Raw genomic sequence first — 57,671 nt, 5'->3', positions numbered from 1 at the left:
TGAACGGGCTGCGCTACGATGCGACCAGGGAAGGCTTTTTCCAAATGGGCGCGGAGCGCGAGCGAATCAGTGGCGAGGAAGAAGCGCACGTTGACATCGGCGTCCACCTCTCGCTGCATGGCGGAAAGAAAAGCGGCATCGGTGCTTTCGGCTATGGAGCGCACGCTGTCGGTACGGCGAATGTGGACGCCCACTACCCTATCCTCAAACGTACGGCAGAGGTCGTCGATGCGCTGCTGCAAAGCTGGCACGGGGTGCAGAAGTTGCGCAAAATGGGCAGCATAAGGCTGGAGAACATAACCCGTGGACACATATATATTATTATAGGTGTCGATGAGTCGCGGCAAACGGCTATCGGTGGCTCCATTGAAATTGACGAGCTGGAGGTCGTAGCAGGCACGGCGCAACAAGGCGGGCAAGTGCAGGTTGCGGCGCGACTGCGGCACGTTCCACCAACGCCGCTCGCCAATCAGGAGCGGCGTGAGCGGAGCTGTTGCGAAGAGGTCGGCAAAGTTGGCGCGGCATTCGGCATTGCAGGCCCAGTCCACTCGCAGGCTGACATCGGGGCGAGAAAGCGTCAGGGCGGAGAGCACAACGCGAAGCCGGTTGCACAGTCCGCCCTGAGGAACTATCGTGACTTGTTTCATTTTTCCTTGCCAGGCTCGTAGCCGTTGAGCGTTGTCCATTCGGGCACCACGAGGTGTTCTTCTTCGGGCGTTGGTAGATTCTCGCGTTTCGGTGCAGCCTTGGCTTGGCGTTTGGCTTTTATGCGATCGAAGCCGTAACCGAAGACGCCGATAACTTTCGACTGACTGACGAAGGCTTCGGGGTCGATGTTCTGAATGAAACGGAAGATTTGTCCGCTTTCACGCTTCTTGGCCAGCACCACTAGCACCTTGCGCGAAGCGTGGGTGTACCAGCCTTCACCATCGAGTACGGTCACGCCGCGCCCTGTAGAGGTGATGGCATCGGCAATATCGCCGTATTTGTTGGAGAAAATAAAGAACTGCACGGATTGTCGACCTCTATCCACCACGAAGTCCAGCAATATATTCGTAACGATCAGCGTGCAGTAGCCGTAGAGCAGTTGCGATATATTGACGGTATTGAGGAGTATACTGGAGGAAATGATGAAGATGTCGACAAACATAATCACCTGCCCCAGCGTGACGTCTTTGTATTTGTTGATAATAGCTGCAATGATGTCCGTGCCGCCTGTAGAGCCGTTGGAGAGAAAGACGATGCCCAGACCGATACCTTCGCAGGACGCTCCGAGAACGGTACTCATAAACGCGTCCTTCCGAACAATCTGTGGCATATTCTTATAGATAATATCAAACTCTCCAGGGTGGGTCATACCAAAGTTGATCATGAAGTCGTGCCCTAACTGGAGGAACAGTGTAAGCATGAGAACTCCATAGATGGTCTTGATGCTGAACCGCCAGCCCATAATCTTCACCGAGAGTATGAGCAGGAACACATTGACGGAGAAATACGTCACGGCAATAGGAAGCCCGAAACCATAGAACAGGATCGAACCGATACCCGCAACGCCGCCCGACGTGATTTGATAAGGCAACATGAAGCAGTTTACGCCCACAGCGTAGAGCGCGAGGCCGAAAGTGATAAACAAGTAGTCTTTCAGTTCCAAGAACACTTGCTCTTTCGTGACAACGGGTTTGTTAAAACCTAGCATAGCATTGTTTGAAGTAAGGAAGAGCCCCTCCCACTGGGGAGGAGCTTTGAGATGTTTTTATTTGATAACGATATTAACGATGCGTCCGGGCACTACGATAATCTTCACAATCTGCTTGCCATCGAGATAGCGAGCTGTGTTCTCGTTTTCGAGGGCGATCTTCTCCACTTCCTCCTTCGGAGCATCAGCTGCCACGTCGATGGTGAAGCGCGTCTTACCGTTAAAGGAGACGGACATTGTGATGGTGTCCTCCTTGAGGTAGCTCTCGTCAAACTCAGGCCAGGGAGCGTTTACCACACTCTCTGTGTGACCGAGCCGCTGCCAGAGTTCCTCGCAGATGTAGGGGGCGAAGGATGCGAGAAGGGCTACAAGCTGCTCTAACACCTTGCGACTGTGGCACTTCTGCTGTCCCAGCTCCGTTGTAGCTACCATAAAGGCCGGAATACTTGTGTTGTAGGAGAATTCCTCAATGTCTTCGCTCACTTTCTTGATGAGCTTGTGGAGGCTTTTGAGGTTGTCCTTCGTAGGCTCTGTCTCTTCGATGGTTTCAAAGAGGTTCCAGAAGCGGCGCAAGAAGCGAGCGGAGCCGTCAACGCCGTTGCTGTCCCAGGGCTTACTCTGACTGATCGGACCGAGGAACATCTCGTAGAGGCGGAGGGTGTCCGCGCCGTAGCGGTCTATAATGTCGTCGGGGTTCACTACGTTGAACATCGACTTACTCATTTTCTCTACTGCCCAGCCGCATACGTATTTTCCGTCCTCCAGCACAAATTCGGCCGTTTCAAATTCGGGGCGCCATTTGCGGAAGGCTTCGGTGTCGAGGATGTCATTCTCAACGATGTTTACATCCACGTGGAGGGGCGTTGTCTCATACTTATCTTTGAGTCCGAGGCTCACAAACGTGTTGGTGTCCTTGATGCGGTACACGAAGTTGGAGCGGCCCTGAATCATGCCCTGATTCACGAGTTTGCGGTAGGGTTCTTCCTCACAGCTCACGCCGTTGTCGTGGAGGAATTTGTTCCAGAATCGGCTGTAGATCAAATGGCCGGTGGCGTGTTCCGAACCGCCCACGTAGAGGTCCACGTTGCGCCAATAGGCATCCACCTTCTCGTCCACAAGGGCTTTATCGTTGCGGGGATCCATATAGCGGAGGTAATAGGCCGAACTGCCTGCAAAGCCGGGCATCGTACTGAGTTCGATGGGGAAAACGGTTTTGTTGTCGATTTTAGCGTTTTCAACAATGCAGCGGTTCTCTTCGTCCCACGCCCAACGAGTGGCGTTGCCCAATGGAGGTTCACCGGTTTCGGTGGGGAGGAACTTTGTCACTTCGGGAAGCAGGATGGGGAGACAATCCTCTGGGATCATCTGCGGCATACCGTCCTTGTAGTAAACGGGGAATGGCTCGCCCCAATAGCGCTGACGACTGAAGATGGCGTCGCGCAGGCGATAGTTGATTTTCACACGGCCCAGGTTGTGAGCGGTGACAAACTCCTTGGTAGCGGCGATGGCTTCTTTCACCGTCAGGCCGTTCAGGCTGAAGCCTTCGAGGCTCTCAGTGCCAGCGGCAGGACTGTTGGTGACAGTTCCCTCCTTAGCGTCGAAACTTTCCTCGCTCACATCAGCCCCTTCGATAAGCGGAATGATGGGCAGGTTGAAGTGGCGCGCAAAGGCATAGTCGCGGCTGTCGTGCGCGGGTACTGCCATGATGGCTCCCGTGCCGTAACCAGCCAGCACATAGTCGCTGATCCACACGGGCACTTCTGCACCAGTGAACGGATTGATGCCATACGAACCTGAGAACACACCTGTCACACGGCGGTCGGCGATGCGCTCGCGCTCGGTGCGTTTCTTCGTGGCCTCAACATATTCCTTCACAGCTGCTTGCTGCTCGGGCGTAGTGAGACGCTCCACGAGTTCGCTCTCGGGTGCTAACACCATGAACGTCACACCGAAGATAGTATCGGCGCGCGTAGTAAAAATTGTGACGGGCTCTTCTTGCCCCTTGATGCGGAACTGCATTTCCGTGCCTTCGCTGCGGCCAATCCAGTTGCGCTGTGTTTCTTTGATAGAATCGCTCCAGTCGAGCGTGTCGAGACCGTCGAGCAGGCGTTGAGCGTATGCACTCACGCGCAAGCACCATTGCTTCATCTTCTGCTGCACCACGGGGTGGCCGCCGCGCTCGCTAACGCCATCGACCACTTCATCGTTGGCCAACACCGTTCCGAGAGCTGGACACCAGTTCACCATCGTTTCGCCCAGATAGGCGATGCGGTAGTTCATCAACACTTGCTGTTGCTTCACGCTGTCGTAGCTGTTCCATTCCTCAGCCGTGAAACTGAGTTCTTCGCTCTGAGCCACATCCAGCTCGGCCGTTCCCTTTTCGGCAAAGTGGGCCGTGAGGTGTTCGATGGGCTGTGCTGCCTGGCATTTGTTGCAATAGAACGAATTGAACATTTTGGTAAAGGCCCATTGCGTCCAGTGGTAGTACTGCGGGTCGCAGGTGCGTATCTCGCGGTCCCAGTCGAAGCTGAAACCAATCTTGTCAAGCTGTTCGCGATAGCGGGCAATGTTCTTCTCCGTGGTCACTGCCGGATGCTGTCCCGTTTGAATGGCATATTGTTCAGCGGGCAAGCCATAGGCATCATAGCCCATAGGATTCAGCACGTTGAAACCCTTCTGCCGCTTGTAGCGAGCATAGATGTCGCTGGCGATGTAGCCCAGCGGATGCCCCACATGAAGCCCAGCACCAGAGGGATAGGGAAACATATTCAGTACGTAGAACTTGGGTTTCGACGCATCCATCTCAACGTGATACGTCTTATCCTTGGCCCATTGTTCGCGCCATTTTTTCTCGATTTCTCTAAAGTTATAATCCATTCTGATTATCGCGTTTTGTTATTTGGGGGCTAAATTACTTGAAAGCCTGCACAAAGCAAAAGGATAAACCACGATTTTCGGCCACGCGCTTATTGTGTGCTCCAACTTTCTTACGCTCCGCTACCTTCCAAGCGAGATATTGCCCCACAGAATAAGGCGGCAGAAAAATACAATAAGGCTGTCGGCTGACACAATAAGGAAACCAGCGGATACAATAAGGGCATCAGCTGACAGCCTTATTGTGTCAGCCAACGCCCTTATGGGAGAAATCGGTAGCCTTATGGGTGCCATCACCATTCAAAGGAGGTGATGACCCATGTGGCTCTCGTGTTATTTCACAACCTTTTCGCCGTTGATGATGTAAACGCCAGAAGTGGGCGTCAACACGCGACGGCCTTGCAGGTCGTAGATCTTATTTTCTTTTTCAGTCTGCACGGTGGGAGCTTCGATACCTGTTGTCTTGCCCTTGCGCACAAAGTTCCAAACGCTTGCGCCCCAAGTGTAGGGTTTCAGCAGGACATTCTTCCAGGTGTTCACATTTGTGTACCAACCGTTCTGCGCATTCGGAACAACGATAGCGATGGCTTCGTTGCCTTGGTCCGTAGTGACGAGTTTCAATTCCCATGAATAAGCCTGCCCCAGCTTGACTCCCTGGTCTATTGCTGAAGAGGTCACATAGGCATAAGTATTTGTCAATTTATTACGCAGACGTACCGAACCGTTAGCTTGCTTCTCAATCACCCAGAGATAGCTATCGTTGTTCTCCACGAGGGTTTTGGATTTCACTTCCTTAGCAACGGCATCGCCAGCGGCATATTGTGCGGTGAAATAGCCGTTTTGGATGTAATAATAGTAGTCGCTGCTCAAGCCGTCAAGCACAGAGGTGCGTTTCATTTTGCTGTACTGCTCGTAGAGGTCTGTATAGCGTTGGAAAGTTTCACGGCTCACGCTACCAGCAGCCACATCGGCCGTAGCAGGATCTACCACGGAAGAGCGGAGGAAGTTGAGGGCTTCGGCGGTAGGTTCGCCCACTTCGCCCGGACGACTATTGGAGAGAATGCGGTTTGCCTTGTTGACAAGACCTTGAAGCTGCGCCGTGAAATCCGTCACCTCCACGATGCGCCAGCAACCGGGATAGCAAAGAGCGGAGTCGGTGCCTGTCGTGGCAAAACCGGCCACATTCACAGAGAGCACGCCCTTGTTGCTACGCAGATTCAGGACACCTGCCTGATAGTCGTAGGGAGCGGTGGCCGTCATGGCTTTGCGCACGAACACAACGGTGGAATCCTTGTCGTTCAAAGCTGCTTTCGCATCCACATTGGCAAGTTGGAGTTTTTTTCCGTTGAAAACCGAACGGAGCACATATCCTCCGCGCTGCTGCGGCTGGAAAAGGAAGAGTTCTTCGGGCTCTGTCTGCGGTGTGTAGTGGATCTTCAGATTATCACCTACAGTATAGAGCGTAGAACCTGCAAAGCGTTTACGATAGTAAGTAGAAGCGCTCACGAGCTGATAAACCTTGCCCGCCTCGGGGAGCTTCACGTCGGCTTTCTTGTAGTTGGCAATCTGCTGCGTGAGGGCTGCGAGGTTGGCCACATTGGCTGTGTCGGCACGGAAAGCGTTGGCAGCCGCCTGCAACAGGTTGTAGTCGGTTTGTGCGGGGTAGCCCACTGCGCCTGGATGGCTCTGCGCCAACAGTGTGTCGGCTTCGGTCAATGCCTTTTCAGCAGCTGTTTGTCGCGGTGTCTCAAAGAAATGTTTCGCGTAAGTGATTTTGAGTGTATCGAGCAAAGCTGCGTGGGTTTGCAAACGGAGGTAGAAATCAGTGAAACGGCGCTTTGCTTGCGGCAACCAAGACATTTCGCTGAGAGCCAGCAAGCGCGGATAGAGCTGATACTCGGCAGCAGCATTGTTGTTGCAACTCTCCGTCCAGAGACAGGCTTGCGCACCGAGTAGGAGCTTCTCCTTGCCGCTCACCATAGCCATGGGGTTCACGTTGTAAACTTTGTCAACGCTGTTCACGTATCCGTCGCCGTAGCCACCAATGTAGGGGGCGTCGATCTCGGTTTGAGCGGGCGACACCTGCAAGATGTCGAAATAGAGCGGGAAGGTGGGCGCGAAGATACTGGTGAAACCTTTCGCCACAGATGCTTTGATGCGCTCGGGCGAAGAATATGCCATCACGACGGGCTTTACAGTGTACGAATTTTTCCAATGGTTGATAAGTTCGTCCCAAACTACCACATCGCGGCCGTATTCTGTCTTGAGCCAAGTGCCGAGGGTTTCAACGAGCCAGGGCTGGAGTTCTTCAACACCACTAAGACCTTCGTTTTTAATGCGGTCTTGGCATTGCTTGTTAGTACGCCAAACGGTGGTGGGGCATTCATCGCCACCAAGGTGTATGTAGCGGCTGGGGAACACGTCAACAACGTGGCCGAGCACGCACTTCAAGAAATCGATCACGCGGTCGTCGCCCACGTTGAGAACGTCGGTGCTGATACCTTTCTCAGCGCGCACCGTGTAGTGCTTCGTTGAGTCGCACGACAGCCAGGGGTAAGCCGCTACGGCAGCCACCATGTGGCCCGGCATGTCAATTTCGGGGATAATTTCGATATTGCGTGCACGAGCGTAGTCCACAATCTCGCGCAAATCGTTGAGGGTGTAGAAACAACCGCGTCCGTACTCGGTGTCGTCGAAGAAGTCAACGCCCTTAGTTGGGTCGTTGAGCGTCAGTGAGCGATTGCGCACTGCGCCAACGGTGGTCAAGCGCGGATATTCAGGAATCTCAATGCGCCAGCCCTGATCATCAGTCAAATGCCAGTGGAAACGATTGAGTTTGTAAACAGAAGCCGCATCGAGGAGTTTTTCCACTTCTTCTTTCGTAAAGAAATGGCGCGACACATCGAGCTGAAAGCCGCGGTAGCCAAGTTGTGGGGCATCCTGAATGGTCAGATAGGGCAGTGTCCAAGCTGATTTATTGTCGAGCGTCTTACCATAGATGCTGCGCGGCAACAACTGTCGTAAGGTTTGTAGTGCATAAAAGACCCCACCGTATGCACCACCTTCAATCTTTACGCCGTCGGCCTTGATTGTCAGTCGGTAGGCTTCCTGACCGAGCGCAGAATTGATGGCAAGCGTAACGGCGGGGCTGTTCTGTCCCGCACCAGTAGTGGGTTGCTGTTCGAGAGTGGGCAAAGCAATGCCAGACGTGCGCTGCAAATCATCGGCAAAGGTCTGGGCGAGCATCTTGAGGGAGTCGCCTGTGGCCACAATTCCTTTGAGCGTATTCACAGCCAATGTACCTTCGCTTTTCACTACGGAAGCGGGGTAAGGAATAAGGGGAAGGGTGGCACTGGTAGAGTTCAAGTTCTTTTCTTCCACAAAAGCCACTACGGAGTTGGCATCGCCGGGAGAATAGAATTTGATAGGATTACCAAGCCCCATACCGCCCCAAACATTGACACAAAGGTTGCCCGTTTCGCCGTGGGGCTTAAGGGTCAGTTCGCCCTGAAATGTGGGAATATCGAAGCGAGAATTGTTGCTGGCAGCATTGGCACAATAGAGTTCTGAACCCGAAGATCTACCAGCATAGGTCAGTGTCTGACCGAGTTGATTGGTGAGCGTGTAGCCTTGTGCGCTTGTGCCCTCCACTTTCCACAGCTGGTATTCGCGCCGAGCTGCGAAACTCGCGATACAAGGCTGACCAACGGAGGAGCCCGTCAGCACATAGTCGCCTTTGGTAAAGCGAAGGTAATACCAGACAGTTTTGCTGCTGGTACTGATGGTTGGGAAAGTGCCCGCCATAGCTTGGGGAGCAAAAAGCACCGCCATCAGAAAAAAGAACAGGTAAAGGTTTCTTTTCATTATAATTTGGTTTAGGTATTTGAATATTAGTTAGGTAATTTTTGCGATTAAGTGCACAAATGTACACTTTTGCTTACACACAACAAAACAATTTATTTCTTTTCGAGGCATATAATAGAAAAGTAGTTTTTATTCGCTCAAAAAACGAGCAAAAAAGGCAGATTTCGTCCTTCCTTATAGCCCACAAAAAATATCCTTATTGCGTTTGAAAATACAATAAGGCTGTCAGCTGACATCCTTATTGCGTCAGCTGACACAATAAGGATATTTTTCGCGCCGCAGCAGTCCGCGCTCATGGGCAGTATTGAGCCAGTTCGCACAACAATCGCTTTTTCTGACAAAAGGATACAATAAAGGGACACACCAAAGCGTGTCCCTTCTATCTTTAATGAATTGAATCGCGGATTAGAGATTCGGATTCATTTCTTTCCATTCTGCTACAGGAGGAATGATGCCGAGCTCAACAATCTCGTCGCGCATCTTGCAAAGATGCTCGTAAGATTTCTGCAAGCTTGCCAATTCGTCAGCAGTACCCTTCGGCTCAACGAAATGTACGCCCGTAGCGTCGATCGTTGTAGGCATAGCCATCATCACGTTCTTGAAACCGAGCGCGTCGTGGTTTACGTAGCAGCCTGCGGGCAAGGTGAACTTCTCGCCACCCATTGCAGCTTCAATCATCTTAACAGCGTTGTAAGCGGGGCTCTGGAAAGAGCTACGGCCACGAAGCTTGATGATGTTTGAACCGCCTTGAACCGTGCGGTGCTTGATGTCTTCCCACTTTTCGTCAGAGAGACCCATCTCGCAAAGGGGCTTACCGTCTACCTTCACCTGAGATGCGAAAACGGCCATCTGCTCGCCGTGACCACCGTAAGTATGAGCGCCAGTCACTGCGTCCTGCTGAACACCGAATTCGAGAGCCAAAGCCTGCTGCAAACGAGTAGAGTCGAGCGCTGCGAGAGAGGTGAGCTGGTTGGGCTTCAAGCCGGAGTGGATCAGAGCTGTCAGAGCTGTTACGTCAGCGGGGTTGAAGATCACCACAACGTGCTTCACGTCTGGGCAGTACTTCTTGATGAAATCGCCGAACTCAGCTGCAATTTTGCAATTGCCCTTGAGGAGGTCCTCACGAGTCATGCCTTCCTTGCGAGGAGCACCACCTGAAGAGATGATATACTTTGCGCCTGTGAAAGCTTCTTCGGGGTTAGTTGTCCATGTGATGTTTGCACCAGGGAAACCGCACTGAGCGATTTCGTCAGCTACACCGTGGAGACCCGGTTCAAAGATATCATACAGACAAACGTTGGGAGTCAAGCCGAGCATCAATACGCTCTGCACCATGTTTGAACCAATCATACCGCCAGCACCGACGATGACCAGTTTCTCATTACTTAAATATGCCATTGGTGTATAAATTAAAAAATTTGTTCGTTCAAAAGATGAGCATTTCTGCTCCTATTTGTAGATACCGCAAAAGTACCAAATTCTTTCGGGACTTTCACAAGGAATACTCTAATTTTTCTTATCGAAAGGCCAAAAGGATTTGCACTTTTGTCTTTTTGATTAAAAAAATCGTAACTTCGGCATGAAAAAATAAGGCGGAGAACCTCTCTGCCACCTAACAAATGCTTTCACAAAATCATCATGCTCAACGAAATCATCACCAAGCGCGTCGACGCTCTGCGCAACTGGATGGAACGCCACAATGCGCTCCAGGCTTTTATCATACCAACTGCCGACCCTCATAATTCTGAATATCTGGCCGACCATTGGAAGTGTCGGGAATGGCTTACGGGCTTCACGGGCTCGGCGGGTATTGCCGTGGTCACTAAGGATGCGGCGGCACTTTGGACAGATTCTCGCTACTGGTTGCAGGCGGCGGAACAGCTTGAGGGAACGCCGTTTCAACTCATGCGGGATGGCGACGAGGGTGTGCCGTCGCTGAAAGAATGGCTCAGCACCCAACTACCTGCACGGGCCACAGTGGGCTGTTTCGGCGGCACAATAACGATGGCAGAATACACGGATCTACTGGAGGATGCTTCCTACCAACTCACAGCTACGGCGGAAGATCCTTTCGACGAACTTTGGACAAATCGTCCTGCCTTGCCGCAACGCCCCCTCGTATTGCAACCGCTGGAGTATACAGGGATGTCGGTCGATGAAAAGATAACACTCATCTGGAAAAACCTGAAGGAGACCGAGCCGCAGGCACTTCTGCTCTCGGATCTCTCTGAAATCGCCTGGACGCTCAATCTAAGAGGTGACGACATCGAGTTTAACCCCGTCTTCATGAGTTATCTGCTCCTGCGCCGTGAGGGAAACAGCGTGCTTTTCGTGGATGAGCATCAACTCACGCCTGCCGTCAGCGAATACCTCCAAGAAAACCACATAGAAGTACGTCCCTACGATGGTTGGAAAGAACTCATCCCCTCCGAGCTGGACTCTATCGCTATCCCCCACGAAGTAAACATCCAAGTGATGCGCACCGCATTAGATGCTCACCTGAAATGTCCGCTCGTTTCCTCCCCCGTTCCCGCGCTCCGCGCCATCAAAACACCTGCCGAGCAGGAGGGATTCAGAAGAGCCATGGAGAAAGACGGCTGCGCCATGGTGAGATTTTTGGAGAAATGGGAAGCCCGCCCCGAAAACGAGGCGTGGGACGAACTGCGCATCGATAAAGAACTAACAGCAGAACGAAGCAAAGAAGAAAAGTTCTGCGGACTAAGTTTCAGCACCATTGCGGCCTACGGCTCGCATGGGGCTATCGTCCACTACGAAGCTGACGAAACCACCAATGCGCCTATTGATGGAGGGGGCTTCCTCCTCCTCGACAGCGGCGCACAGTATGTGGACGGCACTACAGACATCACGCGAACGCTGCCATGCGGACCGCTCACAGACGAGGAGCGGAGAGTGTACACGCTCGTACTGAAAGGCCACATTGCTCTTTCGTCGGCGCGTTTTCCCATCGGCACTTCCGGACTGGAACTCGACTATGCCGCGCGCCGCGCTATGTGGCAGGAGGGGTACGACTTCGGGCACGGTACAGGACACGGCGTGGGTGCTCACCTCTGTGTACACGAAGGGCCTCATCAGATACGGAAAAACGTGCGCCAATGCACCCTCGTTGGTTTCCGTCCGGGCATGACCATCACGAACGAACCTGGTCTCTATGTGTCGGGTAAGTTTGGTGTGCGAATAGAGAACACGCTCCTCGTTGTCGACGATGGCGAAACCCCGTTTGGCCATTTCTGTCGATTCGAAACCCTCACGCTCTGCCCCATCGATCTGCGCCCCATCGTGCGCGAAATGCTCACTCCCGAAGAAATCTGCTGGCTCAACAACTACCACGCCGAAGTGCGCCGCCGACTGCTCCCTCTCCTCTCCGACCCCGCCCATCGCGCATGGCTCGAAGTGGCCACAAGAGAGTTTTAAGCATTGATGAATGGAATAAGAAAATACCTTTGCGTCAGAAAGAAATATTTAGATGTATAAGAAGCTATAAGAAGCCCCCAGGCGCGTCGACAGACAGCATACTTGGGAGCTTCTTCATTTTATGAAGTCATATTCTAACTAAAGAATAACATAAGAAGAACCTTTTCTCATCTTTGGCGTGCAGGACGCCGCCGCACTGAAAAGGTGGAGAGAGAAAGCTCGCACGAACAGCGGTGGGTGCTGTGCGATGCCGCCGGCGTCGGAGAGTTGTGATGTTGTCTGTCCACGGGTTCGCCCTTCGGGCATCACCCGCGGTTAAGCATGGTGTGTCCCCGCCGGGGACAGTGGGTGAGAACGCTATGTCACTGGGGAGGGTAGATGCAATAAGGGTGTGGGCGGATAGAATAAGGGTATAAGTGGAGAAGCTTATTCTATTCTCAAGCACAATAAGGGCGTGGGCTGACGCAATAAGGATGTGAACTGACAGCCTTATTGTATTCTCAAACGCAATAAGGATATTGACGGCTTGCTTTATTGCTTTTCCACTTCCTCGCTAAGAAGTTTTTGAAAAAAGCTTCAGAAAATATTCGCCAAAGCTTCATTTCCTGAATCTTCTTAAGATCTATTCAGAAATAGTGATGACGTGGCGATCACCTCCCCTATTTTTTCGCTCTTCACATCATAGCTATTGCCGTGCTAACTTATTCTCATCTGCAATAGCTCACAAAAAATCCGCAATGCCTATGGGAAGATATTGCGGATAAGGATTGTAGGCGGTCCAGAAATAGGCTGGAGCGCCGTTATTGTTATATGTAGAAATGCCGAAGTTCGCTCTTGACTCGAAAAAGGAGGGAGAGCTTGGCGGCGAACTTCTACTCTTCTTCGCTCTTATTAGCGCGCTTGCGTGCCAGGTGGTCGAGAATCATCTTGCGCATACGCATCGACTTCGGCGTAACTTCAACAAACTCGTCTTCTTTAATATATTCAAGTGCTTCTTCCAAACTGAACACGATGGGCGGAATGATGCGCGCCTTCTCGTCAGTACCGGAGGCACGGACATTGGTGAGCTGTTTGGCCTTTGTTACATTCACAACGAGGTCTTTGTCATGGACGTGCTCGCCCACAATTTGTCCTGCGTACACTTCGTCCTGCGGATTGATGAAGAAGCGGCCGCGATCCTGGAGTTTGTCAAGGGCGTAGGCGAATACCGTACCGCTTTCCATGGATATCATTGAGCCATTGGTGCGGCGCTGAATCTCACCCTTGAACGGCTCATAGGTCTTGAAGCGGTGAGCCATGATGGCTTCGCCCTGACTGGCTGTAAGCACATTGGTACGCAGGCCGATGATGCCTCGAGAGGGGATATTGAATTCTATATCCACGCGCTCGCCCAGGTTCTGCATACTGGTCATCTCGCCCTTGCGGCGGGTCACCATGTCAATCATCTTAGAGCAGAATTCCTCGGGCACATTGATGGTCAGTTCCTCAATCGGTTCGCAACGCTTACCGTCGATTTCTTTATAGATCACCTGTGGCTGACCCACCTGCAGTTCGTAGCCCTCGCGGCGCATGGTCTCAACGAGGACAGAAAGATGGAGCACTCCGCGCCCACTAACGAGCCATTTGTCGGCGTCGATTTGGTTGACGCGCAAAGCAAGGTCTTTCTCCAATTCGTGTTGCAAACGGTCGTTGATGTGGCGACTGGTGCAGAATTTCCCTTCTTTACCGAAGAACGGACTATCGTTGATGGTGAACAACATAGACATGGTGGGTTCGTCGATAGCGATGGGCTCGAGCGCTTCAGGTTCGTTGAAATCGCAGATGGTATCTCCAATTTCGAAATTCTCCAAACCAACGATAGCACAAATATCGCCGCAATGCACTTCTTCGGTGCGCTTGCGTCCCATACCCTCGAAAGTGTGGAGCTCTTTGATCTTTGTTTTCTCTTGTGAACCGTCGCGATGAACAATCGTAACGTTCATGCCGTCCTGCAGCGTGCCGCGGTGAACACGTCCCACGGCGATACGTCCCGTATAATTGGAGTAGTCGAGACTTGTGATCAAAAGCTGCGGCGTTCCCTCATTCATGGGAGGAGCCGGTATTTCTTTCAGAATCTCGTCCAGCAGGTAGTTGATATTGTCCGTCGGCGTGCGCCAGTCAGCTCCCATCCAGTTGTTTTTGGCCGAACCGTACACAACGGGGAAATTGAGCTGTTCCTCAGTAGCATCAAGGTCGCACATGAGGTCGAATACCATTTCGTACACTTCTTCGGGGCGGCAGTTGGGTTTGTCCACTTTGTTGACCACCACGATAGGCTTCAGTCCGATCTGCAAGGCTTTCTGGAGCACGAAGCGCGTTTGAGGCATCGGGCCTTCAAAGGCATCGACGAGCAAGATACAGCCGTCGGCCATATTGAGTACGCGCTCCACCTCTCCACCAAAGTCGGAGTGGCCCGGAGTATCAATAATATTTATTTTAGTGCCTTTATAGTTGATAGAGACATTCTTGGAGAGAATGGTGATACCTCGCTCTCGTTCCAACTCATTATTATCGAGGATTAGTTGACCCGTGGGCTGGTTTTCGCGGAAGAGGTTTCCGGCAAGCAGCATCTTGTCCACGAGCGTTGTTTTACCGTGGTCAACGTGGGCAATGATGGCGATGTTACGAATGTCTGTCATATTTTCTTTTATCTGATATTTACGGCTTTACGGGACTATTCTCGCCTGCCGTTTCTTTTCGGGGTGCAAAAGTACGAATTATTATTGGAAAGAAATAATAATCAACCCCATAAAAGCTTGAAGGAGCAGCAGGCGTCTCTCCGTGAGGGGACGGCAAAAAACAAGAAAAGCGGCCAACGCAACGAACGCGCTGACCGCTTTTTTAGAGAGGGGGCGGATAAGATTTAGGAGGCTAAAAAGCCCTACTTATCCAGAGATGATTTCAGTAGTTTAGAACACCACTTTCTTACCATTGACGATATACACACCGCCTTTTTGGAGGGCTTTCTGGGAGATGCGACGGCCTTGGAGGTCGAAGATCTGCGGTGCGAGGTCGGAGGAGATAGCGGCATTGCTGATGCCCGTTGTCTCGTCTGAGGAGATGGGCAAGAACTCACGCACGCCCGATGCGTTCGATACGGGGAGATAGGCCTTGTTGGGAGCTAATGTTGCCTTTGTGGCTGTGCCCGTAGCTTCGGGGGCTGTTGGGCGAACATAGTAGAAGCCTGCCACTTTCTTTGTGGGATGGATGCTGAGAACGTAGAACTTCTCATAATCATTGGCCGAGATATCTTTGCGGAGGTAAGTACCTTGCAGCGCATTTTCCTGCGCGAGCGGAGCAGCCGTTGGAGCAATGTTGAGCGTCATGTTCAGTTGTCCCAAATTGTGGTTGAGCAACAAGACGCCAGTGCCTTCGGGCACTGTGCCGTTGCAAGCCTCGAGTTTTACAGTGCGATTATCAGCCGCCAGCGTAACGAGGTTGGCCACAGCGTCCGTTCCCTCCAGGGTGTAAGCAAAAGGCATATAAGCCGTAGCATAAGCCTGGTTTTCGCCATCGGGACGAGTGGACGAGAGCGTCCAAGTAGTCACGGGTTCGATGTACCAAAGCGAAGCGTCCGAACTGGTAGTCCACGCCACGATAGAGCCCGAGTTGTCGGCATGGATAGCCGGTTTGCCACCGTCCGTGGGGTTCAAACTCTGCAGGTAGCTAAGACCTTCGATTGTCGACACCACTTTATATTTTCCGGCCTCCGCTTCGTTGGCGGTCACAGGGGCTGCGGTGTAGACAGCAGGCGTTGGTTTCACAAACACCTGGTAGTTGCCGTTCTTCACCAGCCATGCGCCATCGGCCGTCTTGCGGAACTGGAACAGCAGGTCGAGGTTAGTGGCAGCATCCGTAGTGGAAGCCTGCGTCAAGTTTGTACCATCAGTGGCCAGTGCCGCTGTGCTCTTCAGTTTGTTTGTGAGGCGATACCAGCCACCGTCTTGCAGTTCGATTTTCTCCACTTTATTGTAGAGCGCATCATAGGCTGTAGCAATTTTCTGCTGAGCTGCAAACGCGTTGGTTTCATTGGGCGTTGCCTCAGCAGTAGTAGCTGCCGTTTCTGCGGCACTCACCTTCGTGGCGAGCGAAGCCACGCTTTCGGGCTTCACCATTCCCACATAGTTTCCATTGCTGCTCTGCATCGTTGTCATACGAGCGCGGAGAGCTTCTGCTGCCTGCTTCACATAGGGAGCACGAGAACTGGTGCGGTCAAGGACATACTGGCCGTTGGTCAAGTCCTCCAGCGGGATTTGTTTGAACAAGATATTGTAGCCGCCCAGACCGCCACGCGCATCTTCTTCGTAGATGTAACCAATAGTGCCATTGTTGAGCAGCTCCATACCCGTGTAGCACGAGCCGATATTGCTCACCTGCATTCCCTTTATCCAACCATTGGCCAGAGCCGCAGCCGTAGAGTAGTCGGAATAGGTTGCCAATTCTTTGAAGTAGACACCCACTTTCTCACGACGGGTGGAGAGCGTGATACTCTGCAATGCCACAAAGAGCTGCTTATTGTCGCTCACGCGGCGTGCTGGAACGATGAGGATTTCGCCGTTCACATTGTTCACCGCGTTATTCATCGCTGTTGCATTGGTCTGGAAATCCCAGTTGCCTTCACCTTTGGCGATGTCGGTATAAGTGAAGAGGCTGAAACCACGACTCAGAGAGCCACGGTTACGAACACTCACCAGAACGCTACCATCGGGAAGTTCTTCCACCTTCGACTCATCGGCACCCGTACTCGGCAACTGTGCTTTGCTACCCAAGAGTTTCCACGTCGCACCAAAGTCGTCGGAGTAAATCACAAAGGTGGCGTTCTGTCGCGTATTATTGGTGGGATAAGCAATATAAAGGCGGTAGTAATCGCCCTGCTTGATATAGCGGCTCTGCATGATCTTTCCACTGGTGAGGAAGAGAGAGTTGGTCACACCACCTGCGCCGTCCTTGGTCAGATTATAGATTTGATAAGTCAGCGAGTCGGCCGTCCAAGTTTGTCCGCCGTTCGTACTGCGAAGACGTACAACGTGTTGCGGTTCATTGTATTGTCCGTCAAAGAAAGAGGTATGTCCGCCGACACACATAACGAGCACGTTCTGCGCATTGTTGCGATCAACAACGATGGAAGGATCGCCGAAACTGTAGTTCCATTTCTTTGAAGAATGGGGTTGGCTCTGGTCGCCAGCGGCAATGGTCTGGAAATGAGCATCCCAAGTTTGACCGCCATCGCTACTGGTCTTCAGAATCACATCATTATGGCCGTTGCCCATACCTATATCGGCACCGGTGCGGCGAAGGTCTACTGCCACGAAGAGCTTACCATCGGTAGCCTGACCTAAAGCGGGAATACGATAACCTGGGCCCGACTTGGTGTTGTCAAAGACCAAAGCGGTCTTGTATTTAGCATTCGTTGCTGTCAGTTGCTTATCGGCCTCAACAGAAGCAGGGACAACTGTGATGCGGAGGTTCTGAACGAGCGCCATACCCGAGGTGACTTGGAACGGAACTGTTTGCAAGTTCAAGCCCGTAACACTGAAGTTTTCAGCCGTTGCGGAAGTGGCCGTAGCGGTCTTTGAGGTGGTAACGTCCTTCACGGCTGCGCTACCATTTTCGCCCTTAAACGTGAAAGAATAGCCAGTGATAACATAGCCCTCGCTGGCGGAGAGCGTGTAGTCCTTGAAGTTGCTGCTTGCCAATTTCACCGTCTTCGGCGTCGTCGCATTGTTGAATCCGATGTTGTTCTTGTTGCTCGCATTGGCCAGCGTAACAACAGGATCGGTCTGTGTAGAAATCAGATAGGTGTTCCAGTTCTGCCCTGTTGTTTTCTTATCGTCGCGATAGAACGTACCGTGGTCGCCATCGAGCGCATAAGAGAGTTGGGTGTTGTAAGCGGCTTCGATGAGCACCGTAGAGCCGGCATCCTTGCCTCCAGTCCAGAAAGAGATTTTTTGCGTTTGTTCGTTCAAGTTCAGCGCATAGCCGTTGGCGTTTTGCAACTGCATATAGACGGGTTCCGTATAGGCGGAAGTCAGGTTCGTTGAGGAAGAGAACCACCAAGTATGGCTCTTCGTATTTCCGGCCAACACTTCCACACGCGCCTCAGCTCCGTTTGTGGCGGGAGCTGTGGCAACGAGAGCTTTCGTAGTGCCGAGCGCCTTATTATATATTGTGTAGCCCTGTGTCTCATTGCCCACGAAGCACCAGAGTTGGTTGTCGGGCTGGGCGGGCAAACTGGTAGTTGTTGCACCAATCGAAACGGGTGCTAACTGAATGCTACCATCGGCGGCAGCGGCTGCCTGTGTGGTGTTCTTAAACTTGAGGGTGTACCAGCGCGTACCTTCTGCAAAGTTGTTGCCCACAATCGTAGTAGCCACAAAGGGGTGGCGACTGAGGGCTTTGTGAAGTACAACGTAGAAGTCGGCGGGTTCGATAGCACCTGCGCTCACGGTGAACGTCGGAGTGGAGGTGAGACCTGCCAAGTGCACTTCTGCGCTATTGCTGGCGGTGCAGGACACAGCCGTAGCTCCCGCGGGGGTCACCGTAGCTGCCGCACGCGTGGAGGAAGTACCACTGAAGCCCGTGAACGTCATACCATAGGCGGTGATGTCCCAATCCTGGGCTGCGGTGAGAGTGAACGTAGAGGTGTGGAGATGGGGTTTGCCATTCACCAGATACATATCGTTCTTCGGAGCAGAAAGCGTGAAGCCGGGGTCAGTAGACGTGCTGGTCCAACGAGAGTGGTAAGTTTTCTGCGCATTAGAAGCCGTCCAACGCCCAAAAGCTGTACCGAAGTTGAGCACCTTCATATCGGTTTCCTCAATGAGGAAAGTAGAACCGTGGTCTTTTCCGCCATCCCAGAAAGCCAACTTGCCCTCACGGTTGTTGAGGGCTTTACTATTGCCAAACTGTTCGATATAGACGGGAGTGGTAGTTGTCGATGTGAGGTCGCCGCTCTGTTCAAACTTCCACAGGTCGGTGTAGCCCGCAGGTACTTCAGAACTTACAATAGCATACGACTGATCACCAGTGTTGCCCTTCATCGCTGTGGGTGCCACGAGTTTTCCGCCAGCGGCATTATAAATCTGATAGCCACTGGTAGCATTGCCCACGAAGCACCAGAGGTCGCGACCGCCGTAATTGAGGGTACGGTTGGACAGACCGATATAATTGGCCGATGCAGCCTGGCGACTCACTTGAAACTTATTGCTGTGGATCGTCATCGTGTACCACCGTGTGCCGTCAACGGGCTTACCATTCGCCAAGGTCGTTGGCTGAAACGGTGGTACTACTGCCCACACTGCCGCGGCCACACTCAGCAACAGCAACGAGAGACATAGTCTAATTTTAGTCATAAAAAGATGTTGGTTTTATTGATTAAATTGTAATTGTTCTGAAACTTAGGGTCGCAAAGATACATTTTTCCATTTTGACAACCAAACATAGCAATAAGAAAACTAAAGAAATCCTCCGAGCAACCTAATCTATTCTCGGACCAGTCCGACTCGTCCGACCAGTCCGACTCGTCCGAGCTCTCCCCCTCTCAGCCTCCCTAAAACTTTACAAAGCTGTGTTCACCAGCAGCCGCTAAAAACCGAAGCTTCGCCCTATTCTGTCCGAAAATTTCTCTTCACACTTTGAGCGAAACGGCTTTTTCTTGCAAAAACTGCCCTCTTTCGGCAATTTTCAGCCCAAAAGCGGACAAAAACGTCCTTGAGCGGTGCGTCGGTTTCCTTATTGTGTCGGCCGATACAATAAGGCTATCAGTTGGCAGCCTTATTGAGTTGGCCAACAGCCTTATTGTGGCGACGCGCAAGAGGCTTCTTGCAAGCGAGAAGAGGAAGGAGAGCGCCGTTTTGAGCCACTCACGGGAGGGGAAAAGTAAGAAGATTTTTGACTTAAAGAAAGCCCCTCCAGCTCCCTCTCATGGGGGAGCTGGAGGGGGCCTCTTGTTGTTGGTTCTCCGACGGGTCGGACCTGTCGGACTGGTCGGACTGGTCAGAATTCTCCAAGAACTTTCTCTTCTCATAAAGAAAAGGAAGAAAATCTTTGCATCTTTCCCCCATTTTTGTGCAATTATTCCACGCCTTTCCGTATATTTGACCCCAAAACATCAATCTCTGGATTTGTATGGTGGAAAAGATTTTGAATTTCAATGATCTGACGGAGAACTTGCAGCAGCAGGGACGCCGTTGTAGTGTGGCAGTGGTCTGTGCCACTGATGCAGAAACACAGTATGCCGTGTTGCGCGCGGTGCGAGAGGGCTTTGTGACGGCTATCTTTGTGGGGGGCGAACAGGAAGTGCGCCAAAACCCCGACTTCGCAGCTGTGGCCAACGAGGTGCGTTTCGTGGCGGCCAGCGATGCCCGCGAGGCGGCAGAAAAAGCCGTGGCACTGGTGCGCAGCGGTGAGGCGCAGGTGCTGATGAAAGGTTTGCTCAACACCGATGTCCTACTCCACGCCGTGTTGAACAAAGAGCACGGCATCCTTGCCAAGGGGCGCGTGCTGACACATTTGGCTTGCGCGCAGTTGGACAACTACCCACGCTTGCTTTTCTTTACCGATGCTGCCGTCATTCCATACCCCACGCCCGAGCAACACCGCGAACAGGTGCGCTACGCTGTGAGAGTGTGCCACGCCTTCGGCATCGACACGCCGAGGGTCTCACTGATTCATTGCTCCGAGCAGGTGAACGAGAAATTTTTCCCTTTCACGACCGACTATCCGCAGATTGTCGCTGAAGCCCAAGCAGGGGCTTTCGGACAATGTATTGTGGACGGTCCGCTCGATGTGAAAACCAGTTGCTCGCTCGAAGCACTCCAACACAAAGGTCTGCACTCGCCCATCAACGGAGCGGCCGACGTGCTCGTTTTCCCCGACATAGAAGCGGGCAACACATTCTACAAGGCCGTTACGCTCTTTGCCCACGCCAATATGGCTTGCATGCTGCAAGGTAGTGATGCTCCCGTGGTGCTCACCAGCCGCGGCGACAGCAAAGAGAGTAAATACTACAGTCTGGCACTGGCTGTGAAATCCATCCACAACGATAATTGACGTCGCCGTGCGGCATTGCGCCGTAGCGACACCTAAAAAAGATACAAACGTGAAGATTTTAGTGATAAACCCCGGCTCTACCTCTACGAAAGTGGCCGTATATCTCGATGAGAAACCTGCTTTGCTTCGCAACATCCACCATTCGCCGGAGCAATTGGAGCAGTATCCCGAACTGACCGATCAATACGAATTTCGCAAGCAATTGATTCTCGACGAACTGCGCGCCATGGAGGTGTCGCTCAACTTCGATGCCATCATTGCGCGAGGGGGATTGGCAAAACCTGTCGCGGGCGGAATCTACGCGGTGAATGAGAAAATGGTGACCGACACGCGCAAGGCGCTCCACAAACACGCTTGCGACTTGGGTTGCCTCATTGCGTGGGAAATGGCAAAGGACATCCCCAACTGCCGCAGCTTTATTGCCGATCCGGGCGTGGTGGACGAACTCTCGCCGCTGGCACGTGTGAGCGGTTCGCCGCTGATGCCGCGTGTGTGCATTTGGCACGCTCTCAACCAGCGGGCTATCGCGCGCCGCTATGCCAACGAGGTGGGAAAAGAATATGAGGACTTGCGCCTCATCGTGTGCCATCTGGGTGGAGGTATCAGTATTGCGGCCCATGACCACGGGCGCGCCGTGGACGCCAACAACGCACTGGATGGCGAAGGACCTTTCTCACCCGAACGGGCAGGTAGTTTGCCAGCAGCCGACCTCATAAGGCTGTGCTTCAGCGGGAAGTTTACGCAGGAGGAACTCCTAAAGCGCATCGCGGGACAAGCTGGACTGATGGCGCACTTGGGCACTAACAACATGAAAGAAATTGAGCAGCGCATCGCTGCGGGGGATGAACACGCGAAACTGATTGTGGACGCGATGATTTACCACGTGGCAAAGAACATCGCGGCTGAGGGAGCGGTGCTTTTCGGAAAGATAGATGCCATCCTCCTTACGGGCGGGTTGGCGCATTCGGAATATGTTGTGAAACACCTGCGGGAGCGCATCGAATTTTTGGCTCCGGTGTATTGCTACCCTGGTGAGGACGAAATGTTGGCACTGGCGAGCAACGCACTGGCGGTACTGCGTGGCAAACGCGAAGCAAAAGAATATGTGTGAACTTAGTGTGCGCTGACGGACTTACCCACAAGGCGCAAGTTGAGATATACAAAACGGCGGGAGACTCAATGTCTCTCGCCGTTTTGTATGTATGTGTGAGTTTAGCGAAAACGCCCGTTGGTGATTTCGCTTAGGGAGAAGCTATTGAAAACAAGGGTGTAGTCGGCTTTGTGGGATGTTTCCTCATAGAAGATTCCAATTTTACCATTACCGAGGCGTTCCAATTCGGAATAGGCCGAACCTACTGACGACACTTTATAAGGGCCGGACCAGTTGGCTGCGAGGACGGCCGGAGAGGAATAGGCTTGGGCGGAGGGAAGCTCCTTGTAGTAGATGCCCACATTGCTGCGGCCAGGACCGAGAGGGACAGACTGAAGGGCAACCCATGTTTTGCGATTGTCGGAAGTGCGGCGAGCGGGAACAATCAGGATGCCGCCGTTCGTACTGTTCTTCTGCGCATCAACGCCTTGATTGGCGGCACTGGAATAGGCCACTTCACCCCATTCGCCTTCAGCGAGGCGAGCGTTGCGATAATGGAAAATATTGAAATAACGGCCGCCCCAGGTGCGGGAACTGAGGGCTACATCGCCATTAGGGAGTTCTTCGCATTTCACTTCGTCGCCTTTGGGAGCTGGAGAGATGTGGATGCTACCCAGTGGCTTCCATGTACGGCCAAAGTCGTCGCTATAAACAACGCGATTACCATTGGGACGAGCGCAGATGGCTGCATAGAGGCGGTAGTACTTCCCTATCTTCACCGTGCGACTCTGGCAGATGCGGCCGGAGGTGATAAAAAGACTTTGGATAGGGCCGATCTGGCTCTCGTCGAAGAGAGAATAAATATCCTCCGTGATGTCGTCGGGAGCAGACCAAGTGCGTCCGCCGTCGTGACTATAGAGTCGGGCAACACGATTGGGATTCTGTCGGGTAGTGGAGGCTGCGCCGTAAACGGTATTGCCACAAACGCAGAGCAGCAGGATGTCGCGACCGTTGGGTGCGGAGACGATGGCAGCATCGCCATAGCCACAATCGGCGGCGTGCTTCACGCCCGTACCTCGAATAATGGAGTACTCCGGCGACCATGTACGGCCGTTATCCTGTGATAAACGCCCGTGAAGATCAACGCGACCAAAACCGATGTCAGCGCCACAGAGGCGATAGTCGGTCACGGAGAGCAGGCGCTTCCCCTTGAGATGCGCGATGGCGGGAATACGATAGGGATGAGCCGAATCGGCTGTGGTGACGAACAACTCCTGTCGCTGTGCGGACAGATCTAAGCCCAGGATGAGGGCAATAAAGAGGAGGAAGAACTTCTTCATTCGGAAGAGGCGTTAGAGAGATGTATTACTAATTCTTATTGTGATGGTAGTAGCGATTTCCGCCCAAGAGGTGGGGCCAAATACTGCTTTGCGCTTTCTGCTTATCCTTGTTGAGCTCGGGATAAGCAATGCGCGTGTGATAAACGGTTTTTAAGCTGTCGATCAGTACGCGTTTGGCATCCTGAATATCGCGGAACGTGATGGGACACTCTTGGAAATAGCCCGCCTGCACTTGTCCGTCGATAATCTTATTGACGAGGCCGCTAATAGCCTCTTCGGTGTATTCCTTGAGGGAGCGGGAGGAGGCTTCCACGGCATCGCACATCATGAGGATGGCTTGTTCGCGTGTGAAGGGGTTGGGGCCTGGATAGGTGAAAAGCTCATCGCGTGGCGTTTCGCCTGGATGGTTGTTTTGCCATTGTATGTAGAAATAGCCCGTCTTACTGCGCCCATGATGGGTCGAGATGAAATCGCGAATAGATTGAGGCAAGTTATTTTTTTCTGCCAGTTGCAGCCCCTGCGTCACATGGCTGATGATGATTTGTGCCGACTGCTCTTCCTTCGACATATCATCGCGGTCGGTCAGCGAGTCGTGGGGATTGACACCACTTTGGTTTTCGGTGAAGAAAGCCGGATTGAGCATTTTCCCAATATCATGGAAGAGAGCACCCGTACGCACGAGTTGAGCACTTGCCCCAATTTTGTTGGCCACCTCCGCTGCGAGGTTTCCCACCTGCATGGAGTGGTTGAACGTGCCTTGTGCCTCCTTTGACATTCGGCGGAGTAGTGGATGATTGATATTGGACAATTCGATGAGCGTCACGCTCGACGTATAGCCAAAGATACGCTCAATGAGATACATAACAGGGTAAGCAAAGAGAAGGGCCACACCTGACACGGCGAGATACACATAGCGCGAATGATCCAAATCGGAAATATTCGTGCTGGCGGCCATATCGTAGGCAAACTGCGTAAGGAGACCTACAACGACAACAAACAAAGCGATGCGAAGAATCTGGGCGCGCTCGGTCATCTCGCGCAACGCGTAGACCGTGACGAAGCCAACGATGCTTTCGATCATGAAAAACTCGAAAGGACCTGTCAGACCGATAGACGTCAGGAGCAAGGAGGTGATCATGGCCATCGTGGCCGTGCGCGAATCAAAGAAAACGCGGACAAAGAGCGGCACCATAGCATAGGGCACAAGGTAGACGCTGAACCAATGCTCACGCACCATGATATAGGACAGAATCGGGAAAATCGTGATCAGCACATAGAAGAGGGCCAGTGTGCGAACGTTCCCAATATACTTTGGTTGAAACGTGAGGAGATAGAGAGGGAAGATACTCAGAATGATGAAGATGAGGAGTGCCTGCCCCGGCATCTGTTTCCAGAGGTTGTTATCCGTGGTGTTGAGGCGCGCACTCTCTTGCATATAGGAGTCTAGCACGAGTTTCAACTGCGGTGTGACGATTTCGCCCATATCTATCACGCGCTGCCCCGCAACAATCATTCCGCTGGAAGTGATCACGGAGTTGAGCGCATCCTCTCGAGCCGCATCTGTCTTGGCTTTGTCGAACGTGAGGTTGGGCGTGAGATAGTTGTTGATATTGCAAAGTGCCAACACGTCATGGAGATAGCCCGCGGAGTCGGCTCCCATGATGGTTTCATAGGCGGTGCGCGTGGTGTAGATAGCACTGGTGGATTGCGTGACGGCATCTTGCCCTTCCACGATATGCACATTCTGATAGCGATGACTCACCAAATCGGACATCTGCGAGGGCGACATCACGCCAGTGTTATAGACGAGTCCCAACTGCTTTATCACATAGTTGGCGTACTTCTCTGGAACTGGGATTCGGCGCGCTTTGTAGTCGGCGATAAAGGCTTTAACCTGCTGCTGACCTATTGCGACGGACTTATTGAAGAAGGGCTGAAAATTTTGCAACACGCTGTCCTTCTCCATCTTAATGGCTTTCTCCGATTTGATAATGGGAAATTCAAAATCGGCAATCAGCGGCGCGTATTTCCAAGGCGTTCCCTCTTTGTACTCAAAGACAAATTTGCCTTCACGGGGAACAGCCAATGTGAGCAATAGGACGCTGACGAGCGTAAAAAGTATGAGAGAGAGTTTCTTCACGATTCTAAAAAATTTGTTTAGGCAAAGATACGAATTTCCAAAACAAATAACAAAAAAGCCCCACGCGCCTCCCAATCTGCTGAAAAAGAGGAGAAGGATGTATCCACAAATCTCACTTTCCACAGTTTCTCATCATGCGCAGAAACCGATAAAAACTGCATTTATCCATGAAAAAAGCTGCCACTCATATATATAATTATGAGTGGCAGCCAGATATTGTGGAGTACCGCCCGCGGCCTCACTGCGTGGTGGGGCGTGGGCGGAATCACATCGGATTAGTCGGCAAGCTTAGCTTTGATAAACTCACGGTTGAGGCGTGCAATGTTGAGCACTGTCTCATTCTTCGGACAAACGGCTTCACAAGCACGCGTGTTGGTGCAGTTACCGAAACCGAGTTCGTCCATCTTGCTAACCATAGCCTTTGCGCGCTTAGCAGCTTCTACGCGGCCTTGGGGCAGCAGTGCAAACTGGCTGAGCTTAGAGCTAACGAAGAGCATTGCAGAACCATTCTTGCAGGCAGCAACACAAGCGCCGCAACCGATACAAGTAGCGCAGTCCATTGCTTCGTCGGCTGAGTCCTTGTCGATCAAGATGGCGTTGGCATCCTGAGGAGCACCTGTGCGCACGCTGATATAACCGCCTGCTGCTTGGATCTTATCGAAAGCAGAGCGATCCACCATGCAGTCCTTGATAACAGGGAAAGCAGCAGAGCGCCAAGGCTCAACGGTGATGGTTTCGCCTTCCTGGAAACGGCGCATATAGAGCTGACAAGTGGTAGCTCCGCGCTCCGTTTTGCCATGAGGCGTACCGTTAACGTAAAGTGAACACATACCGCAAATACCTTCGCGGCAGTCGTGGTCGAAAACGAAAGGTTCTTGACCTTCTGCAACAAGCTGCTCGTTGAGAATATCGAGCATTTCGAGGAAGCTGGTATCATCGGGGATATCCTTCATTTCGCGCTCGTCGAAGTGGCCGGCATCCTTAGGACCATTCTGCTTCCAGTATCTTAGTTTAAAAGATATATTCTTTGCCATAATGAAATTTCTTTTTTAAGTGACGAGTGAATCGTAACGAGTGTAGCTACAGAGTCGTTTGTGCAAGCGCACCTCGTCTTGTCACTGATCAATTAGACTTTATAGTTTCTCGTCTTAACTTCGATAGCCTCGTATTTGAGCGGCTCTTTATACTTAACGGGGAGAGCGTCCTCGCCTTGGTATTCCCAGCAGCTCACGTAGAAGCAGCCCTGGTCGTCGCGCTTAGCTTCGCCCTCTTCGGTCTGGTGTTCCTCGCGGAAGTGACCACCGCAAGATTCCTCGCGGTTAAGAGCGTCGATAGCAACGAGCTGACCCATAGTGAAGAAGTCCTCGAGGCGGAGAGCCTTTTCGAGCTCTATGTTTACGCCGTCGATGTGCGGAACAAAGACGTTCTTCTCGAACTCCTTCTTGAGCTCAGCCATCTTATCGAGAGCGGTTTGCAAACCTTCTTTCGTACGAGCCATACCCACGTATTCCCACATGATATGTCCGAGCTCTTTATGGATGCTATCCACAGAACGCTTACCATTGATATTAAGAATACGCTCTACACGAGCTTTCACCTTAGCTTCAGCCTTCTCAAATTCGGGTTCTTTACCTGTGAAGCGGCCCACAGTGATTTGATCGCTGAGGTAGTTCTGAATAGTATACGGCAGAACGAAGTAACCATCGGCCAGACCCTGCATGAGGGCAGATGCACCAAGGCGGTTAGCACCGTGGTCGGAGAAGTTACACTCGCCAGCTGCGAAGAGACCCGGAATGTTTGTCTGAAGTTCATAGTCAACCCACAGACCACCCATTGTGTAGTGGATAGCGGGGTAGATCATCATCGGATTCTCGTAGGGGTTCTCATCGGTGATTTCTTCGTACATATCAAAGAGGTTGCCGTAGCGTGCTTCGATGGCGTCGCGACCGAAGTCTTCGATAGCTTGCTGGAAGTCGAGGAATACGGCAAGGCCTGTACCGTTCACGCCGAAGCCTGCATCGCAGCGTTCTTTAGCTGCACGTGAAGCCACGTCACGGGGAACGAGGTTACCGAAAGCCGGATAACGGCGTTCGAGGTAGTAGTCGCGGCGGTCCTCAGGGATGTCGCGGCCTTTGAGTTCTCCGCTGCGGAGCTTCTCAACGTCTTCCTTGAACTTCGGTACCCAGATGCGGCCGTCATTACGCAGCGACTCGGACATGAGCGTAAGTTTGCTCTGCTTGTCGCCGTGAACGGGGATACACGTTGGGTGAATCTGTACGTAAGCGGGGTTGGCAAAATATGCGCCGTGCTTGTAGGCTGCGATAGCTGCAGAGCAGTTGCAACCCATAGCGTTTGTAGAAAGGAAATAAGCATTGCCATAACCACCCGTTGCCAAGATAACGCAGTGTGCGGCAAAGCGTTCGATTGCACCAGTAACGAGGTTGCGAGCGATGATACCGCGAGCGCGGCCGTCAATCATCACAACGTCGAGCATCTCATAGCGAGTGTAGAGCTCAACAGTGCCTTCGTGTACCTGACGCATCAGAGCGGAATATGCGCCCAAGAGGAGCTGCTGACCGGTCTGACCTTTGGCGTAGAAAGTACGGCTCACCTGCACACCACCAAAAGAGCGGTTAGCCAGTGTGCCGCCGTATTCGCGAGCGAAAGGAACACCCTGTGCCACACATTGGTCGATGATGCTTGCACTTACTTCAGCCAAACGGTAAACATTAGCTTCGCGAGCGCGATAGTCGCCACCTTTCACAGTGTCATAGAACAAGCGGTAAACAGAGTCGCCGTCGTTCTGATAGTTCTTTGCTGCATTGATACCTCCCTGTGCTGCAATGGAGTGCGCACGGCGGGGAGAATCCTGTATGCAGAAGTTTTTCACTTTGAAGCCCATTTCGCCGAGCGATGCAGCGGCACTGGCACCTGCCAGACCTGTACCTACGACGATAACATCGAGCTTACGTTTGTTTTTCGGGTTAACGAGCTTCTGATGAGCCTTGAAATTAGTCCACTTTTCAGCAACGGGACCTTCGGGAATCTTTGAGTCGATTACCTTCTCCGTTACGGGAACGATATATTTATCAGACATAATTGTAATCGTTTGTTATAAGAATTAGCCACAGATGGGTTTGCAGCCCAGTGCAAAATAAACAACTACGGCAGCAAACATCAGCATAACGAGTGTTACATAAACGTTGCCGATGAGCTTCCAGCGGTTGAACCACACTTTGTTGTTCACACCGAGAGTCTGGATAGCACTCCAGAAACCATGAGAGAGGTGGAACCACAGCGCGGCGAGCCATACGAGATAGAGCACAGCATAGATGGGATTGCCGAAGGTGAACTGAATCAAACCTGCGCCGTCTGTTGCTTCATAGTCGCCCACGAGAGCCATACCGCCATTGTAGAATTCTGCGCCCATCATGTTTGCCCAGAAATTGAACAAGTGGAGGAACAAACCCAAGCATACGATCAGACCGAGCACGAACATGTTCTGGCTGGCCCATTCCACCTTTGCTGGAGTCTCCACCACTGCATAGCGGTTATTACCGCGCGCTTTGAGATTCTGCAGTGTCAAGATAGTGGCATAAATGAAATGGAGAGCGATGAGGCCCACCAAAACTACCGTTCCTGCAACGGCATACCAATTAGATCCAAGAAACTCGCAAATCATGTTGTAAGCATCTCCGGAGAAAAGCGCCACAACATTCATGCAAGCATGGAAGGTGAGGAACAGAACGAGAGCAATGCCGGTTACCGACATGATAACTTTCCGTCCTACGGATGAAGTTGTTAACCACATAGAGTTTTGAAAATTAAATTATGTAATGTTTTATGATTGAGCTATCTTGACTTTTCCGTCCCCTTATAAATGAGGGGGCATTTTTAATATGCCGCAAAGTTACAATATTTTGTAAATTCCAGCAATAAATAAAAAGAATAATAAATCTAAGACAAAGACCTACAACATTATGCTGCTGAAAAAGCTCTCAAAAGCGAGAACAGAGGTTCTTATTAGCGAGAGAGGTAAACCTATTGGACGGAACGAGGCACGCCACGTCATCATTCGTTCCTCAAAACTGCCCTTTTTCTTAACAAAGCCTTTGGCGCAACGGGAACAAGAAAATGGGCCGTAGAACAAGGATGTGGGAGAAAATAGTCTTCGGAGTGGTGCGTCGCTCTGCTGCGTCACTCCGTTTCCTTATTGCGTGGGCTGGGAGTTGTGCTTTTATGTGTATTTCCATCCGCTCTCTGTTGTCAGTACAATAAGGATACTGGCCGACAGAATAAGGCTGTCAGCTGACACAATAAGCGCGCTGGCTGACAGCCTTATGCTGCTGACGCACAGCCTTATTTCATTGCCATTCAAGAGAGCGAAGCGAATCGAACGTCTTATTTCGCGTTGGATTTTCTTTTATTCTCGGGGGCGTAAAATAAGAATTTCATTGACAACAATAAAGCTTTCTTTCCGGCTCTTTTGCATCCTCTCTCTCACCTCAACGAACTGCCTTTGCGCGTCCCACTCTTCGTGCTGCGCTCCGCCACTTTTTCGCGTGGCCTATTTTTCTCTTTGCCAACCAAACAGAAATAAAGAGAAACCATTATATTTGCAATCATCACTCATATCTATTCAATTTACTATCTATGAAGCATTTGTTTACACTGGCCCTTATGGGATTGGCGAGTTTGTGCGCGAGCCCTGTTCAGGCACAAGCTCCAACCACGTGGACGCGTACGGTGTCCACAGCAACGGGTAGTTTCGTTAATAAGCAAAACAGCACCACCAGTGCGTACAAGTACAAGTGGAGCTCTACCGAAACCACCCCGCAGCTCACACTCGAGACTGCCAACAACGATATGTGGGTGGACGCCAACGGCACCTACCATCTCTACAAAACCACCTTTTCTCTCAGCGTTCCGGACGGTTATGCCATCACGGGCTATTCGTTCAACTATACAGGTTTTGAAGGTTCATCGACCTCCACAACACGTGCCACGGTGACCATCACGCCAGAGAAAGGCGGCGCGGCTGTCACCTGCTCTGCCAGCGATGCTGCTGCAACGGTGAGCGTGACAGGCTTGGAGGAGAACACAACGCGTTTCTCCGTTTCCAGCACTGCTGCAAAAGCCAACGCCGTACCCACGAACTTCATTGTAACCATCAAAAAGACGGCTTCAGCCCTCGAACGCCTCCGCACCACTACCACCGCCAACGGCCGCTTTGCTGCCAACACGGTTTGGTACACAGTGGCCGTGGGGCAAGGTCAAGGCACCAGCACTTTCCCGCTGGTTTATACGGCCGACAACCAACCCTTCTCGCTGGCGCGCAGTTTCACCAACGCCGTGCCCGAAGCCCTTTGGTGTCTCGTTGGCAACAACACAGCGGGCTATCGGCTCCACAATCGCGCAGCTGCTGCCAACAAGATTCTTGTTTCGCCGCGCGAAATGAGCGGAACAACTGGCGGCACGGCCTATCCCGTGGTTTTGCCCCTCGACGGCCTCAACACAACAACCTACGAGAGTCTTTGGAAACTGGAATCCTCTAAAGACATTGCGGGTACGGCCGCGTTCTATCTTTGCCAAAATGGAACGAACTACGGCGTTAACAACCGCGACAACAAGATGGCGTTTTGGACGGGCGGCAAGGATCGCGGTTCGACTGTTGTTTTCACGCCTGTAGCGGTCGACTTTGAAGTGGGCACGGCGTATGGAGAGTTCAAAAACGCCGCTAATACGCCGGCGGAAACTTCTTTATGGAACTCTACGCTCACTGCTCCGGCGGCATTGAGATTGTCCACCATGAACACCAGTTTCCAGCCCTCAGCCGACGGCAAGAGCTTCCTGCTCACCGATGCCATATCGGGAACGTACACCCTCTCCACACCAACGATGGGTTACGTTATCGACGGCTATAGCTTCGACTATCCCTCTACGCTCACCGCTATCACAACTGCCGACGGAAAGGTTACGCAGCAGAGCGGCCACTTCGAAGTGAGCAGCGTTGGTAAGGCTTCTACAACTTTCACCGTAGCCGGCAACGGACAGGTGAAGAACTTCCGCGTCTTTGTTCGTCAGGCCGACGAGGTGGACAATGCCCACACCGTCATTGTCTTTGATAACGCCACGAGCAAAGTGCCTTATCGTATCCCCGCTTTGACACAGACGCACGACGGCCGACTGCTGGCCGACTGCGACTATCGTATCAGTAAAACGGATATTGGCTACAACAACCGCAACGGACTCTACCGCATCGACAACGTGATGAAAGTGAGCACGGATAATGGCCACACATGGAGCGATACAGTTGTCGTGGCACGCGGCGATGAGCACGCCAGCCAAGTTTGGCGCACAGCCTTTGGCGACCCAAGCATCGTAGCCGACCGTACGAGCGACAATGTCCTGATGCAGTGTGTGAGTGGCAAAGTGGGTTATTTCAGTTCAACGCGTAATAATCCGCAGCGTTGCGCCTTCTTCCGCAGCACCGACGGCGGACGTACCTGGGATCAGGGTACTGACCAAACCGAACAGATTTATGGTCTCTATGATGGTACGCTTCCTGGCAACGCACAGGTGGCGGGAATCTTCCTGACAAGTGGTAAGATCATGCAGAGCCGCTCTATCAAAGTGGGCGACTTCTACCGTATCTACATTGCCCATCCTTTGCGCACGACGACAGTGAATAAGTTTGCCACTTATGTCATCTATTCCGACGACTTCGGGCGTAATTGGAAGGTGCTGGGCGGCGCTGGCGTTATCCCCTCCGATGCTGCCGATGAATCGAAAGTGGAAGAACTTCCCGACGGCACAGTACTGCTGAGTTGCCGCAACCAGGGTGGCGGTCGACAGTTCAATATCTACACGTATTCCGATCCCATCACAGCTGCTGGCACATGGGACAAGAGTACGATGCCTGCCAACATGACGGGCGGCCAAGTGAACGCTTGCAACGGCGAAGTACTCGTGCTTCCCGCTCGTCGCAAGGCCGATGGCAAACAGCTCTTTGTGGCGCTGCAAACAGTGCCACTGAGCAACGTGCGCGAAAAGGTGGGTTTCTTCTACAAAGAACTGGCTGCTTACTCCGATTATAATAGCGGTGAAAAGATGGCTGCCAACTGGGTGAAAGGTTTGCAAGTGACGAAAAATTCATCTTGCTACTCCACGATGATTCTTATGCAAAACGATAGTATCGGCTTGCTCTTCGAGGATGTGGCCTACAACGACGGTTACAACATAGTGTTCAAGAGCTTCAGCCTTGATTCTATCACAGGTGGCAAGTATACCCTCGATGCTACCTCCCCTCGCGACGCATATCTCAACGATGCCCTGCAACAGCGCCTTGCTGGAATCAAAACGGGAAAGGCTGTGGGAATGTACAAATCGGATGCGGCGCTCCGCCCCTTGCTCGATGCTTTCAACGCACAAAAGACCGAAGCCAATATGTGGGCGGTGATGGCCGCTGTACCTACGCTGGAGCGCGTCACCATCGAACCCGGGCGTCAGTACATGGTGTACAACAAAGTGAACCCTACTCATTTCCTTTCCGCCAATGCCACACAAGGTTCGCTCTACAGCGTGGAAAACGATTCGGCACAGGTTTTCACCTTTGAAAAGGATAGTAATGGAAACTACTTGCTCCATCACGTCAACACAGGTCTTTATGCGGGTAAGACATCTTATAGTACCCGCCCAGTGCCCGCAGTGAAAGCCAGTGAAGCCATCGCCTTTAGCGTGGTATCCAACTCAGAAGGGTGGAGCTTGCTCACTTGCACCCAACCCACTTCGGCTTCCTACGCCACGCTCAACAATTCCACCAGCGACAAGGTTCGCCCTTTCAACAAACAGGACCAAGCTTCTTTTTGGTGCATCTATCCCAGTCCACGCACTATCACGGCTATCACAACGCCCAACATTTCTAAGGACGAGCAAAATCGCATCTACGACCTGCAAGGCCGTCGCGTTCAGCACCCCACGCATGGGCTCTACATCTTAAACGGCAAGAAAGTGGCTGTGAATTAAAAAATCTATTCCCTCATTGATGGGATACATCAGTATCTCCCAAATAATGAGCGCTCTACAAAGAAAGCCGACTGGCACAATTTACGTGTCAGTCGGCTCTTTTTGTACGCCTCATAAGAGAGTTTCTATATTATCAGCAAAAAACCTCTTCCACGAGTTTCCCCTTCAAAACAGAAGAGGCACGCTAATAAAGAAAATCGGACGAAACGAGATGCGCTTACCTTTCAGTAATTCCTCGAAGCGTCCGACCTATTTGTTGTGAAGTATAGACATAAAAAAAGGGATACCACTGTATCCCAACCTTGTTAACCTTAAATCTAATACTATGAAAAACACGTTGCAAAGATACGGATTTCTTATTACTCTCCAAACTTTCTCAAAGAAAAACATGATTATTTAAGTTTATTTTAGAAGTAAAGAGCTATTTTCTAAGATTTTAAGATAAAAACGAGTAAAAAGGAGGGAGAAAAACTTCGTTAGGAATAAAAGATCTATTCCTATATATAAATGTATTTCCGGAGCGAAAGGAAAGGAATGTGATTTGAATTGCTTACCTTCGCGCTATATGCAACGGTTCATTTATTATCTACAGCGCATCGGTGTGTGGTGTTGGCGCATTCGTCAGCGGCGGGGCTACAACATCCATTCTCCTTTTGCTTTCCAACTGGTGAAAGGAGTAATTTATCAGCGCGGGCGCTACTACGCCTATGAGCGGCTGCACCAGGAACGAAAAGGACAAGCACTTCCTGAACGTGACGACCGCTTACTCTTCCGTTTGGCCAATGATAGCCAACCGCGCACGGCCTTATTTGTTGGGCCCGATACGGCCGATGAACAGCTGTATGTGGCTGCGGCTGGTCAGAAATGTACTTGCTACAGCGCAGCCACCACCGAGGAAGCGGTGCAACAAGCAAGCAAGATGGGGCATATCGACTTCCTCTTTCTGAATACCTCCGAACCCATAGCCCCCCTACTTGATGCACTTCTCCCCTACGCTGGTTCGCACGCACTCTTCATTGTCTATGGCATACACCGTTCGCGCTCAACACTACAAGCTTGGCGCGAATGGAAGAAAACGGAAGCTGTACGCGTCACCTTCGATCTCTACTGGTTAGGGTTGGCCTATTTTGAGGCACGACTGAACAAACAAGATTACACCATAAATTATTAGTACAATATGAAGATATACACCCGCAGCGGCGATAAGGGCATGACGTCCTTGGCCAATGGCCACCGCGTGAAGAAATGTGACGACCGCGTAGAAGCCTACGGAACGCTCGACGAGCTTTGTTCCCACATCGGACTCCTGGCGGCTATGTGTCCCGAGGAACTACGGGAAAATCTCTACAATATTCAGCGCCGCATCTTTGCTATCAATGGTGCACTGGCGCTCCTCAAAGAGCCGAAGGGATTGCCCACGGCCGAAACCATTGAAGCCATGGAACAACTCATCGACAGCGTGGACACATCGGAAGGCCGCTTCTGTGGTTTCGTCCTGCCGGGCGGAACGATGCCCGCTGCCCAAGCCGACGTTTGCCGCACCGTATGCCGCCGTGCCGAACGTGCCATCTGGCGACTGGGCGAAGAGGCTCTGCCACACGAAACAATGGTATATATCAATCGGTTGTCCGACTTTTTCTTCCTATTTGCCAGATATTTAAATAAATTTATGGGTTCGGAGGAAATAAAATTATAAGATATTGTTTCTTTATCTTAGAAAAAGTCTATTTTTGCACGCCGTAAAATACGGGAAAAATAAATAACACATTAAAAACATACATAGATTATGTACTGGACGCTTGAATTGGCTTCAAAATTGGAGGATGCTCCATGGCCTGCAACAAAGGACGAATTGATCGACTATGCTATGCGCTCGGGCGCACCTATGGAGGTTGTCGAGAATCTCCAAGAATTGGAAGATGAAGGCGAGGTCTACGAAACCATCGAGGACGTATGGCCCGACTACCCTACAAAAGAGGACTTCCTCTTCAACGAGGACGAATATTAATGACCTATGAGCTGAGCATCTCAGCTTAAATCGTTGAACACAAAGCGGAGCAGGAATTTCACAGCAAGATTCCTGCTTCGCTTTTTTTAGGCCAAAAAAGTTTTTACAGAGCACGGTATGCAACTTATAAGTTGCATATTTCATCCTAAATATCTATATTTGCACCAGGAAACATATTATAGATGAAATTTGTAAGAGCTATAGCAGGCTACAATCATCTTTGGGCTGTCAGAGATGAAGCAAAAGAAGCGGACGAGCTAACGATACTTTTCCGTAAGTGGAGCAATGCCAATTATTTGCTTGATTTCTTTCTTGCCCATATAGACGATCTACAAGGATTCTTCCATGTTGAGAAAATAAGTGATGCTATTAAAGACACGATGGAAGATGCAAGAGTCCTCGAACGCCTAATCTTAGACTTTCCATACACCGAACAGTTGGACGAACTTTTCCATCCATTAAGTCTGACAGATAACAGAATTCATGAATTGACGCGTGAGAAAGCGCGCCATTGGGACAGAGAACGACATGCAAGTTGGCTTCGGATATATGCCATAAGAATAGAACCAAATGTCTACATTATAACAGGTGGAGCCATAAAACTCACTGCAAAAATGCAAGACAGAGAACATACTCAAATAGAATTAGACAAGCTCAATGCTTGCCGAAACTATTTGCAGCAGAAAGGAGTCTTTGATAAAGATAGTTTCATAGATTGTTATGAGGAGGATTGATTATGAAAGAGAAAACATTAAAATTTCTTGAGAAAAATCTTAGTAGCGAACCTTCCACATTTGCAGAGGAAGCAAAGTGGAGGCAAGAGAATGAAGTGTGGCTTAAATGGTCGCAAGGCATCGCCATGAAGATTATTGATTATATGCAGGAACACAAACTCTCACGTGCAGACATCGCATCACGCCTTGGTTGTTCTCCGCAGTATGTCAGCAAGATATTGTCTGGTCACACAAACTTCTCATTCAAGAGTATAGCGGAGATAGAGAAGTGTCTCAATATTCGCATTATGGAAACTTCTTTCGCATGACAGAGTTGTTTGTATGAACCACTTGCCCATTTATGGTATTTCACCACGAAATAAAATGAGCGAAAAGGCTGACACAACTACATTATTACCTAAGACTTATATGCCTTGTTCCTCTTCAACGAGGACGAATATTAAAAGGACTGGCGCAGTTGTGCCTCCTGCCGAATCGCAAGGCAATGGCGGAAACTTACCGTCGTTGCCTTGCCTTTTCAAAATACCTCTATCGGACAGTGGCAAAAGCTTCTTGAGCTTCGCATTCCGCACCACTCGCTCTTCCCCGCACCAAAGCAACAAAACGATACATATACAATAAAGACCGTTTTTTTACGTTCTGATAATAAAATATGACGTCAACGACTCACATACGTTTCCTGCTCGCCGCATTGCTCTTGCTGTGTGGCACTTCAGTTTATGCCCAGCAGGAACCAGCTTTCAGCCACTATTGGGACATGGAGCCGCAGTTCAATCCCGCTGCAGCAGGCCGCTCGGACCAGCTCTCTATCAACGCGGCTTATATGACCCACCCTATGGGCTACGATGATGCAGGCGGTACGATGTATGCAGGAGCTGACATGGCTTTTCAGATAGGGAGAACGCGCCACGGTGTAGGCGCAACATTCCAGAACGATGAAATCGGTTTGTTCAGCCACAAACGGTTTGCACTCCAATATAGCTATCACTTCCGCCTCTTTGGTGGCGTGATGAGCCTCGGCGCAGAAGCTGATATGCTCGCAGAGAGTTTCAAAGGAAGTAAGGCGGACCTGGCCGATGGTGCTGGCTCCGACCCAGCAATCCCCACGTCTGACGTGACAGGTTCGAAACTCGACGCCTCAGCAGGTCTCTTCTTCCACCGCAAACAATGGTATGCCGGAATAGGTGTGCAGCACCTCACCGCTCCTACCGTTCTCTTGGGGGAGCGCAACCAGATCACCTACAAACCGCTCTATAATTTCACGGCTGGATACAATATAAAAACGCGCAGTCCGTTACTAACAATAGTGCCTTCGGTAATGATGCGCTACGATGGAACGGATTTTCGTGCTGATTTCACGGGTCGCCTCGTCTACACACATGAGAACAAACGCCTCTACGCGGGTGCCACCTATGCTCCGCAGCACAGCGCCACGCTCTTCATAGGCGGAACGTTCCACGGTATCGACATCAGCTACGCTTACGAAGCCAACACCTCAGGAATAGGACTTGGCGCAGGTAATCACGGGCTACTCATCAGCTACCGCATGCCGCTCAATTTGCAGAAACGTGGTAAGAACCTACACAGAAGTGTTCGCTATTTGTAGACTACTTTAAGAATATAGAAAACAAACATGATACAAAAACTTTTTACAATACTCGCTTCCGCCTGCGTTGCCATGACGCTGGTTTCCTGTTTCGGCAGCAACAGAGCCATGAATAGCGGCGGAGAAGTAACAAGTTCACGCGGCACAACCGTGAGTGAGCCCACTCCCTACGGCATGGTAGAGATTAAGCGCGGCCACCTGCGTACGGGTATCGAAAAAAACGATACGCTCTGGGGCAAAGAGATTCCAGCGCGCGACATCTCTGTTGACGGCTTCTGGATGGACCAAACGGAAGTGACCAACTCCATGTACCGTCAGTTTGTGACATGGGTGCGCGATTCTATCTTTCGTGAACGCCTCGCTGATCCCTCCTTTGGTGGTGACGACTCCTATAAAATCACAGAGAACAAGAATGGCGATCCTGTGAAGCCTCATCTCAACTGGGCAAAAGCTCTACCCAAAAAGATGGACGAAGACCAGCAGCGAGCTTACGAGAGTCTTTATCTCACCAACCCCATTGATGGGACGAAGATGATCGACTTCCGACAGCTCAACTACCGCTATGAAATCTACGACTACGAAAAGGCAGCACTCCGCAAGTACCGCCTCAACCCCGAAGAACGCGATCTGAACACCGACCACACCGTTGACCCAGACGAGGTAGTAATGATCAGCAAGGACACGGCCTATGTGGACGAGAACGGAAAAATTGTGCGCGAAACCATCGAGCGCCCGTTGAGTGGCCCGTGGGACTTCCTCAACACTTATATAGTGAATGTATATCCCGACACAACTTGCTGGGTGAACGACTTTACGAACGCCAACAATGAGATTTACATGAAGAACTATTGGTCCTCACCGGCCTACAACGACTACCCTGTTGTTGGTGTGACGTGGGAACAAGCCAATGCGTTCTGTGCTTGGCGCACGCAGTATCTCCTCAAAGGTCTTGGCCCTCAGGCACGCTACATTCAGCGCTATCGTCTGCCGACCGAAATCGAATGGGAATATGCTGCACGCGGTAAGGAACAGAATCCTTTCCCTTGGACGCCAGCCGAAGACGATAACAATACAAAAACAAACAAGAAAGGTTGCTACTACGCCAACTTTAAACCTGATGAGGGAGACTATACCGATGATGGTAATCTCGTGACAAGCCAGGTGGGCACTTATGGCGCCAACTCCAACGGCTTGTTCGACATGGCGGGCAATGTGGCCGAATGGACAAGCACAACCTACACCAGTGCGGGCGTAAAAGCCATGGCCGACATCAACCCTGAGCTGTCTTACAATGCCGCAAAGGAAGACCCCTACGCCCTTAAGCGCAAGAGCGTTCGTGGCGGTTCGTGGAAAGACCCCTTGAGCCTGATTCGCTCCGCATGGCGCACCTACGAATATCAGAACCACCCGCGCTCCTTCATAGGCTTCCGCTGCGTTCGCAGTTTGGCAGGCACTCGCACGGGTAAACTTCCCCGAGTTGGAAAGAAAAACTAAGGTGGTGATCTCCTACCATCTACCTACACATACGATAATTTAGCACAGCAAAACAATGTCTAAAATAAATTTCATCATCCGCCTGCAACACTGGATGGACAGTGTTCCCGGTCAGACATTTCTCAACTACGCATATAGCTGGGGCGCTTCCATCGTTATCCTTGGTGCGCTCTTCAAACTGACCCACCTTCCGGGCGGCAACATGATGTTGTTCGTCGGTATGGGCACAGAAGTCGTCGTGTTCTTCTTGAGCGCCTTCGACCGTCCTTTCGACAAACAAGAGATTGGTAAAGAACTCCCCAAGAACTACCTCACCGACGAAGAGATTGAAGCACGGATGAATGAGGACGAAGAGGAGGAAGAGGCTCCCGAAACCTCCACTTCAACAGAAACCATTACTCCGGCAACAGTGCAACCAGCAACCGCCTATCAGCCTGCAGCAGCTTTTGCTCAGCCCGCAAGTGCTCCAGTTCAGCAAGTAGCTGTGGCCACTCAGTCGCAAGCTGGCAATGCTCCCGCCGAAGGCATTAGCATTCCGCACGATGCAGATGCAGAACAGTTGGCAAGCATCATCCGTTTGGCCAATGATGAATTGCTCCACCGCGCGCAAGCTGTGCTCTCTCCCGAAATGGAGGAAGCCACCAAAGTGTATATCGACAAACTCAACACGCTCAACGAAACATTGGCGAGAGTGGACGAACAGAATCTCAAACTCACCCGCGACAGCGAAGAGATGGAGAACCTCAACCGCACCCTTACGGGCATCAACAAGGTTTATGAGCTACACCTCAAGAGCATCTCTCTGCAAGTGGGCACGATTGACGACATCAACAATCAAACCAAAATCTTGGCGGAGCAAATTCAACGCCTCAACCAAGTGTATGGTCGCATGATTGACGCCCTCACCGTCAACGTTGTGCGTAACGGAGGCAGTGTAGACCAAGCCCCGCAGTAATAATTTGCATGAGAGCATTCCCCCATTAGCACATTAGCATATTCTCACTCTGCATTAGCACATTAAAAAGCGGCCCTCGCTGCTCCTCATTAGCACATTCCCTCATTAGCACATTAAAAAAAGCGGCATTAGCCGCTCCGCATTAGCACATTATTATAATGTCCAGCACTATCAAAAAAAGACCGGTTTCCCCACGTCAGAAGATGATCAACCTGATGTATGTCCTCCTCTTGGCCATGCTCGCATTGAATGTCTCCTCCGACGTGCTCAAAGGTTTCCGCCTCGTAGGCGACAGCCTGCAGCGCACCACAACCAACGCCGACAAGGAAAACCGCGACATATACGACGACTTCGCCGCTCAGATGAAGCTCAACCCCGAGAAGATTAAGCCCTGGTACGACAAAGCACTCAGCGTGCGCAAGATGTCTGATGGACTCTACAACTTCACCGAAAAAATGAAATGGGCCATCGCCCGAGAAGCCGACGGAGCGGAAGGAAAGCCCGACGCCCTTAGAAACCAAGAGGACTTGGAGGCTGCCAGCCGCGTTATGCTTGCGCCTGTCAATGGGAAAGGTAAGCAACTTTTCGAGGGCATCAATGCCTACCGCGACTTCATCCTACAATTCATCACCGACCAGCGCCAACGTGCCATCATCGCCTCCGACCTCAGCACCGCGGTACCCAAAAACGACAACACGCTATTGGGCAAGAACTGGCAGCAGTATATGTTCGAGGATATGCCCGCTGTGGCCGCCATCACGATGCTCTCAAAGCTCCAGAGCGATATTCGTAAAGCCGAGAATCAAGTGCTCCACACGCTCCGCGCCAATATCGACCTCAAAGACATTCGTGTAAACGAACTCAACGCTTATGTAGCAGCAGAGCGCACCACGCTCATGCCTGGTGAAGTCTTCAATAGCAAAATTTTCATGGCTGCTGTCGATACGACACAACGCCCGCAGATTTTCGTCAACGGCCGACAGATAAGTTCGTCTGGCTCTTATAGCTTCACCGCTGGAGCACCCGGCGAGTATAGCTTCTCCGGCTACATCCTCATGCCCAATGCCGCGGGCGACATCATACGCCGCAACTTCACCCAGAAGTACAACGTCATTGCGCCCCCCTCCGGAGCCACCGTAGCGGCCGACTTGATGAACGTGCTCTACGCCGGATTCAACAACCCCGTTAGCGTAAGTGCCAGCGGCATTAGTAGCGACAAGGTCCACTTGAGCATGAAGGGCGGTAGCCTCACGGCACAAGGCAAGGGCAAGTACATAGCACGCCCCGCCGCTGTGGGACAGGACGTCACCTTCACTGTGACGGGCGAGGTCAACGGCAAGCAAACCACCATGGGTTCTTACACCTTCAAAGTGCGCCGCCTACCCGACCCCACCGCCTATCTCGCCTTGGGCGACACCCGCTTCAAAGGCGGTCGCCTTACGAAAGGCGCCATCCTCAACGCTGGAGGCCTCAATGCAGCTATCGACGATGGACTGCTCGATATCGAATTCCGCGTGCAGAGCTTCGAATGCGTCTTCGCAGGCCGTATGGGCGAACTTCGCGTAGAACGCTCCGCAGACTCACGCTTCTCCGAGAATCAGCGTGAACTCATGCGCCAGTTGCGCAACGGCAGTCGCTTCTACATTCGCGGCGTGGTTGCTACCGGCCCCGATGGCACCACGCGCACACTTCCGCAAGCACTGGAAGTCATCATCAACTAACTCTCCGAAAACATAAGTATATGAAACGAATCATATTGTTCATCGCCGTCCTGATGGGGCTCACTGCCTCCGCTCAGCCTCCCAAGCGTCAGGCTGAAGCAGCCGCCCAGCAGCAACAGCGCACCCAGAACGCTCCGCGCGGCGTGTCCTATCGCGACTTCCCCGTGGCTGCTGAAATGCCCACCGACGTTAGTTGGCGCCGCGACATCTATCGCCGCCTCAACCTCAAGCAGGACAGAAACGCTTCGCTCTACTATCCCATCACGCCGCAGGAAGGACGCGTCAATCTCTTCACGTATCTGATGAAGCTCATTTTGCGCCAACAAGTGACGGCTTATGCTTACAACGTAGCAACGGGAAATGAGGACTTCAGCCGTTCCAACGCCATCTCGGCAAAGAAAATTATGGACGATCACTCCATATACTATACCGTGACGGATGGACGGATGCGCGTGGACGATGCCGATCTCTCGCTAACCGATGTGACACGCTACTACATCAAGGAGAGCGTCTACTACGACCAACACACCGCCACTTTCCACACGCAAGTGACAGCGCTTTGCCCTGTCCTCGTGCGTGGCGATGCTGACTTCGGCGGCGAGGAAACGGAATATCCACTTTTCTGGGTGAAATACAGCGATGCAGCCCCTTATTTGGGCAAACTGATGCTCATGGAGAGTTCGCTGAACAATGCCTCCACCATTTCCGCCGACGACTATTTCACGATGAACCGCTATGCGGGCGACATCTATAAAGTGGTGAATCTTCAAGACCGACTTTTGGCCGAAACAGCCCGCACGGATACCGCTCTGAAAGCTGCTCAGAACAAAATCGAGCAGGAACTCACGGCTTTCCACAACCATGTATGGGCTGGCGACAGCGTGAAGCAAGACACTACCCAAACTGACTCCCTCGCCACCGAAGCCACAAAGCCAACATCTGGCCGCCGCGGCCTTCTCTCTCGCAGCTCTTCTGGCACCAGCCACCGCAGCTCCAACGTGAGCCGCCGCACCCCGCGCCGCACAGCAGGTCCGTCCACTGGCAACGCCACCTTCTCCGTTCGCCGCGAACGCCACTAAAATAATAGCAAGCAAGGAGACTCCGCGTCTCTTAAAAATATACCTCCCGATAGCCCACGCCATCGGGAGTTTTTTTATTTGTGAAAGGCTTCATACCCAGCACACGAGAAGAGACTCACGCTGCAGAGCAAAGACGAAAGCTCGCGGAGAAGAGGATAGAGGAAACCGCCTCCGGCGGCGTCGCACTGAAAGCGTGGAGGGGTAACTCTGACGTGCAGAAGTGAGCTGCTGTGCGACGCCGCCGGCGTCGGAGAATTGTGCTGTCATCTGTCCACGGGTTCGCCCTTCGGGCATCACCCGCGGTTAAGCATGGGGTGTCCCCGCCGAGAACAGCGGGTGAGTACGAGGGATACTCAGCTCAATTCCATCCCTGCATATCATCTATGCTCTTGTGGATACTCTCGTTCTCTACTTCGCCGATCGTCACTTCTCTATAGTATGTATGCTTTTGTGGATACCCTCACCCACTGCACCTCCTCCGCATCCACACAGAGTAACGCCTCCGGCGGAGGCGCACCATGCGTAACCGCGGGTGATACCCGAGCAAAGCGAGGGGGAACCCGTGGACAAGCAGACTACTCTGATCCCGACGCCGGCGGCGTCGCACTGAAAGCGTAGAGGAGTAACTCAGACGTGCAGAAGCGGGGCTGCTGTGCGACACCGCCGGTGTCGGAGGTTTGTGCTGTCGTCTGTCCACGGGTTCACCCTTCGGGCATCACCCGCGGTTAAGCATAGGGTGTCCCCGCCGGGGACAGTGGGTGAGCACGAGGGATACTCAGCTCAATTCCATCCCTGCATATCGTCTATGCTCTTGCGGATACTCTCGTTCTCTACTTCGCCGATCGTCACTTCTCTATGGTATGTATGCTTGTGTGGATACTCTCACCCACTGCACCTCCTCCGCATCCGCATCTACACAGAGCCGCCTCCGGCGGAGGCGCACCATGCGTAACCGCGGGTGATACCCGAGCCAAAGCGAGGGGGAACCCGTGGGGGAAGTGGACAAAGGACACTCCGACGCCGGCGGCGTCGCACTGAAAGCGTGGAGGGGTAACTCTGACGTGCAGAAGTGAGGCTGCTGTGCGACGCCGCCGGCGTCGGAGGGTAGGACTGTCGTCTGTCCACGGGTTCACCCTTCGGGCATCACCCGCGGTTAAGCATGGGGTGTCCCCGCCGGGGACAGTGGGTGAGTACGCTGTGTCGCTGGGGAGAGTGAATGCTATAAGCGGGCGAGCGGATAGAATAAGGGCGCGAGCGAAAAGGCCTAAGAGATTCTCAAATGCAATAAGGGCATTGGCGAATGCGATAAGGATGTGAGCGGATAGGATTATTGTATTCTCAAACGCAATAAGGATGTGAGCGGATAGGCTTATTGCATTCTCAAACGCAATAAGGGCGTTGGCGAACGCGATAAGGATGTGAGCGGATAGGATTATTGCATTCTCAAACGTAATAAGGGCGTTGGCGAACGCGATAAGGATGTGAGCGGATAGGATTATTCTATTCTCAAACGCAATAAGGGTGTTGGCGAATGCGATAAGGATGTGAGCGGATAGGATTATTCTATTCTCAAACGCAATAAGGGTGTTGGCGAACGCGATAAGCGCGTGAGCGGAGAATCTTATGGGATGAAGCTTCAGAAGCTATTTGGGAAAACTCTGGAAAGAGAAAGAAAGGGGGAGATGGGCTGGGTGTAGCCGCTGTTCTGACCTATAGGAAAAGCAGTTCTGCTCGAAGGATGAGCAGAACTGCTTGATGCTGGTTGGTCAAAAAGGCGTGTAGCCGGTTTTACTTCGAGCTGAGTTTTGGACCAAAACTGAGGTCGCCTGCATCGCCGAGACCGGGGACGATATAGGCGTCGTCGTTGAGGCAGGGGTCGATGGCGGCCGTCCAGAGAGTTACGTCGTCGGAGGGGAAGCACTTTTGGAGGTGTGCGATACCCTCTTCGGCAGCAATGACTACACAGATGTGGAGCTTCTTAGGCGTGCCGTTGTTGAGGAATGCCTTGTAGGCGAGTTCGAGACTTCCGCCCGTTGCCAACATGGGGTCGACCATGAGGAAAGTAGAGCCATCGAGCTGTGGTGCGGCGAGGTATTCGAGATGAATCTTGAGATTCTCCTTTTTTCCCTCTTCGCGATAAGCTGCAACGAAAGCGGAGTCGGCTTGGTCGAAGACATCGATGAAGCCCTCGTGGAAGGCTAAGCCTGCGCGGAGCACTGTGCCGACAACAATGTGGTCGTCATAGGTTTCCACCTCTTTCACGCCGAGCGGCGTTTGGATAGTCTTTGGAGAAAAGTTCAGTGTTCTACTCACTTCATAAGCCATGGCGTGGCCTATGCGTTCCAAATTATTACGGAAAAGAGTGCGATTGCCCTGCACGGTGACGTCGCGCAACTGGGCCATGTAGCAATTTATCACGGAGCTTGTTGCTCCCAGATTGATAACCTTCATGCGGTGTTAGAAATTTTTCAAATTGGGCAAAAGTACTTATTTCTGCTTAAAAGACAAAAAAAACGGGAATTTTATATAGAAATGTTAGGAAAAGGGCTGATGATGGGAAAGGAAGGAGGGGGTGACGAGAATTGCAACATAAGGCTATCAAAGTTGGGGAGGAGAGAGGCATTATGGGTAAATGTTGTTAAATGGAAAGGCTGTGCGTTCATTAAACACATTAAAACTTTTGTTTGATTGAAAAAATAAGTATTTTTGCGCTGTGAAGAACTAAGATTTAGTTCGAGCACACCATATTGAAAGAGAAAATTCATAAATTTAAATTCATATATTGTAATATGGCAACATTAGATTTGACCAAGTACGGTATTACCGGTACAACGGAAATCGTTCACAATCCTTCTTACGAACAGTTGTTTGAAGAGGAAACGAAAGCAAGCCTCCAGGGCTTCGAAGTAGGTCATCAGACAGAACTCGGCGCTGTAAATGTAATGACAGGCGTTTACACTGGCCGTTCTCCTAAGGATAAGTTCATCGTTGATGATGAGACTTCTCACGACACCCTGTGGTGGAACACTCCTGAGTACCCTAACGACAACCACAAAGCAAGCAAAGAAGCTTGGAACGTTGTTAAGGAACTCGCAAAGAAGGAGCTTTCTAACAAGCGTCTCTTCGTTGTTGATGGTTTCTGCGGTGCAAATGCAGCAACTCGCCTTGCAGTTCGCTTCATTGTTGAGGTGGCTTGGCAGGCACACTTCGTAACAAATATGTTCATCCGTCCGACAGCAGAGGAACTCGAAAGCTTCGAACCGGACTTCATCGTATACAACGCTTCTAAGGCAAAGGTTGAGAACTACAAGGAACTCGGTCTGAACTCTGAAACAGCAGTTGTATTCAACGTAACAACTAAGGAACAGGTTATCCTGAACACTTGGTACGGTGGTGAGATGAAGAAGGGTATGTTCTCTATGATGAACTACTTCAACCCACGTCGTGGCATCGCTTCTATGCACTGCTCTGCTAACACAAGCATGGACGAGAAGGAAACAGCCATCTTCTTCGGTCTCTCTGGTACGGGTAAGACAACTCTCTCTACCGATCCGAAGCGTAAGCTCATCGGTGACGACGAGCACGGTTGGGACGATGAGGGCGTGTTCAACTACGAAGGTGGTTGCTACGCTAAGGTTATCAACCTCGACAAGGAAAGCGAACCAGATATCTACGGTGCTATCAAGCGTAACGCTCTTCTCGAGAACGTAACAGTTGATGCTAACGGTAAGATCGACTTCACCGATAAGAAGATTACTGAGAACACTCGTGTAAGCTATCCTATCTACCACATCAACAACATCGTTAAGCCTATCAGCAAGGGTCCTCACGCAAAGCAGGTTATCTTCCTCTCTGCTGACGCCTTCGGTGTGCTTCCTCCCGTTTCTATCCTGAACAACGAGCAGGCTCAGTACTACTTCCTCTCTGGCTTCACCGCTAAGTTGGCAGGTACTGAACGCGGTATCACTGAACCGACTCCTACATTCTCTGCTTGCTTCGGCCAGGCGTTCCTCGAACTCCACCCCACGAAGTATGCTGAAGAGCTCGTTAAGAAGATGGAGCGCGTAGGTGCTAAGGCTTACCTCGTTAACACTGGTTGGAATGGTACTGGCAAGCGTATCTCTATCCGCGACACTCGTGGTATCATCGACGCTATCCTGAACCACTCTATCGAGACTGCTCCAACGAAGACTATTCCTTACTTCAACTTCGTTGTTCCAACAGAGCTCGCAGGTGTTGATTCTCACATCCTCGATCCTCGCGATACTTACGCTGACGCAGCTCAGTGGGAAGAGAAGGCTAAAGACCTCGCTGCTCGCTTCATCAAGAACTTCAAGAAGTTCGAAGGTAATGAGGCAGGTAAGGCTCTCGTAGCTGCTGGTCCTCAGCTCTAATAGGTTTTCTGACCACACAACAACTAAATATTGATGGCGGCTTGTTTCTTCTTTCGAGAAACAGGCCGCTTTGTTGTTTTTTACTTTTTTCTCGTACTATACGAGGCTTTGGCCCAAATAAACAAGCACAGAAGTGGCAGGGCACGGAAAATTACTTAACTTTGCCCGCATAGACAATCACAAAAAGCAGATCTCGCTATGAGACAAATCATCAAACATTTCACCGATGACGACCTCTATAAACTCACGATGTGTTGCGCCGTTATCGACAACTTCCCTCGCGCTCAGGTAAAGTACTCCTTTGTTGACCGCAACGACACCATTTATCCAGCAGGTTTTGCCGATTTGCTCCTCGAGCAGGTGGCGATGCTCGAGAACGTTGTTTTCACCGATGAGGAGGAAACATTTATGCGCCGCCGCTGTAGCTACATCCCCGATTGGTTTTTCAAATATTTACGCGGCTTCCGCTATCGCCGCGAATGGGTGAAGGCGTGGCAAGACGAGGAGGGACACCTCCACGTGGATTTTGAGGGCGACTGGTCCGACACAATCCTCCTCGAGGTGAAGATACTTGCCATCATCTCCGAACTCTACTATATAGTGACAGGTGAAGACAGTCGCTTCGATTATCAAGACTACTACCAGCGCAGTTATACCAAAGCCGAACGCCTACTGGGAGCAGGCTGCGTTTATAGCGATTTTGGCACGCGCCGCCGAGCCTCCCTCCAAGCTCAGGATGTGGCTGTGGAGGCGATGAAAGACTGCTATGCGTCCAAAGAATGGGAAGGTCGATTTGTCGGGACGAGCAATGTGTATCTGGCGATGAAGCACGACTTAGTGCCGGTGGGAACAATGGCACATGAGTTTATTTGCGCTATCGGCGGCATGTACGGCCCCCAAATGGCCAACCACATGGCAATGGAAGCATGGCGCAACACCTTCCGCGGCGCACTGGGTACGTACCTCTACGACTCTTTCGGTTGGAATATCTTCAGCCTTAACTTCTCCGAGGATTTCGCCAACCTCTTCAAGGGTTTACGCATCGACAGTGGCGACAACCGCGAACAGCTCCAGCTGATTGTCAATAAATACAAGAGCCTCAACATCGATCCACGCAGCAAGCAGGTAATCTTTAGCAATGCGCTCGATACCGACCGCGCTATCGAAATCCAGCAATACGCAAAAGAACTCTGCATCCCGAGCTTTGGCATCGGTACGCATTTCACCAACGACTTTGAGGGCGTCGACTACCTGAACATCGTTATCAAACTGGTGGCGGTGAAAATCACCGAGTCGTGGCCGTTCTACAACGACACGTGCAAGATTTCGGAAGACAACGGGAAGCACACTGGAAAGCCCGAAGTGGTCAAACGATTCATGGAGATGCTTCACATCAACTAAACATTCTTTCCACCCAACGGAAAGAGCTCCACAACCAGCCGGCAGCTATAGGGAAATATCCCCTTCGAGCTGCCGGCTGTCGCTTTTGCATTCTCGCGCATTCTTATTACATTTGCACCACAATAATCGATTATATTTTAATATGCAACAAGAACTTTTCAGTAGGTTGCCCTACAAGGTAGCCGATTTGTCTCAGGCCGAGTTCGGTCGCAAAGAAATTGCTATCGCGGAGCATGAGATGCCCGGCTTGATGGCGTTGCGCGAGAAATACGGAGCTGAGAAACCGCTTCGGGGCGCACGCATCATGGGTTCACTCCACATGACCATCCAAACAGCGGTGCTCATCGAGACGCTCCTCGAACTGGGAGCTGAAGTGCGTTGGTGCTCTTGCAATATCTATTCTACGCAGGATCATGCCGGGGCAGCCATTGCACAAGACGGCGTGGGCGTTTTTGCGTGGAAAGGCGAAACACTGGCCGACTACTGGTGGTGTACACTACAAGCCTTAAATTTCGACGACGGACATACACCGTGCCTGATTGTGGACGATGGTGGCGACGCTACACTCATGATTCACCTCGGTGTACAAGCTGAAAAGGATATCACCGTGCTCGACACGCCTAGCGAGAGCGAGGACGAAGCCGAACTCAAGCTTATCATTCGCCGCGTTCTCGAAGAGCGCCCACAGTTCTTTAGCAACATCGCCAAAAACATGAAGGGTGTGAGCGAGGAAACAACAACGGGCGTACATCGCCTCTACCAGATGATGGAGCGTGGCGAACTCCTCTTCCCTGCTTTCAATGTCAACGATAGCGTCACGAAGTCGAAGTTCGACAACCTCTACGGTTGCCGCGAGAGTTTGGCTGACGGCATCAAGCGCGCCACGGATGTGATGATAGCCGGAAAAACCGTTGTTGTGGCGGGCTACGGCGAAGTGGGCAAAGGCTGTGCACAAAGCATGCGCTCCTATGGTGCTCACGTCATTGTCACTGAGATCGACCCCATCTGCGCCCTGCAAGCCGCCATGGAAGGTTATGAAGTCATGACGATGGAAGAGGCCGCTCCGAAGGGAAATATCTTTGTCACCACTACGGGCAATATCGACGTTATCTGCGTTGAACACATGGAGCAGATGCCCGATCAAGCCATTGTTTGCAACATCGGCCATTTCGATTCAGAGATTCAAGTGGCAGGGCTGAAAAAGTTTCCTGGTATCAAGGTCACAAATATCAAACCGCAAGTGGACTCTTACCTCTTCCCCGATGGACACCGCATCACGCTGCTTGCCGATGGCCGTTTGGTCAATTTAGGATGTGCAACGGGGCATCCCTCCTTTGTGATGTCTAACTCTTTCACCAACCAAACACTGGCGCAGATAGAGCTCTATAAGAACCACTACGAAGTGGGCGTCTATCGCCTGCCGAAACAGCTCGATGAGGAAGTGGCACGCCTCCATCTCGAACGCATCGGCGTCCACCTCACACGCCTCACCAAAGCTCAAGCCGACTACATCGGAGTGAGTGTTGATGGTCCTTACAAGGCAGAACATTATCGTTACTAATATCCTTACACGAATGAATACTCTCAAAAAATATCTCCCCGATGCTGCCGCCGTCGTTTTGTTCCTGCTCATCTCTCTGGCGTATTTCTTCACGCCGCTGAGCGAGGGACTCGTCCTTGGCGGCCACGACGCACAGGCCTCCATTGGGCAAGGACGCGAGAATATGGAATACACGCAGCGCACGGGCGAAACCACACGCTGGGTCAACAACGTATTCAGCGGTATGCCTACTTACCAGATCGCACCGTCTTACAAGTCGTCGTCCTTCTTGGGCTTCTTCCAAAAGATTTACGCCGTAGGGACGAGCGGCCCACTCTGCTATCTGTTCCTCTTCCTCTTAGGTTTCTACATCCTGCTGCGGGCGTTCAACTTCAAGCCTTACCTTGCAGCATTGGGCGCAATTCTCTGGGCGTTCAGTAGCTACTTCCTCATCATCATGGCAGCAGGCCACATCTGGAAAGTGATGACGCTAACGTTCATCCCGCCCACCATTGCTGGTCTCGTGCTGTGTTATCGTGGTCGCTATCTTTGGGGCGGTGTCGTCACAGCACTTTTCACCGCCTTCCAGATTCAGGCAAACCACGTGCAGATGTCCTACTACTTCGTGTTCCTTATGCTCTTCATCGTCGTGGCTTACGGCATCGACGCACTGCGCAAGAAGGAGGCGAAAACATGGCTCAAAGCTACGGGTGTAATCCTCGTGGCTGGACTTCTCGGCATAGCTGCCAACTTGCCCAACCTTTACCACACTTGGCAGTATTCTAAGGCCTCTATCCGCGGTGCGGCCGAACTCAGCCCGTTGCCGCAAGAGAAATCACAGAACACCAATGGCGGTCTCGATCGCGACTATATCACGCAATGGAGCTATGGCGTTGACGAAACGCTCACACTGCTCATCCCCGACTTCAAAGGTGGCGGCTCTTCCTCCATCCTTGATCGCCCTGATGCTACCGACCTCGAAGGCTACGATCAGTTCTATCAATGCGCAGGAGCCACACAGCAAGCTCTCCAGCAGAGCAATCAGCAAGCTACGCCTCCAGGACTTATCCAATACTGGGGCGAACAACCCATGACGGTTGGCCCTGTCTATGTGGGCGCACTCGTTTGTTTCCTCTTCATCTTAGGCCTATTCTCTGTCAAAGGTCCAATCAAATGGGCGCTTCTCGGGGGCACACTGCTCTCCTTCCTCTTTGCGTGGGGTCACAACAGTCCGGCGTTCACGAATTTCTGCATCGACCACCTGCCTATGTACAACAAATTCCGCACTCCTTCCAGTGCGCTCGTTGTGGCAGAATTCACAATGCCGCTTCTGGCTATTATGGCGTTGGCGCGCATCCTCCGCGAACCTCGTTCGCTTTGGGCAAACCGAAGAGAAAAAGTTGGTCTCATCGTCAGCTCTCTCCTAACGGCGGGTCTCTGCCTCATGCTGACTTTATTCCCGAGTTTAGCGGGCAACTGCATAAGCAGTCAGGACCAGCAGGTTCTCGACTATCTCACCAAAGCTGGCGGACCAGAATTCACCACGGCCTACTCGGGTGCTATCACGTCGATGCACCACGCTATCCTCAGTGCGTCCGCACTGCGCTCTTTCTTCGTCATCCTCCTGGGCGGTTTGGCTATTGGCCTCTACTATCTGCTCAATAAGAACCGCGAGAAGGCACAAGGCGGATGGTGGCTCGTCCTCGTTTTAGGTGTTATCAGTATCGTTGACCTTTGGGGCATTGATAAACGTTACCTCAACAACGAGAGTTTCACCGATCCTGTACAACTCCAAAATCTCACGCCGACAGCAGCCGACCGCGTTGTGATGCAAGATAAGGCAGACGGGCGCGTACTCGATATTTCGCAGGGCAATCCTTTCAATGAAACGAGCAACCACAGTGGTTACTTCCACCAGAGCATCGGTGGCTACAACGCTGTGAAACTCCGCCGCTATCAAGACCTCATTGATCGTCAGCTCAACAACGAGATGAGTCGTTATCTCTCTGCTATCTCGGAAGCGGAAGGTGATATGACGAAAGTGCCTGGCGACAGTCTCGCACCTGTACTCAATATGCTCAATACGCGCTACCTCATCTTCGGAGCCAACGCCAACCAGGCCGTTCGCAATCCTTACGCCAATGGCAACGGATGGTTTGTCCGCAAACTCCGTTTCGTCAAAGGTGCCGATGCTGAAATGGCGGGCCTCACGGGGCTCGATACGAAGCACGCTGCAGTGGCCGATGAGAAGTTCCGCGCCGTCCTCGAAGGCTCTCCGCTCGACAGCGGTAGCATACAGCTCACTAGTCGCCAGCCCAACGAACTCCACTATCAGGTGGCAACTCCAAAGGGTGGCATAGCAGTTCTGAGCGAAATCTACTACCCTGGATGGGAAGCCACCATCGATGGGAAACCCACAGAGATTGGCCGCGTCAACTATGTGCTCCGCGCCATCAAAGTGCCTGCTGGCAAACATGAGTTGGTGCTCACCTATCGCCCCGCGAGTGTATCTACCACTGAAACGGTAGCTTTCGTCTCCATCGCTCTCATCCTCTTGGGCTTCATCGCTGCTTTCGTCATCGCGCTTCGCAAACCTCGCAAAGAAGAAGAACCAGCATAACCATCGCTGACATATAAAAACATGAAATCCTCGGACAGCTCCCACTGAGCCTCCGAGGATTTTTCTATTGTATAGCGATTTCTCCTAAATGATTTTTTCGCATTCTTGCAGATAAAACACTTTCGAGTTTTAGAATCTTGTGTAGATATCTTTTTATTTACAACCCTACTACTCGATACACCTGTTTAGCTATTTTCTGTATTACATATCCCGACATTATACTAACAGCAAATTCCACAACTAATATGAGCATCGGGTAATGGAAAGCATAAATAAAATCATGAAATAGATAGTAGCAGAACCATGTATGGATAAGCCATACGGATGTACTGAATTTACCAAGAAACATCATACCACGTTCAATCCATCCCCACCACCTTATCCTGAGGAAGAGAAGAACAAACATGCAGACATAGAAAGGAGAATACACAGCAGAAGATATTACACAACAAGAAAGAAACAACAATAAAAGAACAACAACCAACATCCATTGTGGCATACCATTCAAGCAACGCATACAAAAACCTGTATGCTCCTTACCCGCATACTTACAAAAAATAGCTCCTAATACAAATGGTAACAAGAACGAGAAATATACTACTACATGATAAAAGGTATAATGACTGTCAAAGAATGAAGCATAATATCTACTAATAAGAAAACAACTGATAATGTAAACAGCCACACAAACGGAAAAGGTCTTTAATCCTCTAAAACGATCAAGGATTTGAAAAAGGAATCCACATGTCAATGACATAAGGAGATATGGAAACAAGAACCATGCTTCACCATTATACGTAGTACGAAAAGCAGTGACATTTTGGACCAAATCCCACATACTTCCTGGATACACTCCTGGTTTCATGAAATGCCCCATCGTAACAAAGACAAGTAAGATCAGCCAATATATAATCACTAATCTAGCAAGCCGCATAAAATTACCCGCTCTCGTCTGCTTTTTAGATTTATAAATATAGTAAAGTCCATATCCACTTAAAAACAGATAGAAATCTACAGGAGACATTCCTCTTGACAAAAAATTAACGAGCGGAACTCCGGCTACATCAAAGAGACTAAACGTAGTCTGTAAATTAGATGATTTATTGAACAGATGGAGAAACACCATCATAAACAATGCACACCCTTTTAGTGCTTGCGACTGCGATTTTGAAATATAAGTAAGATTCATGATTCTATCATTCAGTTGGTACTTTGATTTGATTATATATTAAAACTGCTAAGTCTTTTTCTTAAAGGTTTCTCAACCTCATCAGAAAAAAACAACAGCTTAGTATATTTAAGGAATACTCACACGCCATACCGAGTACAAAGGTAAGACCTTTTTTCTTCACCTAAAAACAACCTCTCATAAAAGATTTCTACACCCTAATTGCGCAACCTCGCTCATACAGTAGAAAAACATAAGCTCCCGCCTCTGGCGGCATCGCACTGCAAGCGTTGAGGGAGAAACCTTCATCTCCCCCACCTGAAAAAAACTCGTTTTTTGTTGTCACGTTGTCACGCAGGAGGGAAGGTACTGATAGATAGGTACTTAGATGCGTGACAACAAAATTTTTGTTATCACACTGTTGTCACGCGTCGTCACGCTTATAATATAAACGTTCTCAGATAGTTATACTCAAAGTGTGACAACGTGACGGCGTGACAACAGAAAATAAAGACAAGGAGGAGGTGCTGTGGATGCTGTGCGACGCCGGCGGCGTCGGAGTTCTCTTTTTCACTTTCCCACGGGTTCGCCCTTCGGGCATCACCCGCGGTTACGCATGGTGTGTCCCCGCCGGGGACTGTGAGTGAGCACGTTGTGTCGCTGGGGAGAGTGGATGCAATAAAGATGCGAGGAGATAGCCGTATTGCTTTCCAAAACGCAATAAGGGAGTGAGCTGACACAATAAGGATGCTGGCGGATAGGTTTATTATATTCCCAAACGCAATAAGGAGATTTACGAGCATCGCTATTGCGTTTGTGCGTCTCTCCCTGCAAATGATTCAAAGAAGCATTAGAAGCTTCACCGAATAGTGCAGAGGTTCAGGCTTTTCGGGCAAGAACATTGGGCCGTTTAGCTGTTTAGCGAACAGCCTTTATCATTCGGTCTTTCCCATAAATATCGCGGCGCAGTTCCACGTTGGAGTAGCCGCTTAATTGGAACATTCTGACGGTTTCTTGCCCGTAGGCTTGATTGATTTCCACCAACACTGCGGCGGCGTGGAGTTGCTGACCGAGGCGCGCCAAAGCCCGATAGAACAGAAGGGGATCGGCGTCGGGAACAAAGAGAGCTGAGGCGGGTTCATAGTCCAAAACGTGGGCTTCCATCTCCGCGCGCTCGCGCTCACAAATATAAGGGGGATTGGAAACGATGTAGAGAACATCACTCGAGGGCGCGCTCGCTGCGCTCTCATTTACCACTTCCAACACATCCGTTCGGCGAAAATCTACTGTAACGCCATTGGTTTGCGCATTCTGCCGCGCCACGGCCAAAGCCCCTTCCGAAATGTCCCACGCCATGACCTGTGCACGTGGAAACTGCTTGGCCAGAGAGATGGCAATACAGCCCGTACCGGTTCCCACATCGAGAACGGAGCAAGGAGCCTCGGAGGGCAGCAGAGAAGCCACCCACCCCACCAGCTCTTCCGTTTCCGGTCGAGGAATCAAGGTGTCGGGCGTCACGCGAAAGGTGAGGTCGCAGAATTGTGCTGTACCAATGGCGTATTGCACAGGTTCGCCCTGCTCTAAGCGGCGGAGAATTTTTTCCAGCCTTATTGTATCTTCTTCGGAAAATGGCGTATCTTTGCCCAGATAGATGTCGGTGCGCGACAGGCCAAAGGCATCTTCCAACACAACAAACGCTAGGGCGCGGGCTTCCCGTTCTTCCACTTTCGGGATGAGCGTATCAACAATTTGGCGAAACATAGATTTCATAAGGCAAAGGTAATGAATAAATCAAAAAGAACAACGGACACTTTCTATATGCGCCGCTGCCTCCAACTGGCTCGGCAGGGCGAAAATGGAGCAGCTCCCAACCCGATGGTGGGTGCGGTGATTGTTAGCGAAGGACGTATCATTGGCGAGGGGTATCATGCCCATTGCGGACAGGCACATGCTGAGGTGAATGCTATCAACAGCGTACGCCCCGAAGACCGCCCACTCTTGCAGGAGGCCACAATCTATGTGAGTCTTGAACCTTGCTCTCATTTCGGCCGAACACCGCCTTGTGCCAAACTCATTATCGATTGCCACATCCCGCGCGTGGTTGTGGGCTGCGAAGATCCTTTTGCAAAGGTTCATGGGCGCGGCATACAGATGCTGCGCGATGCTGGTGTGGACGTGGTTGTCGGCGTGTTGGAAGAAGAATGCCGCGCACTGAATAGGAAGTTTTTCACGTTCCATACTCACCGCCGTCCCTACATCACACTGAAATGGGCGCGCAGCAAAGATGGTTTTCTGGACAATTGGAGAGAGCCGCTCCTCGATACGGATACTGCTGCTCCACTCCCCTCCCAACCAGCAGAGGATGGCACTGAAGAATCAACGCCTCAAGCCGCGCAGCAACCCGCCCTACTCTCCACACCGCTCACTCAGATGGCAGTGCACCATCAGCGGGCGCGGCATCAGGCCATCCTTGTGGGACACAGCACGCTGCGCCTCGATCGCCCGAGCCTGACGGTGAGAGCCTGGGACGGAGCCGACCCGCTGCCCGTTGTCTTGGGGCGCGTGGCCGAGGGAGAACTTCCGCGCGGCTGGCAGTGCTTCGCGGACATCGAAACCATGCTCGATTCGCTCTATCGGCAGAACGTGCAGAGCCTCCTCGTTGAGGGCGGCGCGCAAACCTTGCAGTCGTTCATCGATGCGGGCCTTTGGGACGAAGCGTGGGAGGAGCTGTCGGCAGCTATGCTGCAAAGCGGTGTGCCTGCGCCGCGTATGCCCTACGGCGTAGAACTGGAAATTGTCCAGAAATTCGGCGTTCCTTTCAGTCATTGGACAAATAGTTAACAACATATTTTATATCATCATGAAAAAAATCTTTCTCCCCCTCTGCCTTGCCCTACTGGCATGGACGGGTAGCGGTTCTGCCCATGAAGCGCAGGCACAGAATGGCCAACACAAAGTGGTGGTTGCTAAGAAAAAGGCGACCAGCAAAGCAAACACCAACGAAGTGCGACAGTTCTATAAGCACTTCCTCAAATCCTATATTTTGGGAGGCAAGGATGTAGACAGCAATCCGAAATTCAGAGCACACTTCTCCGAAGAGTTGATAGAGAAGCTCCACGAAAGATTTGTGAGCGAATACGATGACGAGGACGGAACGGGCCTTGCCGTATGGCTCTTCCGTGGCGGCGGGCAAGACCCCGACGACGCCGAGATGCTGCGCACACTTTCCGTGCAACCAGCGAAGGACAACTGGTATGTGGTCAAAATGACTTCAAGAGGGAAACGCGACACCCTACGCGTGAGAATCGTAAAGAAGAACAAACGCTTCCTCATCACGGATGTGGAAAACCCGAATTGGTGAGACGCACCGCAACAGGCTAAGCATAAGAGAGTCCCCGGT

35 protein-coding genes and 1 pseudogene (1 of these 36 only partly in view) are annotated in these 57,671 nt (G+C 51.5%); 21 read left to right on the top strand and 15 right to left on the bottom strand.

Going from position 1 to position 57,671, the window contains the following annotated elements:
* From ACO4R2_RS03710 to ACO4R2_RS03690, 5 genes are all read right to left on the bottom strand, one after another.
* Nucleotides 1–647: the 5' portion of an O-fucosyltransferase family protein gene (locus ACO4R2_RS03710; RefSeq protein ID WP_484769220.1), read on the bottom strand. 166 nt of this gene lie to the left of the window's left edge; 647 of the gene's 813 nt are visible here — the first part of the coding sequence; it begins with the start codon at nucleotides 645–647; its stop codon lies off the left edge, out of view.
* Complete coding sequence (locus ACO4R2_RS03705) at nucleotides 644–1,696, bottom strand: YitT family protein (RefSeq protein ID WP_484769219.1); 1,053 nt, start codon at nucleotides 1,694–1,696, stop codon at nucleotides 644–646. Before ACO4R2_RS03705 ends, ACO4R2_RS03710 begins: the two co-directional genes overlap by 4 nt.
* Nucleotides 1,697–1,753: 57 nt before the next feature.
* Complete coding sequence (gene leuS / locus ACO4R2_RS03700; protein WP_484769218.1) at nucleotides 1,754–4,573, bottom strand: leucine--tRNA ligase; 2,820 nt, start codon at nucleotides 4,571–4,573, stop codon at nucleotides 1,754–1,756.
* A gap of 330 nt (nucleotides 4,574–4,903) precedes the next feature.
* Nucleotides 4,904–8,434, bottom strand: coding sequence for a family 20 glycosylhydrolase (locus ACO4R2_RS03695; protein WP_484769217.1), 3,531 nt, complete (start codon nucleotides 8,432–8,434; stop codon nucleotides 4,904–4,906).
* A gap of 405 nt (nucleotides 8,435–8,839) precedes the next feature.
* Nucleotides 8,840–9,832, bottom strand: coding sequence for a malate dehydrogenase (locus ACO4R2_RS03690; protein WP_484769216.1), 993 nt, complete (start codon nucleotides 9,830–9,832; stop codon nucleotides 8,840–8,842).
* Between the two features lie 240 nt (nucleotides 9,833–10,072).
* Between ACO4R2_RS03690 and ACO4R2_RS03685 the strand changes: the two genes are divergently transcribed.
* Complete coding sequence (locus ACO4R2_RS03685) at nucleotides 10,073–11,866, top strand: aminopeptidase P family protein (protein ID WP_484769215.1); 1,794 nt, start codon at nucleotides 10,073–10,075, stop codon at nucleotides 11,864–11,866.
* A gap of 872 nt (nucleotides 11,867–12,738) precedes the next feature.
* On the opposite strand, the gene typA is transcribed toward ACO4R2_RS03685, so the two are convergent.
* Nucleotides 12,739–14,544 (bottom strand): translational GTPase TypA, encoded by a 1,806-nt coding sequence (gene typA / locus ACO4R2_RS03680; protein WP_484769214.1) that lies wholly within the window; start codon nucleotides 14,542–14,544, stop codon nucleotides 12,739–12,741.
* A 270-nt stretch (nucleotides 14,545–14,814) separates the two neighbouring features.
* Entirely contained in the window at nucleotides 14,815–19,257 is a 4,443-nt protein-coding gene (locus tag ACO4R2_RS03675; RefSeq protein WP_484769213.1) for a sialidase family protein, read from the bottom strand.
* Between the two features lie 282 nt (nucleotides 19,258–19,539).
* Here ACO4R2_RS03675 and ACO4R2_RS03670 point away from each other — a divergent pair, with 282 nt between their 5' ends.
* The 3 genes from ACO4R2_RS03670 to buk are packed head-to-tail and all read left to right on the top strand — an operon-like array spanning nucleotide 19,540 to nucleotide 22,067.
* Complete coding sequence (locus ACO4R2_RS03670) at nucleotides 19,540–20,061, top strand: hypothetical protein (RefSeq protein ID WP_484769212.1); 522 nt, start codon at nucleotides 19,540–19,542, stop codon at nucleotides 20,059–20,061.
* Nucleotides 20,033–20,956, top strand: a complete 924-nt coding sequence (locus ACO4R2_RS03665) for a phosphate acyltransferase (protein WP_484769211.1) — start codon at nucleotides 20,033–20,035, stop codon at nucleotides 20,954–20,956. Before ACO4R2_RS03670 ends, ACO4R2_RS03665 begins: the two co-directional genes overlap by 29 nt.
* Nucleotides 20,957–21,005: 49 nt before the next feature.
* Nucleotides 21,006–22,067: a butyrate kinase gene (buk, locus tag ACO4R2_RS03660; RefSeq protein ID WP_484769210.1), complete on the top strand. Its 1,062-nt coding sequence runs from the start codon at nucleotides 21,006–21,008 to the stop codon at nucleotides 22,065–22,067.
* 101 nt (nucleotides 22,068–22,168) lie between these two features.
* On the opposite strand, the gene ACO4R2_RS03655 is transcribed toward buk, so the two are convergent.
* From ACO4R2_RS03655 to ACO4R2_RS03635, 5 genes are all read right to left on the bottom strand, one after another.
* Complete coding sequence (locus ACO4R2_RS03655; RefSeq protein ID WP_484769209.1) at nucleotides 22,169–23,386, bottom strand: sialidase family protein; 1,218 nt, start codon at nucleotides 23,384–23,386, stop codon at nucleotides 22,169–22,171.
* Between the two features lie 28 nt (nucleotides 23,387–23,414).
* On the bottom strand, nucleotides 23,415–25,526 hold the full coding sequence (locus tag ACO4R2_RS03650) for an HD family phosphohydrolase (RefSeq protein WP_484769208.1): 2,112 nt from the start codon (nucleotides 25,524–25,526) through the stop codon (nucleotides 23,415–23,417).
* A gap of 275 nt (nucleotides 25,527–25,801) precedes the next feature.
* The gene (locus ACO4R2_RS03645) at nucleotides 25,802–26,560 is read right to left on the bottom strand and encodes a succinate dehydrogenase/fumarate reductase iron-sulfur subunit (protein WP_311490262.1); all 759 of its coding nucleotides are present in this window, start codon (nucleotides 26,558–26,560) and stop codon (nucleotides 25,802–25,804) included.
* A 92-nt stretch (nucleotides 26,561–26,652) separates the two neighbouring features.
* Nucleotides 26,653–28,623 carry a fumarate reductase/succinate dehydrogenase flavoprotein subunit gene (locus ACO4R2_RS03640; RefSeq protein ID WP_311490261.1) on the bottom strand — a complete coding sequence of 657 codons (1,971 nt, stop codon included), beginning with the start codon at nucleotides 28,621–28,623 and terminating at the stop codon, nucleotides 26,653–26,655.
* A 24-nt stretch (nucleotides 28,624–28,647) separates the two neighbouring features.
* Nucleotides 28,648–29,337 carry a succinate dehydrogenase/fumarate reductase cytochrome b subunit gene (locus tag ACO4R2_RS03635; protein WP_311490260.1) on the bottom strand — a complete coding sequence of 230 codons (690 nt, stop codon included), beginning with the start codon at nucleotides 29,335–29,337 and terminating at the stop codon, nucleotides 28,648–28,650.
* An 842-nt stretch (nucleotides 29,338–30,179) separates the two neighbouring features.
* Here ACO4R2_RS03635 and ACO4R2_RS03630 point away from each other — a divergent pair.
* From ACO4R2_RS03630 to porN, 11 genes and pseudogenes are all read left to right on the top strand, one after another.
* Nucleotides 30,180–32,429: pseudogene (locus tag ACO4R2_RS03630) on the top strand (sialidase family protein); the annotation flags it as partial.
* Nucleotides 32,430–34,116: 1,687 nt separating this feature from the next.
* Nucleotides 34,117–34,722, top strand: a complete 606-nt coding sequence (locus tag ACO4R2_RS03625) for a hypothetical protein (RefSeq protein WP_484769207.1) — start codon at nucleotides 34,117–34,119, stop codon at nucleotides 34,720–34,722.
* Nucleotides 34,723–34,728: 6 nt separating this feature from the next.
* Complete coding sequence (locus ACO4R2_RS03620) at nucleotides 34,729–35,247, top strand: cob(I)yrinic acid a,c-diamide adenosyltransferase (RefSeq protein WP_311490257.1); 519 nt, start codon at nucleotides 34,729–34,731, stop codon at nucleotides 35,245–35,247.
* A 90-nt stretch (nucleotides 35,248–35,337) separates the two neighbouring features.
* A complete protein-coding gene (locus tag ACO4R2_RS03615; RefSeq protein ID WP_009347943.1) occupies nucleotides 35,338–35,559 on the top strand; it encodes a DUF2795 domain-containing protein in 222 nt (73 codons plus the stop codon).
* A 182-nt stretch (nucleotides 35,560–35,741) separates the two neighbouring features.
* Nucleotides 35,742–36,293 (top strand): hypothetical protein, encoded by a 552-nt coding sequence (locus tag ACO4R2_RS03610; protein WP_484769206.1) that lies wholly within the window; start codon nucleotides 35,742–35,744, stop codon nucleotides 36,291–36,293.
* 2 nt (nucleotides 36,294–36,295) lie between these two features.
* Entirely contained in the window at nucleotides 36,296–36,601 is a 306-nt protein-coding gene (locus tag ACO4R2_RS03605) for a helix-turn-helix domain-containing protein (protein ID WP_315091108.1), read from the top strand.
* 344 nt (nucleotides 36,602–36,945) lie between these two features.
* Nucleotides 36,946–37,899 carry a PorP/SprF family type IX secretion system membrane protein gene (locus ACO4R2_RS03600; RefSeq protein WP_484769205.1) on the top strand — a complete coding sequence of 318 codons (954 nt, stop codon included), beginning with the start codon at nucleotides 36,946–36,948 and terminating at the stop codon, nucleotides 37,897–37,899.
* Between the two features lie 27 nt (nucleotides 37,900–37,926).
* Nucleotides 37,927–39,393, top strand: a complete 1,467-nt coding sequence (gene porK, locus ACO4R2_RS03595) for a T9SS ring complex lipoprotein PorK/GldK (RefSeq protein WP_484769204.1) — start codon at nucleotides 37,927–37,929, stop codon at nucleotides 39,391–39,393.
* Nucleotides 39,394–39,448: 55 nt separating this feature from the next.
* Nucleotides 39,449–40,348 carry a type IX secretion system motor protein PorL/GldL gene (gene porL / locus ACO4R2_RS03590; RefSeq protein WP_311490252.1) on the top strand — a complete coding sequence of 300 codons (900 nt, stop codon included), beginning with the start codon at nucleotides 39,449–39,451 and terminating at the stop codon, nucleotides 40,346–40,348.
* A gap of 158 nt (nucleotides 40,349–40,506) precedes the next feature.
* Nucleotides 40,507–42,069 carry a type IX secretion system motor protein PorM/GldM gene (gene porM, locus ACO4R2_RS03585; protein WP_484769203.1) on the top strand — a complete coding sequence of 521 codons (1,563 nt, stop codon included), beginning with the start codon at nucleotides 40,507–40,509 and terminating at the stop codon, nucleotides 42,067–42,069.
* Nucleotides 42,070–42,089: 20 nt separating this feature from the next.
* Nucleotides 42,090–43,148, top strand: coding sequence for a type IX secretion system ring subunit PorN/GldN (gene porN / locus ACO4R2_RS03580; protein ID WP_347719319.1), 1,059 nt, complete (start codon nucleotides 42,090–42,092; stop codon nucleotides 43,146–43,148).
* 1,788 nt (nucleotides 43,149–44,936) lie between these two features.
* Here the strand turns inward: porN and upp are convergent.
* Nucleotides 44,937–45,599 carry a uracil phosphoribosyltransferase gene (upp, locus tag ACO4R2_RS03575; RefSeq protein WP_311490247.1) on the bottom strand — a complete coding sequence of 221 codons (663 nt, stop codon included), beginning with the start codon at nucleotides 45,597–45,599 and terminating at the stop codon, nucleotides 44,937–44,939.
* Between the two features lie 338 nt (nucleotides 45,600–45,937).
* On the opposite strand from upp, the gene pckA reads away from it, so the two are divergent.
* The 4 genes from pckA (at nucleotide 45,938) to ACO4R2_RS03555 (ending at nucleotide 53,103) form a co-directional block, all read left to right on the top strand.
* The gene (pckA, locus tag ACO4R2_RS03570) at nucleotides 45,938–47,542 is read left to right on the top strand and encodes a phosphoenolpyruvate carboxykinase (ATP) (RefSeq protein WP_315092091.1); all 1,605 of its coding nucleotides are present in this window, start codon (nucleotides 45,938–45,940) and stop codon (nucleotides 47,540–47,542) included.
* Nucleotides 47,543–47,740: 198 nt separating this feature from the next.
* A complete protein-coding gene (pncB, locus tag ACO4R2_RS03565) occupies nucleotides 47,741–48,943 on the top strand; it encodes a nicotinate phosphoribosyltransferase (protein WP_484769202.1) in 1,203 nt (400 codons plus the stop codon).
* A gap of 142 nt (nucleotides 48,944–49,085) precedes the next feature.
* Complete coding sequence (gene ahcY, locus ACO4R2_RS03560; RefSeq protein ID WP_347720092.1) at nucleotides 49,086–50,504, top strand: adenosylhomocysteinase; 1,419 nt, start codon at nucleotides 49,086–49,088, stop codon at nucleotides 50,502–50,504.
* Nucleotides 50,505–50,517: 13 nt separating this feature from the next.
* Nucleotides 50,518–53,103, top strand: coding sequence for a YfhO family protein (locus ACO4R2_RS03555; RefSeq protein WP_484769201.1), 2,586 nt, complete (start codon nucleotides 50,518–50,520; stop codon nucleotides 53,101–53,103).
* 157 nt (nucleotides 53,104–53,260) lie between these two features.
* On the opposite strand, the gene ACO4R2_RS03550 is transcribed toward ACO4R2_RS03555, so the two are convergent.
* Together ACO4R2_RS03550 and prmC are read right to left on the bottom strand one after the other, a co-directional pair.
* Nucleotides 53,261–54,292, bottom strand: coding sequence for an acyltransferase family protein (locus tag ACO4R2_RS03550; protein WP_484769200.1), 1,032 nt, complete (start codon nucleotides 54,290–54,292; stop codon nucleotides 53,261–53,263).
* An 897-nt stretch (nucleotides 54,293–55,189) separates the two neighbouring features.
* Entirely contained in the window at nucleotides 55,190–56,032 is an 843-nt protein-coding gene (gene prmC / locus ACO4R2_RS03545) for a peptide chain release factor N(5)-glutamine methyltransferase (RefSeq protein WP_484769199.1), read from the bottom strand.
* 21 nt (nucleotides 56,033–56,053) lie between these two features.
* On the opposite strand from prmC, the gene ribD reads away from it, so the two are divergent.
* Nucleotides 56,054–57,112 carry a bifunctional diaminohydroxyphosphoribosylaminopyrimidine deaminase/5-amino-6-(5-phosphoribosylamino)uracil reductase RibD gene (gene ribD / locus ACO4R2_RS03540; RefSeq protein WP_484769198.1) on the top strand — a complete coding sequence of 353 codons (1,059 nt, stop codon included), beginning with the start codon at nucleotides 56,054–56,056 and terminating at the stop codon, nucleotides 57,110–57,112.
* A gap of 19 nt (nucleotides 57,113–57,131) precedes the next feature.
* Entirely contained in the window at nucleotides 57,132–57,632 is a 501-nt protein-coding gene (locus tag ACO4R2_RS03535; protein ID WP_484769197.1) for a hypothetical protein, read from the top strand.
* The last annotated feature ends 39 nt before the right edge of the window (nucleotides 57,633–57,671 follow it).

Source organism: Alloprevotella sp. (assembly GCF_057240785.1).
Note: the sequence above shows the minus strand (reverse complement) of the source record. Positions and strands in the feature narration are given on the sequence as shown.

What these genes read in the sequence shown, in the direction of transcription:
- ACO4R2_RS03695 (WP_484769217.1), bottom strand. Translation starts at nt 8,434, where the DNA reads ATGAAAAGAAACCTTTACCTGTTCTTTTTTCTGATGGCGGTGCTTTTT.
- prmC (WP_484769199.1), bottom strand. Translation starts at nt 56,032, where the DNA reads ATGTTTCGCCAAATTGTTGATACGCTCATCCCGAAAGTGGAAGAACGG.
- porM (WP_484769203.1), top strand. Translation starts at nt 40,507, where the DNA reads ATGTCCAGCACTATCAAAAAAAGACCGGTTTCCCCACGTCAGAAGATG.
- porN (WP_347719319.1), top strand. Translation starts at nt 42,090, where the DNA reads ATGAAACGAATCATATTGTTCATCGCCGTCCTGATGGGGCTCACTGCC.
- ACO4R2_RS03635 (WP_311490260.1), bottom strand. Translation starts at nt 29,337, where the DNA reads ATGTGGTTAACAACTTCATCCGTAGGACGGAAAGTTATCATGTCGGTA.
- pckA (WP_315092091.1), top strand. Translation starts at nt 45,938, where the DNA reads ATGGCAACATTAGATTTGACCAAGTACGGTATTACCGGTACAACGGAA.
- ACO4R2_RS03665 (WP_484769211.1), top strand. Translation starts at nt 20,033, where the DNA reads ATGGTGGAAAAGATTTTGAATTTCAATGATCTGACGGAGAACTTGCAG.
- ACO4R2_RS03685 (WP_484769215.1), top strand. Translation starts at nt 10,073, where the DNA reads ATGCTCAACGAAATCATCACCAAGCGCGTCGACGCTCTGCGCAACTGG.
- ribD (WP_484769198.1), top strand. Translation starts at nt 56,054, where the DNA reads ATGAATAAATCAAAAAGAACAACGGACACTTTCTATATGCGCCGCTGC.
- ACO4R2_RS03655 (WP_484769209.1), bottom strand. Translation starts at nt 23,386, where the DNA reads ATGAAGAAGTTCTTCCTCCTCTTTATTGCCCTCATCCTGGGCTTAGAT.
- ACO4R2_RS03620 (WP_311490257.1), top strand. Translation starts at nt 34,729, where the DNA reads ATGAAGATATACACCCGCAGCGGCGATAAGGGCATGACGTCCTTGGCC.
- ACO4R2_RS03675 (WP_484769213.1), bottom strand. Translation starts at nt 19,257, where the DNA reads ATGACTAAAATTAGACTATGTCTCTCGTTGCTGTTGCTGAGTGTGGCC.
- ACO4R2_RS03625 (WP_484769207.1), top strand. Translation starts at nt 34,117, where the DNA reads ATGCAACGGTTCATTTATTATCTACAGCGCATCGGTGTGTGGTGTTGG.
- upp (WP_311490247.1), bottom strand. Translation starts at nt 45,599, where the DNA reads ATGAAGGTTATCAATCTGGGAGCAACAAGCTCCGTGATAAATTGCTAC.
- ACO4R2_RS03615 (WP_009347943.1), top strand. Translation starts at nt 35,338, where the DNA reads ATGTACTGGACGCTTGAATTGGCTTCAAAATTGGAGGATGCTCCATGG.
- ACO4R2_RS03705 (WP_484769219.1), bottom strand. Translation starts at nt 1,696, where the DNA reads ATGCTAGGTTTTAACAAACCCGTTGTCACGAAAGAGCAAGTGTTCTTG.
- ACO4R2_RS03610 (WP_484769206.1), top strand. Translation starts at nt 35,742, where the DNA reads ATGAAATTTGTAAGAGCTATAGCAGGCTACAATCATCTTTGGGCTGTC.
- ACO4R2_RS03645 (WP_311490262.1), bottom strand. Translation starts at nt 26,560, where the DNA reads ATGGCAAAGAATATATCTTTTAAACTAAGATACTGGAAGCAGAATGGT.
- ahcY (WP_347720092.1), top strand. Translation starts at nt 49,086, where the DNA reads ATGCAACAAGAACTTTTCAGTAGGTTGCCCTACAAGGTAGCCGATTTG.
- pncB (WP_484769202.1), top strand. Translation starts at nt 47,741, where the DNA reads ATGAGACAAATCATCAAACATTTCACCGATGACGACCTCTATAAACTC.
- leuS (WP_484769218.1), bottom strand. Translation starts at nt 4,573, where the DNA reads ATGGATTATAACTTTAGAGAAATCGAGAAAAAATGGCGCGAACAATGG.
- ACO4R2_RS03600 (WP_484769205.1), top strand. Translation starts at nt 36,946, where the DNA reads ATGACGTCAACGACTCACATACGTTTCCTGCTCGCCGCATTGCTCTTG.
- ACO4R2_RS03535 (WP_484769197.1), top strand. Translation starts at nt 57,132, where the DNA reads ATGAAAAAAATCTTTCTCCCCCTCTGCCTTGCCCTACTGGCATGGACG.
- porK (WP_484769204.1), top strand. Translation starts at nt 37,927, where the DNA reads ATGATACAAAAACTTTTTACAATACTCGCTTCCGCCTGCGTTGCCATG.
- ACO4R2_RS03640 (WP_311490261.1), bottom strand. Translation starts at nt 28,623, where the DNA reads ATGTCTGATAAATATATCGTTCCCGTAACGGAGAAGGTAATCGACTCA.
- ACO4R2_RS03555 (WP_484769201.1), top strand. Translation starts at nt 50,518, where the DNA reads ATGAATACTCTCAAAAAATATCTCCCCGATGCTGCCGCCGTCGTTTTG.
- porL (WP_311490252.1), top strand. Translation starts at nt 39,449, where the DNA reads ATGTCTAAAATAAATTTCATCATCCGCCTGCAACACTGGATGGACAGT.
- typA (WP_484769214.1), bottom strand. Translation starts at nt 14,544, where the DNA reads ATGACAGACATTCGTAACATCGCCATCATTGCCCACGTTGACCACGGT.
- ACO4R2_RS03550 (WP_484769200.1), bottom strand. Translation starts at nt 54,292, where the DNA reads ATGAATCTTACTTATATTTCAAAATCGCAGTCGCAAGCACTAAAAGGG.
- ACO4R2_RS03690 (WP_484769216.1), bottom strand. Translation starts at nt 9,832, where the DNA reads ATGGCATATTTAAGTAATGAGAAACTGGTCATCGTCGGTGCTGGCGGT.
- ACO4R2_RS03605 (WP_315091108.1), top strand. Translation starts at nt 36,296, where the DNA reads ATGAAAGAGAAAACATTAAAATTTCTTGAGAAAAATCTTAGTAGCGAA.